This window comes from Pseudomonas sp. GW823-FHT06B06 (assembly GCF_058795195.1).
Map to the genome: position 1 here is coordinate 1 of NZ_JBXAHO010000021.1, position 57671 is coordinate 57671.

Below are 57671 nucleotides of genomic sequence, written 5' to 3' on the forward strand. Positions count from 1 at the left end.
TTTCCCCATGTGAGAGTAGGTCATCGTCAAGATTAAATTCCAAAACCCCTATCTGCGCATGCAGGTAGGGGTTTTGTTTTTGTGCCCGATTTTCCCCTGTAGGAGCGAGCATGCTCGCGAAGAACCGGAGAGCGCCACGGTATATCAGGCCCCAGCCTTATCGTTAACGACCATCGTCGAAACGCCGCCCGGAGCATGCTCGCTCCTACACAACTTAAAGAAAATGACACGAAAGCGATCACTCCGTTTTGGTATGGTGCAGCTCGTTTTTTTAGCGGCCCGTTTTCAAACCAGGGATCGGTGTTTCTTTCCAAAGAGTTGCCACAGAAATGCCTCAGCCGATTCCGATCAAAGACCATGAAAAAGAGACGCGACTGGTCAACAAGCGACTGATGGCCTGCGCTTTGTTCGTCGGCGCCATTACCTGTGCACTGGTGGTGCGCCTGTACGTCCTGCAGGTGGTGGAATTTGAGTATCACTCCACGATTTCCGAAAACAACCGAGTGCATGTGCTGCCGATCACGCCTACCCGTGGCTTGATCTATGACCGCAATGGCGTGGTCCTGGCGGACAACCGGCCCAGCTATAACCTGACCATCACTCGCGAACGCGCCTCCGATGTCAACCAAGAGCTGGACGAAGTGGTCAACCTGCTGCACCTGCCGGCTGAAGACCGCACGCTGTTCGACAAGGCGATGAAACAGGCGCGGCACCCGTTTGTGCCGGTAACCTTGTTCTATGAACTGAGCGAGGAGCAGATCGCGGTGTTGGCGGTCAATGAGTTCCGCTTGCCGGGCATCGATGTCGAGCCGCAGTTCGTGCGCCATTATCCGTTGGGCGAACACTTCGCGCATTCAGTCGGCTATGTCGGACGGATCAACGAGAAAGAGTCCAAGGTGCTGGATACGGTCGAGTATCGAGGCACCCAATCCATCGGCAAGACCGGGATCGAAAAATTCTACGAGTCGCAACTGCACGGTCATGTCGGTTACGAGGAAGTTGAAACCAATGCCCAGGGCCGCGTGTTGCGCGTACTCAAGCACACGGACCCGGTGCCCGGTGAAAACATCGTCCTGAGCCTGGACGTCAAGCTGCAGGAGGCCGCCGAGCATGCCTTGGGCGATCGTCGTGGCTCGGTGGTCGCGCTTGATCCGTCGACCGGTGAAGTGCTGGCCATGGTCAGCAACCCGAGTTTCGATCCCAACCTGTTCGTCACCGGTATCAGCTCCAGGGAATATTCGACGCTACGCGATTCCATTGACCGACCGCTGTTCAACCGAGTGCTGCGCGGGCTCTACGCGCCGGGCTCGACCATCAAGCCCGAAGTCGCGATTGCCGGGCTCGACGCCGGCATCGTCACGCCGCAGACCCGAGTCTTCGATCCGGGGTATTACCAACTCCCGGACTTCGATCACAAGTACCGCAACTGGAACCACAGCGGCGACGGTTGGGTGGACATGGACGCGGCGATCATGCGTTCCAACGACACCTACTTCTACGACCTCGCGCACAAGCTGGGCATCGATCGGCTGCATGACTACATGGCCATGTTCGGCCTCGGGGAAAAGGTCTCGCTGGACATGTTCGAAGAGTCTCCCGGCTTGATGCCGTCCCAGGCCTGGAAGCGCGCCACGCGTCGTCAGCCATGGTTCCCTGGTGAAACCGTGATCCTTGGCATCGGCCAGGGCTATATGCAGGTCACACCGCTGCAACTGGCCCAGGCCACGGCGCTGATCGCCAACAAAGGCGTGTGGAACCGTCCGCACCTGGCCAGGACCGTGGACGGTGTCGCGCCCGTAGACGAGCATCCGATGCCGAACATCCTGCTCAAGGACCCGCGCGACTGGGAGCAGGTCAACCACGGCATGCAGATGGTCATGCACGATGCCCGCGGTATCGCCCGCGCGTCGGCAGCGGGGGCGCAATACCGTATTGCCGGCAAGAGTGGTACCGCGCAAGTGGTGGCGATCAAGCAGGGCGAGCGTTATAACCGCGAGAAAACCCGCGAGCGCAACCGCGACAATGCCCTGTTCGTCGGTTTCGCCCCGGCCGAACATCCGCAAATCGTGATTTCGGTGATGATCGAAAACGGCGAGGCCGGCGGTCGTGTCGCCGGCCCTGTTGTGCGGCAGATCATGGACGCCTGGCTACTTGATCAGGACGGTCATCTCAAGCCGCAATACGCAGTGCCGAGCAAGGTACCGGGCGATCCTCACGTCTGAATCCTGCGTTCGGCATGGATGATCCCATGCCACCATGCCTTCAAGATCGATCCTTTGTCAGGCCCTGTGTCGCGTTCTCTAATGTCGGAAAGCTGAGTGATCCAGGTCACGCTCCTCTGTAGGAGCGAGCCTGCTCGCGATGGACTTCCAGACAACGCGCACATCCAGGCAGGGCGCGGTATCGTTCACGTCCATCGCGAGCAAGCTTGCTCCTGCAATGGATTGCGTCCAGACCTGTAATCAGGTCGGCTGTCTTACGGCCGGCTCACTGGTGCAGGATGAACGTCGCCAGGCTGTGCAGATTCTCCGGGCTTAACTGCGCAAAAGGTGGCATCGGGTTATCCCCCCATTTGCCGCTACCGCCGTGCGCAATGCTGGACGTAACCTTGGCTAGTGCCTGCGGGTCGTTGGCGTATTTGGCAGCCACATCTTTATAAGCCGGGCCGACGACCTTGTGATCGATCGCATGGCAGGACAGGCACGCGTTGTTCTGCAGCAAGGCCGTGGCGTCGACTTTTGCCACAGGGGCTGGCGTGGGTTGGCCCGCCGACGGATTCGAGGCGGCTTGCACATCGGCATCGCTCGCCTTTGCACTGCCGTACGTGGCCGCCAGGTAGGCGCCGATAATGGTCACGTCCTGATCGCTGATCGGCGCACCGTACACGTGCTGCATCTTGCCCGCTTCCGCCGTCCACTGTGCCAGGCTCATGCCCGGAGGCTGGAAGCTGATGTAATCGGCAGAATGGCAGGTGGAGCATTTCTGCTGGGCCAATGGGTAGCCGGGCAGCGCACTGGGTTTGAACGCAGCCGTTTCGGGCGGCAAGGTGATCGACAGTGGCGCTGCGCTGGCCATGCCAGCCAGGAAAATTTGCGCCGCGCACAGCCAGCGGGTCATGAATTTCATGGATTTCATGCAGCTCTCCTCAAGCGACGGTCACGTGGCTGGTTTCGATGACGTGGCGGCGGTAACCGGCAGGGTTCCAGTCGGCTTGCAGCGGTTGCGTCTCGCCCGCGCTGTTGCTGGCTCGTACCATCAACTGCGTGGCGCCCTTGCTGGTGAAGGTGATTGCCAGCGTCCACTCGCGGAAAGAGAAACGGCCAAGGTCCTGCCCGAGGGTGGCTTCACGCCAGACTTTTCCGCCGTCGATGGATATTTCCACCTTGTTGACCCCGGCACCGCCATCGAACGCAATGCCCTTGAGCACCACGCTTTTATTCAACGGCAACACATCGCCCTGCTTAACGCTGGTGATGAAGCTGCGCACCGGTAGCTTGGAGATCGGCCGGGTTTGCGTCGGCGTGGTGCCGGGGGCGATGCAGAAACAATCGTTATCCGGGACTCGATAACCTTTAGCCATGAAGAAGCCGTCGTAAACATGGTCGAGCACTTCGATCTCGCTCAGGTGCTTGACCCAGTACGTGCCGAAATAGCCGGGCACTACCAAACGTATCGGGTAACCGTTGAGGAAGGGCAGGTCGGTGCCGTTCATCGACCAGGCGATCATGGGTTCACCGTCCATGGCATGGCTGATGTCCAGTGCCTTGATGAACTCCGGCGTGCTTGGCAACACAGGCTTGTCGAGGCCGCGGAACGTCACTTGCCTGGCATCGTTTTTCACTCCGGCCTTTTTCAATACGGCCTTGAGCGGCACCCCTATCCAGCGTGCATTGCCCATCGAACCATTGCCCAACTGAGCACCAAATACGCGCGGCATCGAGAAACCTCGGCTGTTCCCCGAGCACTGATTGACGGCCACCACTTCTACCGGCTGCGCCAGAGCCTTGAGCTCTGCCAGGGACAGTGACAGCGGAGTGTCGACCGCACCCTTGACGGTCAGACGGTACGTATCCGGATCGATGCTGGTGGGGAAATTGGCCAGGTGATAACGCACGAAAAACGCGTCATTGGGCGTGATCGGCCCTTCGTTGAAGACTGCGAAAGGCGTCTCCAGGTGCGGTGGGCGAGTGGTCACCAGGGTCAACGGCCGTTTTTGCGGGTATTGCACCAGCGGCCGTGGACCCGCCGCGAAGGTCACTTCTTCGGCGGTTTCGCCGGTTGCCCTGGCGAAGCTGGCCAAGGGCGAGGCGGCCAAAGCCAGGGTGACAGCATCGCGTAGTACGCGTCGGCGGGTGAGCTTGCTGTTATCGAGAAAACTGAATTTCATTCTGCGCTCTCTTTGATTGTTTTTCTGAGATGCAACCGACAACCCCCGTCAGGGCTCAGAGGTATCGGGCTAGACGTGTCGCGTCACTGTTCGATGAGCAAACTAGTATCGTCACGCGCAGGTTGTCTGCTTCTCATTGGGCGTCAGGGATTTAGCAATCGATGACAGTTTGGCGGCGCTGAGTCTTTCGGTGTCTGCTCCATGGCTATCGCGGGCAAGCCCGCTCCCACAGTGACCGAGCTGAGTCAAAAAACTGGGAGCGATGCGAGCCTGTGGGAGTTGGCTTGCCAGCGATGAACGATAACCCGGTCCACCTGCCGGAACACAAGTGCCCTACGGCACTTGCCATCGCCCTTACGTTAACGTAAAGATTGCTCCAGGGCGCCGACGCATGAAGGCGCAAGGGCGGACGACCCGGAGCGCTTGATGACGCTAATAAAAACAAACTCCCCCAAACTTCACCGCGAAGCCCGGCTGGCCCGGGAAAAACTGCATCTGGAAGGCGAAGTCCCGAACGGCGTCCTGCGCGCGGAAATCGATGCTTCCTGGCGGCGCAGCCTCAGCCATGGCGTGCATTTCAATGCCAAGCATGAGCTGGCGCTGGAATCGAGTGCCAGCGTCGACGTATTGCTGGCGAGCAATCGCCTGTTGATCGATGCAGCGTTACCGGCGATCGATTACCTGGCCGAACGCCAAGGCAAGGAAGGGCTGATCATCCTCGCCAACTCCGACGCCACCATCCTTGCCGTCGAAGGTCGCGCCGACCGCCTCAAGGGCAGTGGCCTGCAAGACATCACCCTCGGCGCCTGCTGGAGCGAAGCCGCGCGTGGCACCAACGCCCTGGGCACGGCACTGGTCGAAGCCCGACCAACCCTGATCGATTGCGGCGAACATTACCTGGATCGCCTCAGTGACTTTTCCTGCACGTCGGTGCCGATCCATTGCCCCCAGGGCGACATCCTCGGCGTCCTCGACCTGACCCGCGAAGGCCCGCTGGGCCGCGCCCATGACAGCACCGCGCTGTTGGCCATGGCCGTCAGCCAGATCGAGAGCCGCGTCTTCAACGCAAGCTATCCGGACGAAATCGTCCTGGCGTTCCACAGTCGCCGGCAGTACCTCGAGTCGCCATGGCAGGGCCTGCTGGCGGTAAGCCTGGGTGGGCAAATCCTTGCGGTCAGCGCACAGGCCTGTCAGTTGTTGCATGCCGAACGTTCAGTGCTGGTCGGTCGGCGCTGCGAAGAGTTTCTTGGCGTCGATGGCCTGCAATTGCTGGCACGTCTGCACCAGGGCGGCGTCGGCAGCCTGCAGACCGCCAAAGGCGAATTCTTCTACAAAACCCTGCGCGCGCCGCAACGTTCGATCAACGTCGGTAACCCGCCACGCAGCGTCGCCAAAACCGCCAAGGCGCAACCGGACCTGGAATCCCTGGCCGGCAGCAATGCCCGCTATGCCCGTGCCCTGCGCATGGCCCGACAAGGCCTGGCCAACCAGTTGCCGGTATTGCTCCTGGGGGAAACCGGCACCGGCAAGGAAGTCATTGCCCGCGCCCTGCACATGGCCGGTAGCCGCTGCGACAAACCCTTCGTCGCGGTCAACTGCGCGGCGATCCCCGAAGGCCTGATCGAGTCGGAACTGTTCGGCTACCGCGAGGGCGCGTTCACCGGATCGCGTCGCGGCGGCATGGTCGGACGACTGCAACAGGCTCACGGCGGCACCTTGTTCCTCGATGAAATCGGCGACATGCCGCTGGCCTTGCAGGCCCGCCTGCTGCGCGTACTGCAGGACCGCAAGGTCGCGCCACTGGGCGCCGGCGAAGAGCAGGACATCGACGTCGCGCTGATCTGCGCGACCCACCGCGACCTCAAGCGCCTGGTGCAGGACAAGCACTTTCGCGAGGACCTGTTCTACCGGGTCAACGGCATCAGCGTGATGCTCCCGGCGCTGCGCGAGCGCGAGGATTTCAGCGCGCTGGTCGGCCGACTGCTGGCCAGGCTCGATGCGCCGAACGTAGTCCTGCACGACGACTTGAACCGCTTGCTCGAGGGTTATCACTGGCCGGGCAACATCCGCCAGCTGGAGATGGTCCTGCGTACCGCGCTGGCCATGCGCGAACCGGGGGAGACCGTGCTCACCCTCGATCACTTGCCGGACAGCATGCTCGACGACCTCAACGCCGGCGAACGACCCCAGGCCGGCAGTATCCGGGAAAACCAACTGGAGATGATCCGCCAGTCCCTGGACAGCCACCAGGGCAACGTCTCGGCCGCTGCCGACGCCCTGGGCATCAGCCGCGCAACTTTGTATCGCAAGCTCAAGCAGCTGCGCCCGTGATGCAGCGCCTGATCGTGCGGCTGATCGACAGCCAGAACCCCGAGGCCCTGCAAGCCGCATTACGCTGGCTATACAGCTTTGTGCGCCCGCACCGTCTGGCGATTGCCGGGCTGCTGGGGCTGTCGGTTTGTGCCTCGGCGTTGGTGCTGGTGCAGCCGTGGCTGACCAAGTTGCTGATCGACGATGGCCTGCTGGCGCGCAATTTCCCGATGCTGGTGTTGATCGCCGGGTTGATGATCGTCGCGGGATTGCTGGGTACGGCGTTGTCGGGGATCAATCGTTACCTGCACACGCGCTTGTCCGGGCGCATGCTGTTCGCCCTGCGCGATGACCTGTATCGGCATTTGCAGACCCTGTCACCGAGCTTCTACGGCCAGCGGCGCATCGGTGACCTGATGTCGCGTCTCGATGGCGACGTGGCGGAGATCCAGCGCTTTGCCGTGGATTCATTATTCTCGGCGGTGTCCAGCGTGATCGGCCTGGTGGTGGCCGTGGCCATGCTGCTGACGCTGTCGTGGAAACTGTCGCTGCTGGCGCTGGTGCTGATTCCCCTCGACGTGCTCTGGCTGCGCTGGATGCGGCGCAAGGTCGAGCGCGATGTGCGGCAGTTGCGTGAGCGCTCGGCGGACATGTCCTCGTTCATGGTCGAGACGCTGCCGGTGATGAAGTTCATCCAGTCTGCCGGCCAGCAACAGCGCGAGGCGCGACGACTGGAGAGCCTGGGCCAGGGCTACATGAGCCAGTTGCTGCGCCTGCAGGTCACCGAGTTTTTCACCCAGGCCGTGCCGGGCACGCTGACCTCGCTGTCGCGCGCCTGTGCGTTCCTGATTGGCGGGTATTGGGTCGTGCAGGGCACTTGGCAATTGGGCGCATTGATCGCGTTTTCCACTTACCTGGGCATGGCCGTCGGGCCGGTCCAGAGTCTGCTGGGGCTTTATGTGGCGATTCAGCGCATGACCGTCAGCCTCGGGCGGGTGATGGAGTTGCGCGGCGAGGAAGCCACCGTACTCACCCCCGAAACACCGAAAACGATGCCGGGTTCTGGCGAGCTGCGCTTCGATGACGTGCACTTCAGTCATCCCGGTCGCCCGACCACCCTGCGAGGCATTGAGGCGCGGATTCCCTACGGTTTGAAAGTCGCCCTGAGCGGCGGCTCCGGGGTTGGCAAATCGACCCTGATCGATCTGCTGCAACGCCACCACGACCCGCAGTCCGGGCGGGTGCTGCTGGGGGACGTGGATGTGCGCGAACTCGACCTGTTCGAGTTGCGCCGGCGCATTGCCGTGGTCAGCCAGGACATCGTGCTGTTTCGCGGCAGCCTGGCCGACAACCTGGCCTACGCCGTGCCCGACGCCAGCCGTGAAGCGATCGCCGACGTCGCGCGGCTGGCGCAACTCGACAGCCTGATCGCGACCTTGCCCGAAGGCCTCGACAGTCCGTTGGGGGAGCGCGGCCAGCAGTTGTCCGGCGGGCAGAAACAACGCATCGCCATTGCCCGCGCCCTGTTGCAGGACCCACTGATCCTGGTGCTCGACGAGGCCACCTCGGCGGTGGACGAAGCCACCGAGCGCGAAGTGATCGAAGCCATCGACCGCCTTTTTGCCGGGCGCACGCGCATCCTGATCAGCCATCGTCCTTCGACCCTGGCCGATGCCGATTTGCGCTTTGAATTGCTCGACGGCGTACTGGTGTCGAAAACGCTGTTGCATGAGGCCTGAGCCTTATGAATCCTGAGCTGCGCATTGGTGTGGTGGACAGCGGTCACTCGACCGCGCAACGGGTGCAGGTCGTCGCCGGGCGGCGTTTTTCCCTGGTGGAAGACGGGCTGAGCGAAAGCGACTTGCGTGATGATCCGTTGGGCCATGGCAGCGCTGTGATCGAAGCCATCGGCCGGCGTGCACCCTCGGCACTGTTTTGCGTGGCGCAAGTATTCGACCGACGCGGGGTGACCAGCGCCTTGCAGATCGCCACGGCCATCGACTGGCTGGTGGCGCAGGACGTGCGCTTGATCAATCTGAGCCTGGGTTTGCGCCAGGATCGCAACCTGTTGCGGGCTGCTTGCGCATTGGCGGTGGGCCAGGGCGTATTGCTGTGCGCGTCCAGCCCGGCCCAGGGTGAAGGGGTGTTTCCGGCGAATTATCCACAGGTGCTGCGGGTGACCGGCGATGCGCGCTGCGCCGAACTCGAATGGTCATGGCTCGACAGTGCCCAGGCGGATTTCGGCGCGTGCGTGCACGGTACTTATCCGGGGCAGTCCGGCGCCAGTCTCGGTTGCGCGGCGTTGAGCGGGCACATTGCGGCATTCCTGGTGGCGAATCCCGACGCCAGCAATGAACAGGTCGTCGAATATCTGCGCCACAACGCCCGTTACCGTGGCCCTGAACGGCGTATCGGGCCATGACCGCGATCGTCATCCTGGGCGCCGGGCCCGCGGGCGCGGCAGTAGCACTGGGGCTGCGACGACTGGGGTATGCCGTTACGCTGGTCAGCGAATGGCGGCGTTTTTCCGCCCTTGAAGGTGTTTCCCAGCGGGTGCTGGAGGCGTTGCGCGGCGCCGGACTGCAACAGGCGCTGGCGCAGGCGACGTTGCCCTCTCAACGGCAGGTGAACTGGAACGGCCAGCAGCACGCGCAGAACGTCGAGTTCCTGCTCGACCGTCCGACCTTTGACTGCGGCCTGCGCGAAGCCTTGCGCCTGGCCGGTGTTGAGCTGATCGAGGGTCGGGTGTTGGCGGTCCAGGCAGTCGCCAGTGGTCATCGAATCGAGATTGACAGTGGCCAGGCAGTGATTGCGGACTTTCTGGTGGAAGCCCGTGGCCGCCAGGCGCCCGCCCTGGGCAAAGGCTTGCGCGGGCCGGAGACGGTCAGCCTGCTCAATCGCTGGCAGGGCACGCCGGGCAACACCGCCAGCGCCGTGGAAAGCCTTGAGGATGGCTGGGCATGGATGGCGCGGCGGGCCGACGGCCAGTGTTATTGGCAATGGACGGTGGATGTGGCCAGCGCCGCTCTGCCGGGCAAGGCACAACTGCTCGAGTACTGTCGACAGCGGCGCCAGGCATCGTCGCTCGCCCAGGCGTTTTTCGCTGTCGACCCCGAGGTTGATTTGCAGTTGCATGCCCGCAGCAGCACGGCGATTCTCAGCCCGCAGGTGTGCGGCGACAATTGGATTCGGGTCGGTGATGCGGCGATGGCGGTCGACCCGTTGTCGGGCAACGGCATCTTCCAATCCCTGTCCTCTGCGTTGCAGGCGCCGACGGTGATCAACACCTTGTTGCGCAAACCCGAACGAGCGGCGCTGGCCCGGCGTTTTCATCAACAGCGGGTGGAGCAGCTGTTTCTCCGGTTTGCGCGGATAGGTCGGGATTTTTATGCCGATGAACAGCGTTGGGTCGATCAGCCGTTCTGGCAGGCGCGGCGGCACTGGCCGGATGCCGAGGTGGCCCATGCCGAGGCGGATTTCAATGCACTGCGGATCGAGCGGGCGCCGGTGCTGCGTAACGGGTTTGTCGATGAGGCCGAGGTGGTGATCACGGCGGATCAACCGTTGGGGATCTGGCATGTGCAGGGGGTGGAGTTGGCGCCGTTGGTGCGGCAGTTGCGGACCGAGCCTGCCGAACAAGCGCTGGCTGGATTGACTGTAGAGCAGGGGAGGATGGTCAGGAGTTGGTTGTTGGCTCAGGGTTTCAAACCAGCGCACTGATCGTTCCCACGCTCTGCGTGGGAATGCCGCCAGGGACGCTCCGCGTTCCGCTTCTGGAGGTGACGCAGAGCGTCACAGGATGCATTCCTTTGCTGCGCGTGGGAACGATCAGTGGGTCAGAGCTTGATCAACACCGACTTCAACTCGGTGTAATGCTCGATCGCCGCATACCCCATCTCTCGCCCCACCCCCGACATCTTGTAGCCACCAAAGGGCAGCGCCGGGTCCAGGGCGCTGTGGCAGTTGACCCACACTGAACCGGACTTGATCCGTGGGATCATCCGGTGCACCGCCGCCAGGTCATTGGACCAGATGCTCGCGCCCAACCCATAAGGGCTGTCATTGGCCATGCGCAGGGCATCGGCTTCGTCATCGAAGGGAATCGCCACCAGTACCGGGCCGAAGATTTCCTCCTGCACCAGCGAATGCTTTTGATCGACGTCGACGATCACCGTCGGCTTGACGAAAAAGCCCGGCCCGAACTGCTCGCCACCGCAGGCGATGGTCGCGCCGCTTTCACGGCCCTTTTCTATGTAGCCGTAGACCCGCGCCTGTTGCCGTGCCGAGATCAACGGCCCCATTTCCACGCTCGGGTCCAGGCCGTTACCCAGTTTCATGGCGTTGGCGATATCGCTGATGTCCGCCACCACATTGTCAAAATGCTTGCGCTGCACATACAGACGCGAGCCTGCGCAGCAGACCTGGCCCTGGTTGAAGAAGATCGCGCTGGCGGCACCGGCTGCGGCGGTTTTCAGGTCGGCATCGGCCATCACGATCGTTGGCGACTTGCCGCCCAGCTCCAGGGTCACCCGGGTCATGGAATCCATGGCGATCTTGCCGATCTGCTTGCCCACGGCGGTGGAGCCGGTGAAGGTCAGCTTGTCCACCAACGGGTTGTGAGTCAGCGCGGAGCCTGCGGTGATGCCGGTGCCGGTGACCACGTTGAACACGCCCTCGGGGTAACCCGCCTCGAGCACAAGCTCGGCGAGCTTCAGCGCGGTGAGCGGGGTTTCGTCGGCGGGTTTGAGCACCACGGTGCAGCCGGTGGCCAGGGCCGGGCCGAGTTTCCAGCAGGCCAGCAACAGCGGGAAGTTCCAGGCGACGATGGCGCCGACAACGCCCACCGCTTCGCGGCGGATGAAACTGTGGAACTGGTCGTTGGGCATCAGCGGCGCCGACACGTCGACCGTGGAGCCTTCGATCTTGGTCGCCCAACCGGCCATGTAGCGCAGGAAATCGATGGCCAACTGCACGTCCATCACTTGCGCCACCGCCGCGCTTTTGCCGTTGTTCAGGCATTCCAGCTGCGCCAGGAGCTCGGCATCGCGCTGCATCAGGTCGGCCAGTTTCCACAACAGATTCTGCCTCTCCCGTGGGCGGGTGCGGGTCCAGGCCGAATCATCGAACGCCTGGCGGGCGGCGAGGACGGCGCGGTCGACGTCTTCCGGTGTGGCCCGTGGCACCACACACAGCACTTCGACGGTGGCGGGGTTGTGCAGGGGCATCGTCTGGCCGTCGGCGGCCTCGACCCAGTCGCCACCGATGAGCATGCGCGGCGCGCGCTGGATAAATGCCGAAGTGGCGGGAAGCAGGTTGGGAAGCGACATGATGAAACCTCGTCTTGTTCGTGTGGCGAGGTCTTTCGCAATGGCTGTGCCAGTTGTGTTTATTTGGGTGAAACATCGATTTGGTGGGGCTTGCGGGTTATTGACCAATGAAAAGGAGGTGAGCTGACGTCGCAAATTGCGACGCAGTGAGACATGCGAAGATCAAAAGATCGCAGCCTGCGGCAGCTCCTACAGGTGTATGCCGATTCCCGTGTAGGAGCTGCCGCAGGCTGCGATCTTTTGATCTTGATCCTATGCTTGTCTCAGAGTGCAACAGATGTCGCGATATTAGACGCGGGACGTCAGGTTTAGCAGTCGTCAATCACCCTGTATTTAACCTAAGCAATTGATAAAAAACACGATTCACAAGCTGGCACGCTCCGTGTATTGCTCATCGCAGACGTTTCTCCTGCCACCGTCAGCGGCTTGCCGCCGGCGGCAGAAACCCAAAAAACGATAAGCCACAAAAATAAGAAAGCACCGTGCGAGGTTCGACGTTGATGAAGAGAAAACTCCGTTCAGGCATGAGCGCCAGTCTGCTGGCCATCGCAGCTTGCGTGGCCCTGCATTCGCCTCACAGCCTGGCAGCCCGCGATGCCCAGACCATCCTCAAGGAAACCTGTCAGGGCTGTCATACCCCCGAAGCCGATAACGCCCTGAGCCGCATCAGCCACCAGCGCAAGACGCCGGAAGGCTGGCTGATGAGCATTGCGCGCATGCAGACCATGCACGGTTTGCAGATCAGCGATGAAGATCGCCGCACCCTGGTCAAGTACCTGGCCGACACACAGGGCCTGGCGCCGAGCGAGACCGACGGCGTGCGTTATGCCCTGGAGCGTCGGCTCAACACGGTCGAGCAGTTCGACGACCAAACCAGCCAGATGTGCGGCCGCTGCCACTCCGGTGCGCGGGTGGCCCTGCAACGGCGTCCGGCCCAGGAGTGGGAACGCCTGGTGAACTTCCACCTTGGCCAATGGCCGTCCCTGGAGTACCAGGCACTGTCGCGCGACCGCGACTGGTTCGACCTGGCGCGCAAAGAGATGGTGCCGCTGCTGGCCAAGCGTTATCCGCTGGACAACCCGGCCTGGAAAAAATGGCAGAGCGCCGCGCCAAAAGCCGAAGCCCTGGTGGGTGACTGGAGCTTCAGCGGTCACTTGCCGGGCAAAGGCGAATTGGCCGGTGTGATGAGCGTGACCGCCGATGGCAGTGATACCTTCAAGGTCAGCGTCAAAGGCCAATACGCCGACGGCACGCCGTTCAACGGTGACGGCAGCGCGATTCTCTATACCGGCTACGAATGGCGCGGCAACGTCAGTATCGATGGCGTGACCATGCGCCAGGTGTTCGCCGTCCAGGGCAACGCCATGCAGGGCCGGATGTTCGAGGCCGAGCACGACGAGCGCGGCCTGGATTTCGTCGCGGCCAAGCAGGGTTCCCAGCGTTTGCTGGCGGTGCAGCCGGGCTATGTGAAGGCTGGCAGCGAAAGCGAAGTCACCCTGATCGGCAGCGGCCTGGACGGCAAGCCGAACTTCGGCAAAGGCGTGGAAGTGCTCGAAGTCATCGAGCAGAGCCCGCAGCGGATCAAGGTCAAGCTCAAGGCCGCCGCCAATGCGCAACCGGGGCTGCGCGCGGTCACCGTTGGTACGCTCATGGGCCCGAGCCTGTCGGTCTACAGCAAGATCGACCAGGTCAAGGTGGTGCCCGAGTTCTCAGTGGCGCGGATCGGCGACGGCGGTGGTTCGACGCCGAAAGTCCAGGGCCGTTTCGACGCCGAAGCCTGGGGCAAGGGCGCCGATGGCAAGCCGTATCGCATCGGCGTATTCCCGGCGCAGTGGAAGGTCGAAGCCTTCGACGACCGCGCCAGGGAAGACGAAGACGTCAAGTTCGCCGGCACCATGCAGGCCGACACCGGTGTGTTCACCCCGGGCGATGCCGGGCCGAACCCGGCCCGCAAGATGTCCACCAACAATGCCGGCAACCTCAAGGTGATCGCCGCCGTCGACGACGCAGGGACCTCCCTGACCGGCGAAGGCCACATGATCGTGACCGTGCAACGCTGGAACAATCCACCCATTCCATGAGTGGTGCTGATCGACAGCGATTCAGACACTTTTCGGAATGACCGCACGCCCCGCCACGCGGGGTCTGCACAGGAGGTTTGCAATGGGCGCTATCTTGAATCTGGTCGAACGTAACCTGCACGAAGTGCAGGTCGATGCCGACCGCATGCTGTTTCACATCCCCAGCAGTTCGCTGTTCGCCAGCGATGAACTGACGGGCACCATCATCGATACCCTGCGCGGTCCGGGTTGTACTTCGGACGACCTGATCCAGCGTCTTGCCGCGCGTTTCAATGGCGAGGAGATCACCGAGACCCTGCGTGAGCTGATGGCCCTGGAACTGGTCAGCGACGGCTCGCCACTGACGCCGGACATCGCCACCAAACGGGTCGAGCGCACGGCGATCAATACCGTGGTACTCAACGTCAACACCGGCTGCAACCTGAGCTGCACCTACTGCTACAAGGAAGACCTCGACAAGCCGTCGGCCGGCAAGAAAATGGACGTCGAGACCGCCATCGCCTCGGTGGAAATGCTGCTGCGCGAATCGCCGGATGAAGAGCGTTTCACGGTGGTTTTCTTTGGCGGCGAGCCATTGAGCAATCGCAAGCTGATCGAGTACATGGTCGATTACTGTGAAAAGCGTTTTCGCGAAGCCGGCAAGTTCGTCGAGTTCGTCATGACCACCAACGCCACGCTGCTCACCGAAGAGACCGTGGACTATCTCAATGCCCACCGCTTTGGCTTGTCAGTGAGCATCGACGGGCCGAAAACCGTGCACGACCGCAACCGCATCACCGTGGGCGGGCAGGGCACCTACGACGTGGTGCGGCGCAAGGCCGAGATGCTGCTGTCGCGCTATAACAGCCGTCCGGTGGGCGCGCGGGTGACCTTGACCACCGGTGTTACCGACATCGAAACCATCTGGGATCACCTGTTCAACGAACTGGGGTTTTCTGAAGTCGGGTTTGCCCCGGTGACGTCGGGCGATATCAGCAGCTTCAACCTCACCAGCGACGAGCTGATCGAAGTCTTCGCCAGCATGAAACGCCTCGGTCGACGTTATCTGGAAGCGGCACTGGAGCACCGCAACATCGGTTTCTCCAACCTGCACCAGCTGATCACCGACATCCACGAAGGCCACAAGAAAGCCCTGCCATGCGGCGCGGGCCTGAAGATGCTGGCGGTGGATCACAAGGGCGAACTGAACCTGTGCCACCGTTTTACCGGTTCGAGCCTGCCAACCTTCGGCAACGTGCACAGCGGTGTGAAACAGGTGGAACTGAACGACTTCCTGTCCCAGCGCCTGGACCGCACCAACACCGGCTGCGAAGACTGCCAGATCCGCAACCTGTGCTCCGGCGGCTGCTACCACGAGAGCTACGCCCGCTACGGCGATCCGACGCACCCGACCTATCACTACTGCGAACTGATGCGTGACTGGGTCGACTTCGGCATCGAGGTCTACACCCGGATCATGGCCAATAACCCTGCGTTCATCAGCAGCTACATCACTCCGCGCAAGGCTCACTGATATGAAACATCTCAAGGCAATCAATAACAAAGCGTTGAAGCTGGATCAGGCCGCGGATGAAAACCGCATTGAAGAAGTGGTGGCGATGAGCTCCGTGGCGGGCTGTGCGTCGACCACCGACCCGGGCTGGGAAATCGATGCGTTTGGCGGTGTGTCGTCGCTCTGCCAGCCGATGGAAGCCGACCTGTATGGCTGTTCCGACCCGTGCTGGTGGCCGGCCCAGGTGCCGGACATGATGAGCACCTACCCGGACTGGAACAAGGATGCCCAGGCGTCCAACGAAAACTGGCGCAACCTCGGCACTGTCTTCCCGAAAGACAAGTGATCAGATAATAAGAAGGATTCCAGCATGCACAGCATCAACGCCTGCGGCCTGGCCGCTTTCGCCCTCCTGAGCACCTGCGCGCTCAGTGTCCTGGCCGATGAAAACACCGCATTGCAAGACGGTCACGAGTACATGGTGACCACCAACTACCCGAACAACCTGCACCTGATCGACCTGGCCACCGACACCTTGTACAAGACCTGCAAGATGCCGGACGCCTTCGGTCCCGGCACCGTGCAGCTGTCGCCTGATCGCAAGACCGCCTACGTGCTGAACAATCACTATGCGGATGTCTATGGCGTCGAGCTGGACAGCTGCAAGCAGGTGTTCCACGCCAGCATCACCCAGAAACCGGGGGAGAAAGCCAAATCGATGTTCGCCTTCACCGTCAGCCATGACGGCAAGGAGCTGTACACCATCGCCAACCCGACGCTGATGATGAACGATCGCTACGAAGTGCAGCAGCCCCGGCTCGACGTGTACAAGACTGACGCCGGCATGGACGCCAAGCCGGTGCGCAGTTTCCCTGCGCCGCGCCAGCTCACCATCATGCAGAGCGGTGACGACGGCACGCTGTACGTCGCCGGGGCGGATGTCTACAAGGTCAATGTGCAAACCGGCAAGTTCGACGTGTTGATCCCCAGCCGTCACTGGAAACGCCCGAACTACAGTGCGCCCGACGTGCTCTACGTGTGGAACCAGCAAACCTACCGGCATGATTTCTCGCTGCTCTACACCGCGGCGAAATTCAAGGACAAGAAGCAGGACCCGGCCACCGCCGAATACCTGTACGGCCTGTTCAGTGTCGACCTGAAGACCGGCAAGACCGAAACCACCGACTTCGGGCCCCTGACGGAAATCTACTTCAGCGGCATGCGTTCACCGAAGGATCCGAACCTGATGTTTGGCGTGCTCAACCGCTTGGCCAAGTACGACATCAAGGAAAAGAAGATGCTCCAGGCGGCGACGCTTGATCACTCCTACTACTGCATTTCCTTCAACAAGGAAGGCAGCAAGATCTATCTGGCCGGTACGTTCAACGATGTGGCGATCTTCGATGCCGACAGCTTGAAGCAGGTGGGCAAGATCAAGTTGCCGGGTGGGGATATGGCGATCACCACGGCGCAGATTTTTGTGCGGTAACTGCGGCGCCTGAACTGACGCCTTCGCGAGCAAGCCCGCTCCCACATTGGACCGCGATCGTCCTGACGAAACTCGATCAAATGTGGGAGCGGGCTTGCTCGCGAAGAGGCCCTCAAAAACGGCGAAAAATCAAACCCCCGGCACCGGACACCCCAAATCCCCCTCCTGGCACTTCAGGTAAGTCTTGAACGTCTCCACCCGCGCCTTGGTCGATTCGGTCACGCAATTGCTGTAGATCAGCGGATAAACACTCCCACCCTCCACCCCGGAAGCCGAAAACTTGCACTCGGCATCGCGAAACGCAATCCACGAACGTTGTGCGCCCACCAGCAGCTTCTTGCTGTCGGGGTTACCCTTCAAACGTGTGGTGATCTGCTGGTAAAGCGCATTCAACTCCTTGTCAGCCGCGGCATGCTGCTGCGCTGCACACTGGTTCATCGTGGCCTGGTCGCTGGCGTTATCGCAGTCCAGGGCCTGGGCCAGGGGAGTGAACAGCAAAGGTGTGAGTGCCAGAAGAAAGCGTGAGTACATGCAGGAGGCTCGCTGTGACAGGGGAATTTGCGCCAGTGTAGCGATGCAAAGACGACGATTTCGACAACTGACAGCGGATGGATACAACTTTCGGGCTGGACTTGTGGTCTTAGAGGCCTACTGTTGTTCATTACAGGAGGTGACGTATGAAACCAGTACCCAATAGTTTTGAACGCAAAATCATGCTCAAGTCGCCCCGCGCCCATGTATGGCGTGCCTTGGTCGATGCCGAGGCGTTCGGTCAATGGTTTGGCGTTGCGCTCGAAGGCAGGCGGTTCATCGCCGGCGAGTGGACGCAGGGGCAGGTTACGTATCCCGGTTATGAACATGTGTTGTGGAACGTGCTGGTCGAGCGGGTCGAGCCCCAGCAATTGTTTTCCTTTCGCTGGCACCCCTACGCGGTCAATCCCAGGATCGACTACTCCCAGGAGCCCACCACGCTGGTCAAATTCGAACTGCAGGATTATGAAGACGGCACCTTGCTCAAGGTGTCCGAATCAGGTTTCGCTCACATTCCCGACGTACGCCAGAAGGAGGCGTATTACATGGACAGCCGTGGCTGGGAAGAGCAATTGAGCCGACTCGAACAATTCCTCGCCGAAAACGCCAAGGCCCGCGAGCGTGGGAGTGAGTGATGGCAGTACAGCTATAGCGAATGTCTTACACGCGGTTACAACTATGTCGTCTGTTACATATTGGATCCGATGCGTATTCTAGCCCCATCCACTGAGGTACAGGGAGTGCTCTCAGGATCATGGATGATCGGCCATTGGCAGGGAATGCTGACGACAGGGAGTTGTAATGGTCTTGGAAGAACCCGCTTCGGCGGGTTTTTTTATGGGCGTCAGAAAAACCTGGCTGCTCGAACCGCAGTTCTCGCAGCCAGGATTTCCTTGTCAGCCGAGTTTCGCCGCCGCCCGCTCGGTGATTTGCGCTCGCAGTTTCAATGACCCGGCGGCCCGTTGGCGAGCTTGCGCCAGTACGCGCGCGGGCGCCGTTTGCGGGCTACCCGCCTGGAATGGCGGCGCAGGGGCATATTCCAGCTGCAGCTGCACCAGCTCGGCGGTGTCCTGATCGAACAGCTCTGCCGCCAGGGTCAGGGCAAAATCAATGCCTGCGGTTATTCCCCCGCCGGTCAGCAGATTACCGTCGCGCACCACCCGATCCGCCACCGCAATCGCTCCCAGTGGCGCCAGCAACTCGTGATACGCCCAGTGGGTGGTGGCGCGCCTGCCCTTGAGCAGCCCCGCCGCACCGAGCACCAGCGCCCCGGTGCAAACCGACGTCACATACCGTGCGTTGGCGGCCTGGGCCTTGATGAACGCCAGGGTTGGCTCATCCTCCATCAACGGCCCGACCCCGCTGCCACCGGGTACGCAAATCACATCCAGCGCCGGGCAGTCGTCAAAGGTAACGGTCGGTTTGAGTATCAGTCCGGTGCTGGCGGTGATGGGCATCAGGTCCTTCCAGATCAGATGCACCTTCACATCCGGTAGAGACGCCAGAACGTCGTACGGGCCGGTAAGGTCGAGTTGCTGCACCTGTGGAAACAACAGAAAACCGATCTGCAAGGTCATGGTGTATTTCTCCTGAAGTGGGTGGACGCCTTTACTGTAGGGGGCTAGGATTTGGCGTATCCGCCAATCACCCCACGAATTACGCCAGCATGTCGAAAACCGTTCATGTGCTCGCCTTCGCCAATGTGCAAGTGCTTGATGTCACCGGGCCGTTGCAGGTGTTCGCGTCCGCCAATGACATCGCCCGCCAGCAAGGCTCACCGCCCCCTTATGCGCCGACGGTGATAACCGGTGGCGGCGGGGCGGTAATGTCGTCGGCGGGCCTGGCGTTGCTGGCCGAGCCTTTACCCGAGCAGGGCAGCGACACCTTGATCATCGCCGGCGGCTGGGGCGTCTATGCGGCGGCACAAGACCCTTCACTGGTCAGTTGGGTACGCGAACACGCGGCAAAGTGCCGGCGAGTGGCATCGGTGTGCACCGGGGCGTTTTTGCTGGCGGCCAGCGGCTGGCTCGATGGCCGGCGCGTGGTCACCCACTGGACCCGTTGCGAACAGTTGGCGCAACAACACCCACGCCTGCAGGTCGAGCCCAATCCGATCTTTATCAATGACGGCCCGGTCTGGACCTCGGCCGGCGTCACCGCCGGTATCGACCTGGCGTTGGCGATGGTCGAAGCCGACCTTGGCCGGACCATGGCCCTGGACGTCGCCCGGCAATTGGTGGTGTTCCTGAAACGCCCTGGCGGCCAATCGCAATTCAGCGTGACCTTGTCTTTGCAGAAAGAAGGCAATCGTTTCGACGAACTTCATGCCTGGATCAGCGAAAACCTCAGCAAGGACCTGGGCATTCCAACCCTGGCCAACCAGGCCGGCATGAGCGAACGCAGCTTCGTGCGCCACTACCGCGCCGACACCGGCCAAACCCCGGCCCGGGCCATCGAACAGATCCGCGTCGAAACCGCACGACGCCTGCTCAGCGATACCGGCGTGCCCATCAAGCGGGTGGCCGTGCAATGCGGATTCGGCAGCGAAGAAACCCTGCGCCGCAGTTTTCTGCGGGCCATCGGGGTGACTCCGCAGGCTTATCGCGAGCGGTTTTCGGTCAGTGCCGCAGCAGATCCAGTAGTGCCTTGAGTGTCAGCTTGATCACTCATTCGTTTCCGCTATCTGGTTGAAATACTTGGTCCGATCCGGTGTAAACATCACGACCATTTTCGTGCGTGAACAGGTCAGCACGCGCTCTTCGCCCAGATCCACATCCAGATCTTCCCCGCGCAAGCCCTGCCATTGGGCGAGGTATTTGAGGGAGCCGTATTTCTCCAGCTTCTTCAGGCTGCGATTGACGCCACCTTTCCAGCCCAGCACTGGCAGTTCGCCGGCCAGGCATTGCTGGGCGAGGTCGGGGAAGCGGGCAGCGCGCTGGCGGCCGACTTCCCAGCATTTGATCAGGCCCTTGTCGTGGGCTTCCCACAGTTCGTTTCGGTTCAGGCCGGTTCGAAGGGGGAGGTCGATGCTGCGGTGGATGCGTTGGGACATTCTTTTTCCTTGAATTCGGGTTTTGTTGGACAGCTCCGCTGTGCCCGTTGATTGGGGATGTTAGGTGGGGTTGTAGCGCCTGGCAACAAGGTATTTCCGGGTGTTTTGTTTAAAAAATGTCGGACGCCGGCCTACACAAAACCGTTGCCGGACGTCGGATCTGTAGGAGCCAGGCTTGCCGGCGAAAGCAATTTCAAGGACGCCTTTACCGGCATGTCTGGCTCCTACAGGTAGTATTCAAGGCTGCCAAAAACCCTTCTCGCCGCTGAGCTTGCGATCCAGAAAACACGCCGCGCTGATCAACGCCAGGTGCGTCAGGGCCTGTGGCGTGTTGCCCATGTGCCGTCCCCGGCTGTCGAATTCTTCGGCGTACAGTCCCAGCGGGTTGGCGTAGCGCAACAGTTGCTCGAACTCCAGATGGGCCTTTTCCACGTGGCCGGCCCGGGCCAGGCATTCGACGTACCAGAATGAACAGGCGGCGAATGCGCCTTCGGTACCGGGCAGGCCGTCGATGTGTTGATCGTCATTGTGGTAGCGGTAGACCATGCCGTCGCGCACCAGGTTTTTCTCGATGGCCTCAAGGGTCGCGAGCCAGCGCGGGTCCTTGGCGCTGACGAAACGCACCAGCGGCATCAGCAGCATCGCGCCGTCGAGACCGGTGCCGCCGATGTGCTGCACGAAGTGCCCGCGTTCGTCGTTCCAGAAGTTTTGCCAGATGTCTGTGTAGATATCCTGGCGTGTCTGGTCCCAGCGGGCGAATGGCGCGGGCAACGAGCGTTTCGAGGCGAGACGGATCGCCCGGTCCAAGGCGACCCAGCACATCAGTCGCGAGTGCAGGAAGTGGTGCTGTTCGCCGCGCATTTCCCAGATGCCGACGTCCTCCTGCTGCCAGGTTTCGCACACTTGATCGACGACTTCCACGGTGTGCTTCCAGCCTTCGTGGGAAATGGCTTCGCCGTATTTGTTGACCAGGTACACCGCGTCCAGCAGTTCGCCGAAGATATCCAGCTGGACCTGCGCATACGCCAGGTTGCCGATGCGCACGGGAGTGGCGCCGCCGTGGCCGGACAGGTGCGAGAGTTCGATTTCCGGCAGTTCCTGTCGGCCGTCGATGCCATACAGGATATTGAGTTTCATCGGTTTGCCGCGACAGTCGCTGACCCGCCCGCGCAACCAGCGCATATAGGCGTTGGCCTCTTCGGTGAAGCCCAGGCGCATGAAGGCATAGACGGTGAAGGATGCGTCGCGGATCCAGGTGTAGCGGTAATCCCAGTTGCGTTCTCCGCCGAGGGTTTCAGGTAGGCCAAAGGTCGCCGCGGCGAGGATCGCGCCGTGTTTGCGCGAGGTCAAAAGCTTCATCGCCAGGGCCGAGCGGTTGACCATTTCCCGCCAGCGGCCGCGGTAGTTGGAGAGGCCGATCCAGTCGCGCCAGAACTTCAGCGTGCGTTCCAGGCATAGCGTTGTCGCCCCTTCCTTGAAGCGCGGATCGTCAACGGCACCCAGCAGGAACTCCGCGGTCTGGTCCTGCTTGAGGGTGAAATCGGCGACGGCTGCCTGCCCGTCAATGCGCAATGGCTGATCCGCCGCCAGGCGCAGGGACGGCTGGTCGGTGGCTTCGAAGATTACGTCCTGTTGATCCAGGCGGGCGAGGGTGTGGGCTCGCGCGTAGTCGTGGCGCACGGCGCAGTGCAGGTGAAACGTCGCTTGGCCGCTGACCACCCGAACCCGACGCATCAGCAGTGGCAGGTTGTCTTCGGTGTCGCCGATCGGCAACAGGTCGGTGATTTCCACTACGGCTTGATCACTGAGCCAGCGGGTTTGCAGCACGTTGGTATCGGGCAGGTAGATTTGCTCGCGGCGAGCATCCGGCAAGTCCGGGGACAGCTGGAAAATACCGGCCTCGGGCGTGTCCAGCAGCGAACAGAAAATAGACGGGCTGTCGAATTCCGGCCAGCAGAAAAAATCCACGCTGCCCTTGTCATTGACCAGCGCGGCGCTGCGCATGTCGCCGATGATGCCGTGGGCGTCGATGGGGCTTTGTCGTTCGGGGTGATGGTCGGGCATTGGCGCGGGGCTCCGGGTTACATCGAGGACCTTAATAGCTGACTGGTTTGAGCGGTGGAGAGTTCATTAGTCTGGAGCAGTGAGGTGGCTTTGCCGGCCCCTTCGCGAGCAAGCCCGCTCCCACAATGGACGGTGTGCACAGGTCAAATGTGGGAGCGAGCCTGCTCGCGAAGGGGGCTTCACATTCAACCAACAATTCGGCCCTTTCCCAGCTACCAGCCTTGTGGCAACTTGCAGGCCCTAATCGAGGCTGGCCCCCATGGCAAACCCCTACCGCGAACTGTTCAATGCCCCCGGCGCCCGAGCTTTCGTGCTGGCCGGGATGATCGCGCGCATGCCGATTTCCATGACCGGCATCGGCCTGATCACCATGCTGTCGCAGTTGCAGGGCGGCTATGGCCTGGCCGGGGCGGTGGCGGCGACCTTTGCCCTGGCCACGGCATTTTGTGCGCCGCAGGTGTCGCGGCTGGTGGATCGGTTCGGCCAGCGCCGGATCCTGCCGGTATCGGCGCTGATCGGGGGCGGCGCATTGTTGCTGGTATTGCTCTGCACCCGTTTGCAGGCGCCGAACTGGACGTTGTTTGTGTTCGCCGCGATCGCCGGCTGCATGCCGAGCATGTCGGCGATGGTCCGGGCGCGTTGGACCGAGTTGTATCGCGGCCAGCCGCAACTGCAAACGGCCTATGCCCTGGAGTCGGTGCTGGACGAAGTCTGCTTTATCGTCGGGCCACCGCTGTCGGTGGGGTTATGCGTGGTGGCGTTCCCCGAGGCCGGGCCGTTGGCGGCCTTGCTGATGCTGGCGATCGGGGTTACGGCTTTCGTGTTGCAACGCAGCACCGAGCCGCCAGTGCATGCCCATGAGGAACACCATAAAGGCTCGATCATTCGCTCCCGCGAGATTCAGTGGTTGATGCTACTGATGGTCGCCATGGGCATTATCGTTGGGGTGGTGGATGTGGTCAGCGTGGCCTTTGCCCAACAGCAGGGCCAGCCGGCCGCGGCGAGTATCGTGTTGTCGGTGTATGCGATCGGTTCGTGCCTGGCCGGATTGGCGTTCGGCGCGTTACGTTCGACAGTGCCGCTGCGGCGCCTGTTTCTTTATTGCGGCGTTGCGACGGCGGTAACGACATTGCCGTTGCTGCTGGCGGTGAACATTCTCGGGTTGTCGCTGGCGGTGTTTGTCGCCGGGCTGTTTTTTGCGCCGACCCTGATTGTCGCCATGGCTCTGGTGGAGCAGATCGTGCCGCCGGCCAAACTCACTGAAGGCCTGACCTGGCTGGTGACCGGGTTGAGCATCGGCGTGGCGATCGGTGCGGCGGGGTCGGGGTGGATGGTGGATGCGTTCGGGGCGCGCAGCGGATTTTGGCTGGCGATTGCGGCGGGGGTTGTCGTCCTCGGTTCCGCGATTGTAGGAGCGAGCATGCTCGCGATGGACCTCAACGAAAACGCTGGCTAACTGACACCCCGGGGGCTTGCTCCTCCGTCGCGAGCATGCTCGCTCCTACAGGGGGGCCTCCGACTAATTCCCCGGGGCGCTCGTCCGTTCTCTTACAGACAACTTTCGAGGAAAGCCCGGTGACCCCGCTGACATTGCTGTGCCTGCCCTATTCGGGCGCGAGCGCCATGGTCTATAGCCGCTGGCGGCGCAAGCTGCCGGAGTGGATCAAGTTGCAACCGGTGGAGCTGCCGGGGCGGGGGGCGCGCTTCGGCGAACCCTTGCATACCGACATGCGCCCTCTGGCGCTGCAACTGGCGCAGGAACAAAAAGCCATCCTCAAGGCGCCATATGCCTTGTTCGGCCATAGCCTCGGCGCGTTGCTTGCGTGTGAAATGGCCTATGTATTTCGCTCGCTCGGCTGCCCGGAACCGGTTGCGCTGTTTGCCTCGGGCACGGCTGCGCCGACCCTGCGTGCCGATTACGACCGTGGCTTTGCCGAGCCCAAGACCGATGCCGAATTGATCGAGCAACTGCGCACACTCAACGGTACCCGCGAAGAAGTGCTGGCCAACCAGGAGCTGATGAGCCTGACACTGCCGATCCTGCGCGCCGACTTCCAATTGTGCGGGCGCTACGAGCCGCTGCAACGGCCGTTGCTCAACTGCCCGGTGCACGTACTCGGTGGTAAGGCCGACCGCGCCACCAGCGAGCAGTTGATCGGCTGGCGCAACGAAACCCACGGCAGCTTTTCCGTGGACATGCTCGCGGGTGGGCATTTCTTTATCCATGAGCATGAAGCCAAGGTGCTCAAGGTGATCAAGGATCAGCTCGAGGTTCATCATCGGCGGCATGCCATGGCCGCCGTGGGTTAACCCCATCTCAAACTTCACCCCATTCCCCGTGGGAGCGAGCCTGCTCGCGAAAGCGATGGGTCAGCCAACATCAATGTTGAATGATCGAACGCATTCGCGAGCAGGCTCGTTCCCACAATGTTTTTCCTTCCTGATCGTTGTTCTCATTCGCTAATTTTTCCGCTTTGCATTCGTTTCATAGGGACGACGTGCCTTTGTGCTTCCTGCCTACTGATCCGGATGCTGAGAAATGAATGCTGAAGACTCCTTGAAACTTGCTCGCCGGTTTATCGGGTTGCCCCTGGAAAAGCGCCAGATGTTCCTCGCGGCCTTGCACAAGGAGGGCGTGGATTTCGCCCGGTTTCCGATCCCGGCCGGCGTCGAGGCCGAGGATCGCCAGGCGCTGTCATACGCCCAGCAACGCATGTGGTTTCTCTGGCAGCTGAACCCGCAAAGCGGCGCCTACAACTTGCCAGGTGCGGTACGCCTGACCGGCCGCCTGAACCTGTCGGCGCTGGAGCAGGCATTCGCCAGCCTGGTGGCGCGCCACGAAACCTTGCGCACGGTGTTTGCCGTGCAGGCCGACGACAGCTTGCTGCAAGTGCCGGCCACGGCGCCGCTGCTGATCGAACAGGTGGATTTCAGTACCTTGCCGGCCGCCGCGCGCGAGCAGGCCGTGGCCGAAGCCGCCGAGCGCCAATCGGTGCTGCCGTTCGACCTGGGCACTGGCCCGTTGTTGCGCGTGACCTTGCTCAAGCTTGCCGAACAGGAACACGTCCTGCTGCTGACCCTGCACCACATCGTGTCCGACGGCTGGTCGATGAACGTGCTGATCGACGAATTCATCCGCTGCTACGACGCCTTCGATGCCGGTACGCAACCGCAACTGGCAGCCTTGCCGATCCAGTACAGCGACTACGCCCTGTGGCAGCGCCGCTGGCTGGAGGCGGGCGAACAGGGGCGTCAGCTCGACTACTGGCAGGTGCAACTGGGCGACGAACACCCGGTGCTGGAGCTGCCCACCGATCACCCGCGCCCGGCGATGCCAAGCTATCGCGGCACCCGCTACGAGTTCGCCGTTGACGGACAACTGGCCGAGCAACTGCGGGCCACCGCGCAGAAACACAACATCACTCTCTTCATGCTCCTGCTCGGCGCCTTCAACGTGCTGCTGCACCGCTACACCGGACAGACCGACATCCGCGTCGGCGTACCGATCGCCAACCGCAACCGCGCCGAGATCGAAGGGCTGATCGGTTTCTTCGTCAACACCCAGGTGCTTCGTACGCAACTGGACGGCCAGGCCACGGTCGATGAACTGCTGCGCCGTATCAAGGAAACTGCACTCGGCGCCCAGGCCCACCAGGACCTGCCATTCGAGCGCCTGGTCGAAGCGTTGAAGCTGGAACGCAGCCTCAGCCACACGCCGTTGTTCCAGGTGATGTACAACCACCAGCCGCAGGTCGCGGACATTTCCACTGTGACCACGGCGTCCGGCCTGGCGCTGGGCATGATCGAGTGGCAAGGGCGTACCACCCAGTTCGATCTCACGCTCGACACCTTTGAGAAGGGCGGCAAGCTGCACGCCGCGCTGACCTACGCCCACGACCTGTTCGACGCCGCGACCATCGCGCGCATGGCGCAACATTGGACGCACCTGTTACAGGGCATGGTCAGCGATACCCAGCAGCGCATCAGCGATTTGCCGCTGCTGGAACAAGCCGAATACCAGCGCATCGTCCACGATTGGAACCGCGCCGATGACAGCTTCGCCCAAGACCTGTGCATTCATGAGCTGATCAGCCAGCAAGTCGCCGCCACCCCGGATGCGCTTGCCGTGACCTTCGCCACCCGCCAGCTGACTTATGGCGAACTCGACCAGCAAGCCAATCGCCTGGCACACAAGCTGATCGAGTTCGGCGTCGGCCCGGAAGTGCGGGTAGGCGTGGCCATGCAGCGTTCCGAGCACCTGCTGGTGGCCTTGCTGGCGGTGCTCAAGGCCGGTGGTGCCTACGTGCCGCTGGACCCGGATTACCCCGCCGAACGCGTGGCCTACATGCTCGAAGACAGCCGTGCTTTGGTGTTGCTGACCGAAGCGCAAGTGGCCAAATCCCTGAGCGTGGCGAGCGATACCCAAGTACTGCTGATGGACAGCCTCTCGTTGGCGGCTTACCCCATCAGCGCCCCCGTCACCGGCGTCACGCCGGACAACCTGGCCTACGTGATCTACACCTCCGGTTCCACCGGCAAGCCCAAGGGCGTGGCGATTGTCCATCGCAACGTGTTGGCGCTGATCGACTGGTCGCAATCGGTGTACAGCCGCGACGACATTCAAGGCGTGCTGGCGTCGACCTCGGTGTGCTTCGACCTGTCGGTGTGGGAACTGTTCGTCACCCTGGCCAACTGCGGATCGCTGATCATTGCCCGCAACGCCCTGGAGTTGCCGCAGCTGCCGGCCCGGGATCAGGTGCGCTTGATCAACACCGTGCCGTCGGCGATCAACACGTTGCAGCGCGACGGGCAGATCCCGTCGAGCGTGCGCATCATCAACCTCGCCGGTGAACCGTTGAAACAAAGCCTGGTGGACGCGCTGTACCGGCAGCCGAGCGTCGAGCACGTCTTTGACCTGTACGGTCCGTCGGAAGACACCACCTATTCCACTTGGACCCGCCGCGAGGCCGGTGGCCACGCCAACATTGGCCGCCCGCTCAAACACACCGCCAGCTATCTGCTGGATGCGGATCTGCAACCGGTGCCGCAAGGCGTATCCGCCGAGCTGTACCTCAGTGGCGCGGGCATCACCCGTGGGTACCTGGCACGGCCAGGCCTGACCGCTGAAAAGTACGTGCCCAATCCGTTTTCCAGCAGCGGCGAACGCCTGTACCGCAGCGGTGACCTGGCCCGTTATCAGGCCGACGGCACCCTGCAGTACATCGGCCGTATCGACCATCAGGTCAAGGTCCGGGGCTTTCGTATCGAGCTGGGTGAAATCGAAGCGCAGCTGTTGCAGCAGGATGCTGTGCGCGAACTGGCGGTGCTGGCCCAGGACGGTATCAACGGTCAGCAACTGGTGGCCTACATCGTGCCGACCGATCCGGCGATGCTGGACGACCTCGACGCGCAGGCGCCCCTGCGTGAATCCCTGAAAGCGGCCTTGCGTCAGCACCTGCCGGACTACATGGTCCCGGCGTTCCTGCTGTTCCTCGAGCAACTGCCGCTGACCCCCAACGGCAAACTCGACCGCAAGGCGCTGCCGGCGGTGGACGGGAGCCAGCAACAACGCGAACACGTCGCGCCACGCAGTGCCCAGGAAAAATCTCTCGCGGCGATCTGGCAGGACGTACTGGCCATCGACAACGTCGGCCTGGAAGACAACTTCTTCGAGCTGGGCGGCGACTCCATTGTCTCGATGCAGGTGGTGAGCCGCGCACGGCAGGCCGGGATCCTGCTCAGCCCCAAGGACCTGTTCCAGCACCAGACCATCCGCAGCCTGGCCCAGGCGGCGCGCAGTGGCGAGCAACAACTGATCGACCAAGGCCCGGCCAGTGGCGCGGTGGCGCTGGCGCCGGTGCAACGGTGGTTCTTCGAACAGGCAATTCCAGAGCGCCAGCACTGGAACCAGTCGCTATTGCTGGTACCGCGCGAGGCGTTGAACGTCGAAACGTTGGATCGTGCCCTGGTACATTTACTGACCCATCACGACAGCTTGCGCCTGCGTTATCAACAGACAGATAGCGGCTGGCAGCAGGCCTATGTCGCGCCGACCACCGACTCGGTGCTGTGGCAACGCCAGGCACAATCGGTCGAGCAGCTCAGCACTTTGTGCGACGAAGCCCAGCGCAGTCTCGATTTGCACAACGGACCGTTGCTGCGTGCACTGCTGGTTTCAATGGCTGACGGCAGCCAGCGTTTGCTGCTGGTAGTTCACCATCTGGCGGTGGACGGTGTGTCCTGGCGTGTGCTGCTGGAAGACCTTCAGCACTTCTATAACGGCGGCACCGCATTGGCGAAAACCAGCTCGTATCAGCGCTGGGTCACGCGCTTGCAGGCGCATCTGCCAGTTTTTGAACACAGCCTCGGCCACTGGCAGAACCAACTGCAAGACGCGCCAGATGACCTGCCATGCGAACGCCCGAACGGCGCGCTGGAAAACCGCTTCGAACATAAACTCGAACTCAAGCTCGATAGCGAGCAAACCCGCAAGCTGCTGCAACAGGCGCCGGCGGCCTACCGCACCCAGGTCAACGATCTGTTGCTGACCGCACTGGCCCGCGCCGTTTGCCTTTGGAGCGGGCAAGGCAGCTCGCTGATCCAGCTCGAAGGCCATGGCCGCGAAGACCTGTTCGATGACGTCGACCTGACGCGCACCGTGGGTTGGTTCACCAGCCTGTTCCCGGTCAACCTGAAACCCGCTGCCGATCTCGGCGCGTCGATCAAAACCATCAAGGAACAACTGCGCAGCGTCCCGGACAAGGGGCTGGGCTACGGCGCGCTGCGCTACCTCGGCAGCGCACAGGCACGCGCCGAACTGGCGGCGTTGCCGCAACCGCGCATCACCTTCAACTATCTTGGGCAGTTCGACCGTCAGTTCGAAGCAGGGGCGTTGTTCACCCCGTCTACCGAAGGCAACGGCATCGCGCAGGACCCGTCGGCCCCAATGGGCAACTGGCTGGTGGTTGAAGGTCAGGTCTACGGCGGCGAGCTGTCCCTGAGCTGGGGGTTCAGCCGTGAGATGTTCGACACTGCGACCGTCCAGCGACTGACCGACGTTTACGCGCAGGAACTGATCGCGTTGATCGAACATTGCTCCACCCTTGACGCCGCGCAAGCCACGCCATCGGACTTCCCGCTGGCGCGCATCGATCAGGCGCAACTGGATGGGCTGCCGCTAACCATTGCCAATCTTGAAGACCTGTATCCGCTGTCGCCGATGCAACAGGGCATGCTGTTCCATACCCTGTACGAGCCGCAGGTCGGCGCCTACATCATCCAGTTGCGCCTGGACGTCGGCGGGTTGGACATCGAGCGATTTACCCGCGCCTGGCAAGCCGCGGTCGAGCGTCATGACAGCCTGCGCAGCAGCTTCCACTGGCAAGGCCTCGACAGCGCACACCAGGCGATTGCCCGACAGGTCGCGTTGCCGCTCCAAGTGCTTGAAGCGACTGACACCGACGCACTGGCCGACGCCGAGCGCGCGCAAGGTTTCGAGCTGGGCATGGCGCCGCTGTTTCGCCTGAAACTGGTACGTACCGGCGCTGACGCCTGGCACCTGATCTACACCAGCCACCACATCTTGATGGACGGCTGGAGCAACGCACAGTTGTTGGCCGAAGTGATCCAGCACTACGCCGCCGGCCAGCCGCTGCCAGTGCCAGCCGGTCATTACCGCGACTACCTGGGCTGGTTGCAACAGCAATCGGCAACTGCCGGCGAGCAGTTCTGGAAAGCCGCATTGGCACCGCTGCAAGCGCCGACCTTGCTGGCCGAAGCCTTGCGTCCACCGGTAGACGCGACGGGCAGCGAAGAGCATCGCCTCACACTCGACAGCCGCGCCACCCAGCATCTGGCCGACTTCGCCCGCCAGCACAAAGTCACCCTCAACACCCTGCTGCAAGCGGCCTGGAGCCTGTTGCTGCAACGCTACACCGGCCAGGATTGCGTGGTGTTCGGCGCCACCGTGGCCGGACGTTCGGCGCCGTTGCCGGGGATCGAACAACAGCTGGGCTTGTTCATCAACACCCTGCCGCTGGTATGCGCGATGAAACCGGACCAGACCGTCAGCCAGTGGCTGGGCGAACTGCAAGGCCTGAACCTGGCCATGCGCGAGTTCGAGCATGTGCCGCTGTACGACATTCAAGGCTGGGCGGGGCAGCAGGGGGCTGCGTTGTTCGACAGCCTGCTGGTGTTTGAAAACTTCCCGGTGGCCCAAGCGCTGAAACAGGGCGCGCCGGCCGGGTTGTCGTTCGCTAACCTGCACAACCACGAGCGCACCCACTATCCGTTGACCCTGGGCATCGAATTGGGCGAAGGCCTGGGGCTGGAGTTCAGTTATGACGCGGCGCGTTTCAGCGCGACGCAGATCGCCCAGTTGTCAGCCAATTTGCAGCACCTGCTGATGCAATTGGTGGCATCGCCAGAGGCGGCTTTGGGCTCGCTGGAACTGCTCGATGTCGACGGCCAGAACGCGGTGCTCGCGATCAGCCAACCGCCTGCGGTTGAGTTATCCACAACGCTTCTGGCTCACCAACAAATCGCCGCGCAAGCCGCCGCCACTCCCGATGCACTGGCATTGCAAGTGGACGGCCACAGCCTGAGCTACGGCCAACTCGATGCCCAAGCCGACCACCTGGCCCAGCGCCTGATCGACAACGGCGCCGGCCCCGGCAAGCGTGTCGGCCTGGCCGTGCGCCGTGGTCCGCAACTGATCGTCAGCCTGCTGGCGGTCCTGAAAAGCGGCGCGGCCTACGTCCCCCTCGACCCGAAATACCCAACCGAACGCCTGGCCTACATGATCAACGACAGCCGCCTCGACGTGCTGCTCCACGAATCCGGCCTGCTGCGCGACCTGCCATCAAACGTGCCGTGCCTAACTCTCGAAGACACCACAACCTCTGTAGGAGCGAGGCTTGCCCGCGAAGGCGTCCTCCCTGTCGCCAACGATCTCGCCTACATCATCTACACCTCCGGCTCCACCGGCCAACCCAAAGGCGTCGCCATCACCCACGCCGCCCTGCGCGAGTTCTGTCAGACCGCCGCCGACTATTCAAGGCTGTCACCAACCGATCGCGTCTTGCAATTTGCCACTTTCAGCTTCGACGGCTTCGTCGAACAATGCTTCCCGGCATTGTGCGTCGGCGCAACCTTGATCATGCGCGGCGATGACCTGTGGGACGCTGGCCGACTGGCCACCGAAATCGTCGAACAGGGCGTGACGGTTGCCGATTTGCCGGCCGCTTATTGGTTCCTGCTGGCCCGCGAATGCGCCAGCGGTGTCGTGCCAAGCCTCGGCGACTTGCGCCAGGTACACGTCGGTGGCGAAGCCATGTCGGTGGAAGGCCTGCGCCTGTGGCATCAAGCGGGTTTGAGCCACGTGCGCCTGCTCAACACCTACGGGCCGACCGAGGCGACCGTGGTGTCCAGCGTGCATGAATGCCGATTGGCCGATGCCAGCGATGCCTTTGGCATTCCAATCGGTCGCGGCATCCCTGGCCGTGCGCTGTACGTACTGGACGCTGCCGGCCAGCTACTGCCGGCCGACGGCGTTGGCGAGTTGTGCATCGGCGCACCGGCCTGCCTGGCGCAAAGTTATTTCGACCGCCCGGCGCTGACCGCCGAACGTTTCCTGCCGGATCCCTTCGCCCGCGAACCGGGCGCACGGCTGTATCGCAGCGGCGACCTGGCGCGCTACAACGGTAACGGCGATCTGGAGTACGTCGGACGGATCGACCATCAAGTGAAAATTCGCGGTTTCCGCATCGAGATGGGCGAGATCGAAGCCTGCCTGCAAGCCCGGGACGAGGTGCGCGAAGCCGCCGTCATCGCCCAGGACGGCACACAATTGGTGGCCTACATCGTCGCCAGCAGCACGGTGGTTTTGCAGGCTCAATACCTGCTAGGGCTCAAAGCCGTCCTGCAGCGCTCGTTGCCGGAATACATGGTGCCCAACCACATGGTCCTGCTCGACAGGTTGCCGCTCAACAACAACGGCAAGCTCGACCGCAAGGCCTTGCCAAGGGTTGAAGCGGGCGATGTGCAACGCGACTTTGTTGCCCCGATGCAAGGGTTGGAGACGCAACTCGCGCAGATCTGGCAAGCCGTGCTGCAGGTCGAGAAAGTCGGTCGCGACGACAACTTCTTCGAGCTCGGCGGCCATTCATTGCTGGTGCTGCAAGTGATCTCCCGTGTACGCCAGCAACTGCAACTTGAGCTGTCGGTGAGCAATTTGTTCTCAGCGGCGAATCTGGCGGAGTTCGCCAAGCATGCGGCGCAAGCGAACCTCAGCGGCCAACCGCCGCTGCAACGCGCGTCGGACGATCAGCCGCGCCTGCTGTCCTACGCCCAGCAACGCCAGTGGATTCTCTGGCAACTGGACCCGCACAGCGCGGCCTACAACATCCCGGCGGCGCTGCGCCTCAAAGGCCCGCTGAACCGCCGGGCCCTGCGCACAACCTTCGCCCAGTTACAGGTTCGCCACGAAACCCTGCGCACCACCTTCGAACAGAAGGGCCAGCAGGCGCGCCCGGTGGTGCATGTCGAGCTGCCGTTGCAGTTCAATGAACAGCCCATCAATGAGTCGGCAATCAACACTGCGGTGGCCGCAGAAATCGCCCGGCCGTTCGATCTGCGCCATGGCCCGCTGTGGCGTTGTTTGCTGCTGCACGTCAGCGCCGAAGACCATGTGCTGGTGCTTACCGTGCACCACATCGCCGCCGATGGCTGGTCGATGCAGGTGATGGTCGATGAATTCAGCGCGCTGTATCAGGCTGCCGTGCAAGAGCGTGCTGCCAACCTGCAGGCACTGCCGGTGGCTTACAGCGACTACGCCCGTTGGCAGCGCGACTGGCTGGAAGCCGGCGAGGGTGCGCGGCAACTGGCGTGGTGGCGCGACCAACTGGCGGGCAGCCAGGCGCCGCTGGCGTTGCCGAGCGAACTGACCCGTCCGGTCCGGCGCAGCGAGCGCGGCGCCAGCCTGGCGTTGAACGTCGATCGCCAGCTGCTGGCCGGTTTGCGCGAGCGTGCGCAAGAACAGCAAGTGACGCTGTTCATGCTGTTGCTGGCAAGTTTCCAGACCCTGCTGCACCGCCAGAGCGGGCAGTCGGGCATCAGCGTCGGCGTGCCGAGTGCAGGGCGTTCACGCCTGGAAACCGAAGGCCTGATCGGCTTCTTCATCAATACCCAGGTGCTGCGTGCCGAGATCGACGGGCAGCAACCGTTCAGCGCCTTGCTACAACAGGTCAAGCAAACGGCATTGGACGCGCAGGCTCATCAGGACTTGCCGTTCGAGCAACTGGTCGATGCACTGCAACCGGACCGCAGCCTCAATCACAGTCCGTTGTTCCAGGTGCTCTACAACCATCAGCAAAAACTCGGCGCCAGTGTCGAGCGCGCGGTGGCCGATTTGCAGGTCGAGCGCCTGCACTGGCAGCAGCACACCGCGCAATTCGATCTGGTGCTCGATACCCAGGAGCAGGGCGATGAACTGGACGCCAACCTGAGCTACGCCACCGACCTGTACGACGAGGCCTCGATGCAGCGCTTCGCCGAACAGTGGTTGAACCTGTTGCGCGCAGTGGTCGAAAACCCACAGCAGCGCGTCGCCGAATTGCCGCTGCTGCAAGCGCCGCAATACGGCGAATTGATCCAGCACTGGAATCCGACCTTCGAGGCACAAGCGCAATCGCCCACCTTGCATCAGCTGTTCGAAGCCCAGGCCGCGCAACGCCCACACGCCATCGCACTGACCTGCGAAGGCGAGCAGATGAGCTACGCCGCGCTCAACGCCGAGGCCAACCGCCTGGCGCGCAAACTGCGCGAGCAGGGTGTCGGCCCCGAAGTGCGGGTCGGTATCGCCACCGAGCGGGCAATACCGCTGGTGGTCGGCTTACTGGCGATTCTCAAGGCCGGTGGCGCCTACGTGCCGCTGGACCCGCAATACCCGGTCGAGCGCCTGAGCTACATGATCGATGACAGCGGCATTGGGTTGCTGTTGACCCAATCTCACCTGATCGACGGCTTGCCGGCCCGCGAAGGCGTGCAGGTTCTTGATCTGACGGCGTTGCAGCTGGACCGCTACAGCGCCGACAACCTGGCGCCGTTGGCAAGCCCGGACAATCTGGCCTACGTGATCTACACCTCCGGCTCCACAGGCCGCCCAAAAGGCGCCTTGCTCAGCCATGGCAACGTCGGGCGCCTGCTCACGGCCACTGCTGGCGAGTTCGATTTCGGCGTGAACGATGTCTGGACCCTGTTTCACTCCTACGCCTTCGATTTCTCGGTGTGGGAGTTATTCGGCGCGTTGTGCACCGGTGGGCGCCTGGTGATCGTGCCGTACTACATCAGTCGCGAACCGCAGGCGTTTCATCGCTTGCTCTGCGATGAAGGGGTGACGGTGCTGAACCAGACCCCGACCGCGTTCCGCCAGTTGTTGCCGATTGCCTGCGCCAGTCCGCGCAGCCTGGCGTTGCGCCAGGTGATCTTCGGTGGCGAAGCGCTGGAAGTGGCCAGCTTGCGTCCCTGGTTCGAACGCTTCGGCGACCAACAACCAACGCTGGTGAATATGTACGGCATCACCGAGACCACGGTGCACGTGACCTACCGCGCGATCCGCCTGGCCGACCTCGATGCCAAGGCGCAAAGCCCGATCGGCCTGCCGATCCGCGACCTGCGCTGGTACTTGCTCGACAGTCAGTTGCAACCGGTGCCAGTGGGCGTGGCGGGGGAGCTGTACATCGCCGGCGCCGGCCTGGCGCGCGGTTATCACGGGCGTAGCGGCCTGACCGCCGAGCGTTTCGTGCCAAGCCCCTTCGATGCGGCGCAGCGCCTGTATCGCAGCGGCGACCTGGCGCGCCAGCGCGCCGACGGCAGCATCGACTACCTGGGGCGGATCGACCAGCAAGTGAAGATCCGCGGGTTCCGCATCGAACTGGGCGAGATCGAAGCGGCCGTGCTGGCGCAACCGGGCGTGCGTCAGGCGGTGATCAGCGTGCATGTCGATGACGGCGGTCCGCAGCTGTGCGCCTACGTCGTCGCCGAACTCACTTCGAATGATCCGATCGCCTGGCGCGACACCCTGCGCGCCGCACTCAGCGTCGATCTGCCGGATTACATGGTGCCTAGGCACTGGTTGTTGCTCGATGCCTTGCCGCTGACCAGCAACGGCAAGCTCGACCGCAAGGCCTTGCCGCTGCCGGATGCCGAAACCTGGCAGCGCCCGTTCGAAGCCCCCGAGGGCGAGCTCGAACAGCAGCTGGCGGCGATCTGGGCCGAGGTGTTGGGCGTGGCCCGGATCGGGCGGCGTGACAACTTCTTTGAATTGGGCGGGCATTCGCTGCTTGCCGCCCAGGCCAGTGCCCGCGTGGAACTGGAACTGGGCATCGAGCTGCCGCTGCGCGTGCTGTTCGAAAGTAACGACCTTCAGGCTTATGCCGCCAACGCCTGGCAACAAGCCCCGACTGACAACGCTGCACGCCTGGATGCGCTTGAGTCGCTTCTGGACGAGATGGAGATCAACTGATGGAACACAGCACCGCCTCGCGTATCGCCTCCCGCTTCGCTGGCCTGCCGGCCGACAAGCGCCGTGAGTTTCTGGCAAAAATGCAGGAGCAGGGCGTGAGCTTCGGCCAGCTGCCGATCCCGCCCGCCACCACGCCGCAAGCGACTTTCGAATTGTCCTATGCGCAGCAGCGTCAATGGTTCCTCTGGCAGCTCGACCCGCAGAGCAGCGCCTACAACATTCCTGTGGCCCTGCGTCTGCAGGGGCCGCTGAACCTTGCGGCGCTGCAACAGAGTTTCGACGTGCTGCTGGAGCGTCATCAGAGCCTGCGCAGCCGTTTTGTCGAGGAAGACGGCCAGGTGATGCAAGCCCTGGCGAGCTTCAACACGCTGCCCATCGAACAGCACGATCTGCGCGCCGAACCCGAAGCGCTACGCCTTGAATCGGCGATGAAAAAAGTCGAGGCGGAGATTGCCCGTCCGTTCGACTTGCAACACGGCCCGCTGTTGCGCGTCAGCTTGTTACAGCTGGACGTTGATGACCATGTGCTGGTGCTGACCCTGCATCACATCGTCACTGATGGCTGGTCGATGGGCGTGCTGGTCGAAGAGTTCTCAAGGCTCTACGCGGCCCATTGCCAAGGCCAGAGCGCTGGACTTGAAGCGTTGCCGATCCAGTATTCGGACTATGCGGCCTGGCAGCGGCGCTGGATGGAAGCCGGCGAGCTTGAACGTCAACTCGATTGGTGGCGTGAAAAGCTCGGCAGCGAACAGCCGTTGCTGGAGTTGCCCATCGATCGCCCGCGTCCGGCACAACCGAGCCAGCGCGGCGCTCGTCTGGACTTCGCCTTGGATGCCTCGCTCGCCACCGGCCTGATGTCCTTGGCCAGACAGCGCGGCGTCACGCCATTCATGCTGTTGCTGGCCAGTTTCCAGGCCTTGCTCTATCGCTACAGCGGCCAGTCCGACCTGCGTATTGGCGTGCCGATCGGCAACCGCAATCGCGCGGAAACCCGTGGCCTGATCGGCTTCTTCGTCAACACCCAGGTGATGCGCGCCGAACTCGATGGCCGGCTGCCGTTCGCTCAGTTGCTCGAGCAGACCCGCGCCTTTTCGCTGGATGCCCAGGACCATCAGGACTTGCCGTTCGAGCGCCTGGTGCAGGCCCTGCAAGGCGAACGCAGCTTGAGCCACAGCCCGTTGTTCCAGGTGATGTTCAACCACCAGCAGGCCAAACCCGCAGCGGTCAGCGGCTTGCTCGCCGGCCTGCGTGTCGAGGTGCTGAACGCCACGGCGCACACCACCCAGTTCGACCTGCAACTGGACACCCAGGAAGAGGGCGACAAGCTGTTCGCCAGCCTGACCTACGCCACGGACCTGTTCGACGCCGAACGCATCGAGCACCTGGCCCGGCATTGGCGCAACCTGCTGGCCGGGGTGCTGGCGAACCCGCAAATCCCGCTGGCCGAATTGCCGTTGCTCGATGCCGACGAGCACCTGCGCATCCTCGACGACCTCAACGACACCGCTCAAGACTATCCAGGCGAAGTCTGCGTACAGCGGCATTTCGAAACGCGAGTGATGGAAAATCCACAGGCGACGGCGCTGGTGTTCCAGGGCCAGTCCCTGAGCTACGCCGAGCTCAACCTGCGCGCCAACCGCCTGGCCCACCACTTGCGCGCCCAGGGTGTCGGCCCGGAAGTGATCGTCGGGATCGCCTGCGAGCGTTCGCTGGAAATGGTCGTCGGCCTGCTGGCGATCCTCAAGGCCGGCGGCGCCTACGTGCCGCTGGACCCGCAATACCCGCTCGATCGCCTGGGCTACATGATCGAGGACAGCGGCATTTCCCTGCTGTTGACCCAGGAACACCTGCTGGCGCAACTGCCGACGCCGGACAGCGTGCGCACCCTCTGCCTGCAAGCGCATTCCGAGTGGCTGAGCGATCTGCCGGGCGATGATCTGCCCAACCTGGCTGTCGGCGAAAATCTCGCCTACATGATCTACACCTCCGGTTCCACCGGAAAACCGAAAGGTGCGGGCAACCGTCATGTAGCCCTGCATAACCGCCTCGAGTGGATGCAGCAGGCCTACAACTTGCTGCCGAGCGACCGCGTGCTGCAAAAAACACCGTTCAGTTTCGACGTGTCGGTGTGGGAGTTTTTCTGGCCGCTGATGAAAGGCGCGACGCTGGTGATCGCCGCTCCAGGCGAGCATCGCGATCCGCAACGCCTCGCTGCACTGATCGTCGAGCAAGCCATCACCACGCTGCACTTCGTGCCGTCGATGCTCTCGGCCTTCATCGCTGCCGATGAGGCGCTGGCCTGCACCTCGCTGACCCGCATCGTCTGCAGTGGCGAAGCGCTGCCGATGGAGCTGCAACGCCAGACCCTGCGCAGCCTACCGCAAGCCCGACTGTACAACCTGTATGGTCCGACCGAAGCGGCCATCGACGTGACCCACTGGACGTGCGGGGAAGAGGGTCGCGACAGCGTGCCGATCGGCAGGCCGATCGGCAACCTGCGCACCTATATCCTCGACAGCGAACTGCAACCCATGCCGCTGGGGGCGGTGGGCGAACTGTACCTGGGCGGTATCGGCCTGGCCCGGGGTTATCACCGCCGTGGCGCGTTGACTGCCGAGCGTTTCGTGGTCGACCCGTTCGGCAGCGGCGAGCGTCTGTACCGCACCGGCGACCTGGCGCGCTACCGTGCCGATGGCGCCATCGAGTACTGCGGGCGGATCGATCACCAGGTGAAGATTCGCGGCCTGCGTATCGAACTGGGGGAAATCGAAGCGCGCCTGCAAGAACATGCCAGTGTGCAGGAAGCCGTAGTGCTGGCCCTCGACGGCCCGAGCGGCAAGCAACTGGTGGCCTACATCGTGCCGCAGGATCGCGCGTTACTCGGTGCCGATGCGGTGCAGCAAGGCAGCTGGCGCGAATCCCTGAAAAGTCATCTGCTCGGCAGCCTGCCGGACTATATGGTGCCGGCGCAGACCGTGCTGATCGAACACATGCCCTTGAGCCCCAACGGCAAACTCGAGCGCAAGCGCCTGCCGGCACCCACCGCCCAGGTCAGCCAGCGCGCGTTCGAAGCCCCGCGCAGTGAACACGAGCGCGTGCTGGCGCAGATCTGGCAGGACGTGCTGGGCCTGGAGCAGGTCGGCCGTCAGGACAACTTCTTCGAACTGGGCGGCGACTCGATCATTTCAATCCAGGTGGTCAGCCGCGCCCGCCGTGCCGGCCTGAGCCTGCAACCGCGCGACCTGTTCCAGCAACAGACCCTGCAAGCCCTGGCCGCGGTGGTGAAAGAACAAGCCGCACCGCTGGCGCAGCAAGGGTCGGTGGATGGCGTGCAAACACTCACGCCGATCCAGCGCTGGTTCTTCGAAGAACCGATCCCGCAGCGAGCCCACTGGAACCAGGCGGTGTTGCTGACGCCGCGCGAAACCCTCGAACTGCCGCGCCTGCAAGGCGCCCTGCAACGTGTGCTCAAGCAGCACGATGCCCTGCGCTTGCGTTTCAGCCAGGTCGACGGCCAATGGTCGGCGCGTTATGTCGGCGCCGACAGCGCCGATGTCATCGACATGCTCTGGACTGCCCGCGTCGCCGGTGATGCGTCGCTGGAATCGGTGTGCGATGAAGCCCAGCGCAGCCTCAGCCTGCAAGACGGGCCGCTGCTGCGCGTGGCGCTGATCGCCCAGGCCGATGGTTCGCAACGTTTGCTGTTGGTCATCCACCACCTGGCGGTGGACGGGGTGTCCTGGCGCGTGCTGCTGGAAGATTTGCAGGCCGCGTATCAAGGCCAGGACCTGCCGCCCAAGACCAGTGCCTTCCAGGCCTGGGCGGACAAGCTCAATGCTTATGCGAAGTCCGAAACGGCCATGAATGAATTGAGCTGGTGGCAGAGTCACCTGCACGGTGCCAGCGATTCGTTGCCGGCGGCCAATGCACAAGCCAATCAGGCCGGGCATCTGCGCCAAGGCGTCAGCATCGGTCTGGACCGCGAGCAGACCCGCCAGCTGCTGCAACAAGCCCCGGCGATCTATCGCACCCAGGTCAACGACCTGCTGCTGACCGCACTGGCTCGTACCCTCAGCCGATGGACCGACAGCGAATCGGCGCTGATCCAGCTCGAAGGCCACGGCCGCGAAGAACTGTTCGACGACATCGACCTGACCCGCACCGTCGGCTGGTTCTCCAGCCTGTTCCCGGTGCGCCTGACGCCGATGGCCGACCTCGGCGGCTCGATCAAGGCGATCAAGCAGCAACTGCGGGACATCCCCGGCAAAGGCCTGGGCTACTGCCTGTTGCGCTACCTGGGCGATGCAGCGGCGCAAGCGACGCTGGCCACGTTGCCGCAAGCGCGGGTGACCTTCAACTACCTCGGCCAGTTCGACCAGAGCTTCGCCGAGGACGCGCTGTTCACGCCTGCACGCGAATCCAGCGGCGCCGCGCAATCGGCGGATGCACCGTTGCCGAACTGGCTGTCGGTGGACGGCCAGGTCTATGGCGGTGAACTCAAACTCGACTGGACCTTCAGCCGCGAGTGCTTCGAGCTGCGCGAGATTGAAACCCTGGCGAACGATTTCCGCGCTGAACTGTTGGCGCTGATCGACCATTGCCTGAGCGACGGCGCAGGTGGCGTGACCCCGGCGGACTTCCCGCTGGCGCGCTTGAGCCAGGCACAACTCGACGCGCTGCCAGTGCCACCGGCGCAGATCGAGGATGTGTATCCGCTGTCGCCGATGCAGGCGGGCCTGTTGTTCCACAGCCTGTACGAATCCGAATCCGGCGCCTACGTGAACCAACTCAGCGTCGAAGCCCGTGGCCTCGATGCCGATCGTTTGTGCCGCGCCTGGCAAGCCGTGCTCGACAGCCACGCGATCCTGCGCAGCAGTTTCCACTTCCCCGAAGGTTTCGAGGCACCGGTGCAACTGGTGCATCGTCATCTGCCATTGCCGATGACCTGCCTCGACTGGCGTGGCCGCGAGAATCAGGCCGATGCGCTGGCGCAACTGATCGACAGCGAACGCCTGCAACTCGATCCGACCCGCGCTCCGCTGATGCGCCTGACCCTGGTGCGCCTGGACGACGAGCGCCAGCAACTGGTCTACACCCACCATCACCTGTTGCTCGACGGCTGGAGCAATTCGCTGCTGCTCAGTGAAGTGCTGCAGCGTTATGCCGGGCAGGATGTACCCGCACCCACCGGGCGATTCGCCGACTACATCGGCTGGCTGCAACGCCAGGATGACGAAGCTGACGAGCTGTTCTGGCGCGAGCAATTGGCGAGTCTCGACAACCCGACGCTGCTGGCCGAGACCATGGGCTTCAACAACCGGGCGAACACGGCATTTGCCGATCACCGCCAGACCTTCGACGTCGCCACCAGCAAGCGCTTCAGCGACTTTGCCCGGCAGCAGAAAGTGACACTCAACACCTTGGTGCAAGGTGCGTGGGCACTGTTGCTGCAACGCTACAGCGGCCAGCGCAGCGTAGCGTTCGGCGCCACGGTGGCGGGGCGCCCGGTGGACTTGCCGAGCGCCGAAAGCCAGCTCGGCCTGTTTATCAACACCCTGCCGGTGATCAGCAGTCCGGACGCCATCGAAAGTGTCGAGCAATGGCTGACGCGTTTGCAGGCGCAGAACCTGGAACTGCGCGAACACGAATTCACCGCGCTGGGCGATATCCAGCGTTGGGCCGGACGGGCCGGCGAGCCACTGTTCGACAGCTTGCTGGTGTTCGAAAACTTCCCGGTCGCCGAGGCCTTGCAGCAGGGCGCACCGGCTGGCTTGAGTTTCTCGATTCCACAAAACCACGAGCGCACCAACTTCCCGCTGACCCTGGCGGCCACCGCGGAAAACCAACTCAGCATCAACTGGAGCTACCAGTGCAGCCACTTCAGCCGCGAGGCGATCGTGCGCATGAGCGAGCACCTGGCCGCGTTGTTGACGGCGATGGTGGCTGCACCACAAGCGGCCTTGAGCGAGCTGGACATGCTGACCGAGGTGGAACGCACGCAGCAATTGCTGGAGTGGAACCCGCCGTTCACCGCAGAAAGAAATCCGCTGTGCGTGCATCAACTGATCGAGGCCCAGGCCCTTATCCGACCTGACGCCACGGCGCTGATCTTCAGTGACCTCGAACTGAACTTCGACCAACTCAACCGCCGCGCCAACCAGTTGGCCCATCGCCTGCGCGCCTTGGGCATCGGCCCGGAAGAGCGGGTCGGCCTGGCCATGCAGCGCTCGCCAGAGATGATCATCGGCCTGTTGGCGATCCTCAAGGCCGGCGGTGCCTACGTGCCGCTGGACCCGGCCTACCCGGCGGAGCGCCTGCGCTACCTGATGCAAGACAGCGGCATTTCCCTGCTGGTCAGCCAATCCTGGCTGCGGGAAAAACTGCCACTGCCCGAAGGCTTGCCGGTGCTGGAAATCGACCGCGAAGCGCTTGAGGGGATGCCCGACAGCAACCCGGTCAACCTGACCTGTGGCGAAAACCTCGCCTACCTGATCTATACCTCGGGTTCCACCGGGCGGCCCAAAGGCGTCAGCGTGGCCCACGGCCCGCTGGCCATGCACTGCGTAAAGATCGGCGAGTTGTACGGCATGACCCCGGACGATCGCGAGCTGCAATTTGCCTCGATCAGCTTCGACGGCGCCCACGAGCGCTGGCTGACGCCCCTGGTGTTCGGTTCGGCGGTGATGCCGCGCGACGACGAGTTGTGGAGCGTGGAGCGCACCTGCGCCGAGATCGAAAAGCACGGCATCACCATCGCCTGTTTCACCCCCAGCTACCTGGGGCAGATCGCCGATTTCATGGGCGAAGCGGGACGTGATCTGCCGATCCGCTCCTACACCCCATGCGGTGAAGGGATGGCCAAGCATGCGTTCGACGAAGTGCAGCAAGTCCTGCAACCCAAGCGCCTGATCAACGGCTATGGCCCGACCGAAACGGTGATCACGCCGCTGATCTGGCTGGCCTATCCGGAGACCGAATTCGACTCGGCGTTCATGCCGATTGGCCGGCCGGTGGGCAACCGCAGCGCCTACATCCTCGACAGCGGTTTGCAGCCGTTGCCGGTTGGCGTGGCGGGTGAGTTGTACCTGGGCGGCGAGGGCGTTGCCCGTGGGTATCACCAGCGTCCTGACCTGACTGCCGAACGCTTCGTGCCCGATCCGTTCGTGCCGGGGGCGCGTCTGTACCGCAGTGGCGACCTGGCGCGGTTCCGTGCCGATGGCGTCGTCGAATACCTCGGCCGTATCGACCAGCAAGTGAAGATTCGCGGCTTCCGTATCGAACTCGGCGAAATCGAAGCCTGCCTGCTCGAACATGAAGGCGTGCGTGAAGCCTTTGTGATTGATCGCGACGGTCCGGTGGGCCGGCAACTGGTGGGCTACGTGGTGCCGCGCGATCCGCTGGCTGACGAACAGGAACTGCAGGATGCATTGACCGCGCACCTGCGCAGTCGCTTGCCGGCGCACATGCTGCCAGCGCATTTGCTATGCCTGGCCGCGTTGCCGCTGACGCCGAATGGCAAGCTCGATCGCCAGGGTTTGCCAGCGCCTGAGGCGACTCGACACACTCAGGATCAAGTGGCCGCCGCATCGCCTGCCGAAGCGCTGTTGGTGGACATCTGGCAGGACTTGCTCGGCCTGGACTCGGTGGGCGTTACCGAGAACTTCTTCGAACTGGGCGGTGATTCGATCATCTCGCTGCAAGCGGTGAGCCGTGCCGGGCTGCGCGGGCTGGTGTTCAGTCCCAAGCAGTTGTTCGAGCAGCAGAGCATTCGTGCACTGGCCGCGGTGGCGAGCCGTCGTGAAGCCGTGTTGGTCGAAGTGCCTGCAGTCGAGGAATTTTCCTTGGTGCCGCACATCGATTCCACCGCCCGCGAAGGCTTGCAAGACCTGTATCCGCTGTCGCCGATGCAGCAGGGCATGCTGTTCCATTGCCTCGAATCGCCGCAGCTCAACCCCTACGTCAACCAGTTGAGCGTGGCAGTGGACGGCTTGCAGGTGCCGCGATTCCGCGCGGCGTGGCAAGCCTTGATCCAGCGTCATGAAGTCCTGCGCGCCGCGTTCCGTTGGCGCGATGGCCTGGCCGATCCGCTGCAAGCGGTGTTCGCCAGCGTCGAGTTGCCGATCGAGGAACTCGACTGGCGTGAGCACAGCGACACAGAAAAGGCGCTGGGCGAACTGGCCGCCGCCGAACAGGCCAAGGGTTTCGACCTGAGCTGCCCGCCGCTGATGCGCTTTGTCCTGGTGCGCCTGGGCGAAGAACGGTACCAGATGATCTGGATCTACCATCACCTGCTGCTCGATGGCTGGAGTGCCTCGCGTCTGCTCGGCGAGATGCTGCGCCTGTATCACCACGACAGCCTGCCGGCGCTGACCGGGCGCTATGCCGACTACATCGCCTGGCTGCAACGCCAGGACCAGGCGCAGGCAGAAAGCTTCTGGCGTGAGCGCCTGGCGTCGCTCGAGGCACCGACCATCCTGGCCTCGGCCTCGGGTGCCGCAGGTTCCGGTCACGGCGTGATGTACAGTGACCTCGACGCCGAGGCGACGCGCAAGTTGCACCGTTTCGCCAAGCGTCAGCGCGTCACCCTCAACACCCTGGTGCAAGGCGCCTGGCTGTTGCTGCTGCAACGTCACAGCGGCCAATGCAGCGTAGCGTTCGGCGCGACAGTGGCGGGGCGGCCGACGGGGCTGGCCGGTGCCCAGGACATGCTCGGCCTGTTCATCAACACCTTGCCGGTGATCCAGACCCTCGACCCGCAACAACCGCTGGGCGAGTGGCTGCGTGACTTGCAGGACTACAACCTAGCCGTGCGCGACTACGAACATACGCCATTGTCCGACGTGCAGCGCTGGGCCGGGCAGGGTGGCCAGGGCCTGTTTGACAGCATCATCGTGTTTGAAAATCATCCGGTGGACCGTGCCTTGAAAGGGGGCGAGGAAGGTGAGCTGCGCTTCGCCGAAGTCGGCAGCGGCGGCGTCACAAACTTCCCGATGGACTTGATGGTCAGCGCCAACGACCAGGGCCTGGAAGTCGAGTACCTGTACCTGCGAGATCGCTTCAGTGAACAGGAAGTGCAGCGCATTCGCGCACAGTTGGAAGGTTTGCTGCGTGCGTTGCCGGAGGATGCGGACTGTCTGCTCGGTAACATCGGCCTGCCCGAAGCGCGCGTGAGCCTGCCGCAAGCCTTTAGCGACAACCCTGATCTGCTGCACAGCTTCAATCAGCATGTGCGCAGTCAACCGCAGAAAATCGCCTTGTTCTGTGAGGATCGCGAAGTCAGCTACGCCGATCTTGAACACCAGGCCAATGCGCTGGCGCAGTTGTTGATCAGTCGAGGCATTGGCCCGGAAAGCCTGGTGGCGGTGGCCTTGCCCCGTTCGGAGCGCACCATCGTCGCGTTCCTTGCCGTGCTCAAGGCCGGTGCGGCCTATCTGCCGCTGGACCTGGCCTACCCGGCCGAGCGCCTGGCCTACATGCTCGAAGATTCGGCCGCCAGCCTGTTGCTGTGCGACAGCGACCTGGGTGATCGCCTGCCACTGGTGGACAGCCCGCCACGCGTGTTGCTGGATCAGTCGAGCCTGGTTGGCGGCACTGAGTGCCCGGTCTCCCATCCACTGCCGGGGCACCTGGCGTACCTGATCTACACCTCCGGCTCCACCGGCCAGCCCAAAGGCGTGGCGGTGGAACGTGGACCGATTGCCCGGCATTGTCGCGGCATCATCGACCTCTACGAACTGGCGCCGCGCAGCCGCGAACTGCACTTCATGTCGTTCGCCTTCGACGGTGCCCAGGAACGCTGGCTTAGCGTGCTGTTGGCCGGTGGCAGCCTGGTGATTCGTGAAGACAATCTGTGGACCCCGGAACAGACCCTGGAGGTGCTGCATCGCCACAACGTCACCGTCGCCTGCTTCCCGCCGGCGTACCTGCAACAGATGGCCGAAGTGGCCGAGCGCCTGGGCAATCCGCCGGCGGTCGAGGTGTATTGCTTTGGCGGTGATGCGGTGCCGGACGCCAGCTTCGAGCAGGTCAAGCGCGCCCTGCGTCCGCAGCGCCTGGTCAACGGCTACGGCCCGACCGAAACCGTGGTCACGCCGCTGCTGTGGCGTGCGCAAGCCAGCGAAACCTGCGAGGCGGCCTATGCGCCGATTGGCCGTGGTGTGGCAGGCCGTGGCCTGTACATCCTCGACGCCGACCTCAATCCGTTGCCGGTCGGTGTCAGCGGCGAGCTGTACCTGGGCGGCGAGTGCCTGGCCCGTGGTTACCACCAGCGGCCGGGCATGAGCGCCGAGCGTTTCATTGCCGATCCGTTCGCGGCCGGTGGTCGCATGTACCGCACCGGCGACCTGGTGCGCCAGCGCGAGTGTGGGTTGATCGACTACCTCGGCCGGCTCGACCAGCAAGTGAAGATCCGCGGCTTCCGTATCGAACTGGGCGAGATCGAAGCCCGTCTGCGTGATTGCGCAGGGGTGCAGGATGCCGCCGTGGTGGTGCATGACACGCCCACCGGCAAACAGTTGGTCGGTTATGTAGTGGCCGCTGCCGCTGCCGGGCTGGATCGGCGCTTGAAGGCCGAGCTGCAAACGCAGATGCCGGACTACATGGTGCCGGCGCGGATCCTGGTGCTGCAGCGCTTCCCGCTGTCGGCCAACGGCAAGCTTGATCGTCGCGCACTGCCGGTGCCGGAATGGACGCTTGGCGGTTACCGCGCGCCGCGTAACGCGCTGGAATGCGCGCTGGCGACGATCTGGCAAGAGGTATTGGGTGTGCCGCAAGTGGGCATCGACGACAACTTCTTCGAACTCGGCGGCGACTCATTGCAGGTGCTCAAAGTCATCTCGCGGGTGCGTAGCCAGCCACAACTGGGCTTCGAATTGAAACTGCGCGACCTGATGCAGAAACCCTGCATCGCTGAACTCAGTGGCTACCAGGCTGCCGAGACTTCGAGTGCGCCGGACCCGTTGCTGGCCTTGAATGGCCGGGTGGCGAAGGTGCCGGCGCTGTTCTGCCTGCACGCCGGGTTCGGCACGGTGTTCGACTACGAGCCCCTGGCCCGTCGCCTGGAAGGCCGGCGTACGGTGTACGGCCTGCAATGCCGCATGCTGCTCGACCCGCAATGGCAGGATGTGTCGTTGCTGGCCATGGCCCAGGCCTATGCCCAGCGCATTCGCACGCAACAGCCGCAAGGCCCGTACTACCTGCTCGGCTGGTCGCTGGGGGGCGCGTTGACGCAATTGGTCGCCCATGAACTGGAGAGCCAGGGGCAGACGGTAGCCTTCGCCGGGCTGGTCGACAGTTATGTGGCGGGTACCGCCGAAGCGGGGGACTGGCGCGAAGATTTGGCGGACTTCCTGAAGTTTGTCCTCGGTCAACCGTCTGAACAAGCACAGGCATTGATTGCCTTGAAAGCCCAAGGCCTCAACGAGCGCGAAGGCGCCGCCGCGGTGATCGAGGCGGCCATGCACGGCGCTAATGACCACGCAGCACTGGGCGCTAGTGAACTGACGCAGATATTCGCCACTGGCTCGTCGCTCAAACAACTCGCCTTGGCCCAGAGACAATTGCCGAAGGTACAGGTTGGCAGCCATCGATGGTGGGTGGCCGGGCGCGACGACGAACGCCGGGTGTTCGAGGCCCAGGTGGGGCATCACGGAGTGGATCGTCTGTTGGCGGGCGGGCACTACGAGTTGCTGCGTGGTGAAGAGTTGCTCGACGAACTTGAACAGCTATTGGAGCACAGCCCGGCTATCGCGTAACCGCCAGCCATGCGCAAAACCCATGTGGGAGCGGGCTTGCTCGCGAATGCGGAGTGTCAGCGACATGAATGTTCACTGACACTCCCTCTTCGCGAGCAAGCCCGCTCCCACAGGGTATTCACCCTCGCTTCGAACCGATTATTGATCTTATTGTGCAAAAGGACTCCCCCCATGACCCTACTGCCAGAACTTGAAGCTTTCCTCGAACTCGCCGAGTTCGGCCGCCTCACCGGCAAAAGCCGCCCAATGCACGAACAAACCCCGCAACAGGCACGGATCGACTTCGAAGCCTCTTCCAGCTTCCTCGATGTACCACTGGACCACATTGCCTGCGACCACTTCACCATCCCCGCCCGGGACGGCCACAGCCTCGCGGCGCGCCTGTATCGCGACGGCCAACCCTTCGACGGCCTGCAACCGGTGATGCTGTACTTCCACGGCGGCGGCTACGTGGTCGGCAGCCTCGATTCCCACGACGCCCTATGTCGTCGCCTCGCAGCCCAGGGTGGTTTTGCCCTGTTGACCGTGGATTATCGCCTGGCCCCCGAATGGAAATTCCCAACCCCGGTACAAGACGCCTGCGACGCCGGCAACTGGCTGGTGCGCGAGGGCGCCGCCCGTGGCTTGGACGCCACCCGCGTGGCACTGGCTGGTGACAGCGTCGGCGCGACACTGGCCACGGTGTTGTCGATCATTGCCGTCCGCGAGCCTGCGGAACTGGCGCTGCAACCCAAGGCCCAACTGCTGGTGTACCCGGTCACAGACGCCACCACCCACCGCGCCTCGCACCGGGATTTTGCCGAAGGTTACCTCCTGGAAACCCCGACCCTGGACTGGTTCTACGCCCACTACGCACGCACGCCTGCGGACCTGGCCGACTGGCGCTGCTCGCCGTTGCTGGCTGACGACCTGTCGGGTTTGGCGCCGGCGCTGGTGTACCTGGCTGGCTATGATCCATTGCATGATGAAGGCTTGGCCTACGCCGAGCGCTTGCGGGCGGCGGGGAATGAGGTGACGTTGTTGGGACAACCGGGCATGACCCATGACTTCTTGCGCATGGCGGGGTTGTTGGGTGAGGTGGAGGGGATTCATGCGCAAGTGGCGGGGTGGGTGCGATCGCGGTTGTGATCTGAACGAATACACACGCCAGGATCGTTCCTACGCTCCGCGTGGGAATGCATCCCGTGACGCTCTGCGTCACAGTTGGCTCCCGCCTGGTGGAGAACTTGAACACCTGATTTTGCGCGCAAGACATTACCATACCCGCTTGGGAAACTCGGCTTTACGCACTGGATGCGCGCTTTCTGGCAGCGGCTTCGTGCGCCCATTAGGTTCGCTCAAGTCTTGAAAGACCTGACCGTCCTCGCCGGCCAGTCGATAGAAGTAAGACGGCAATTTATTGCCCCACTCGTCCGCAACGACGTAGCGACCAAATCCCGGTTTTCCGGGCTCGGGCAGCCAATCAGGTAATAGCTGTGGGCGACGGTCTGGGCAGTTGGCGTAACGCCAAGAATCGAAGCAATCGGCGGCGCGTCCGGTGCGGATGGTTTGTAGCCTCAAGAAGTTCGGGTGCCATTTTCCATCGGCTACGGTGGTGCCATCGGGATAGGTGAATGCGGTGTAGTTGCCCTCTTTTTTCTCCTTCGGTTGTTTGGAGTAAATCGTATAGTCCGAATGCAGGACAGGTTCGAAAAATACCTTACGGGCTTGTAATGCCTGATATTTGAGATAAATGCCGCCCTCACCTTTAAGGCTGACACGTTTACTGTATCCACCTAAGAAAGCCTCTTTTACCCAAGGGTAGTAATCCTTCTTGATCGTCAAGTCTCCTTCAACCTTGATATCCGCGCCGCCTCGTGGCGAGTTGTTATGGTCGAATATCACGACCACGCCGCCTCCCCCTCCTGCAATTACGTTCTCGCCAAAGCGAGCCGGATCGGCATAGACAACGCCAAAGGTCACATTGGCCAGATGCCATTTGCACGCGCCACCACCATCTTTGGGTAGCTCGACTTGATAAAGATCACTCTGCCCCTGACGTTGAAATTCCTTATAAACGGAATGATGACCATCCTGCTCAAGGCGCTGGCCGCTGGCACCATGACTGATACTTTTGCAAGTGGCGGAGCGATACATCACCCACATGGTTTCGGTTTTCAGTTCCTTTGGCAGTTTCACGGTCACAGTTATTTTTTCGCTGTCCGCGGGCGGCGCCAGGCTGTAATCCTGACTGCAACCGCTGAGGCTGAAAAACAGGGCGAATAAAACGACGGGCAGCCTGTGGCGCATGGGTTTGTCCTTTGTCACTTTCATGGGCTTAACCGTAGGTTTTCTCGTAATAGGCTCGCGGGTCAGCGATGGCATTGAAACGCTGTAGCGCTTCTGTACCGCCCTCGGCCTGTTGCGTTACCGCCAACGCTTGGTCAACCAGCTTCTGTAATTCCAGGAATACGCTGTTGCGCTCGTACTCATCCGCAGGAATGGTGGCGTAGTTGTCCTTCATCTGCCGTTTGAACTTGTTCCGCTGGACCTGGCGCTCCAGTAACGGACTGCGCTCCGGGTCGAGCGATTCCATCAACTGATTGTGGATATAGGGTTGGTACTGCGACATGAAGTGATCGCCAATACTCAGCATGCGGCCTATATCCGGGTGACTGTGGCGCGGAAAGAATCGGGCACGGCTCTCGGCGCTCAGGGACGTGATCAGACGTTCCTGGGCCTGCTCGGCCTGTCTGTCTTCGGCCTCGCTCAGGCTGGGAACCAGATACAACTTGGCCATTTCCTGCAACTTCACCGTGATGTTGCTGCGATAGGGTGCGCCGTGCGGTTTGCGGTAAGCGGGGTATGGGGTGATTGCCTGTTCCCGGTGCTGCTCAGCTCTAAGAAACATGGCGAGTTCGCCGTGATGGCTGAACGGATCGCCGTGTTTGAACAACGTAGTGGCCAGTGCCCGGCCTGAAGACCAGCTGAAACCCATGACTGTCCCCATTGAGCCGTAGACGTCGTAAAAATGATTGTCCAGAGCCGCTTCGGGGGGCACACGGGGGACGAGGTCGGTGTCGTTGACATGGCGGAAATGCCATAGCTCGCTCAAGGACTGAATGGCCTTGAGGGTAAAGGTGCGCGGCATGCCGTAGGTATACAGCAGCGGATTGCGGTCTTTCAGTGAGGCCGCATGAACTAGACCGAGGGCACCTCCCAGACTATGCCCGCAGATGAATAGATTTTTTTCAAGTGCATTTTCCGGAATCGTCTCCCCTAGTTCCGTGGCATAAACCCTCCTGGCTACTTCAAACCCATCGCGAAAACCCAGGGTGTACACTGCCCTCCGGAACCAGATCATCGCACGGCACCTTCAGCTCGCAATTGGCCGCGACCTGCGGTTTCACCGGGCGAAAAGTCAAATCGGTACTTAAGTCGGCCAGGCCATTTATCTCGGTGCCGCGCCACGCCACCAGCACCTGGGAAGCACTGATGGCATAAATCAGCTGGGTATGGCCTTGCGGTGGTTTGGCCTTGGCAGTGTCCAAGGACTCGACCGTTATGTAGCGATCGCGAAAGGGAACGTCGGTCACCAGACAAGGCCACGCCTGGCCGTTGTCCCAAACCCGAGGTGTACGCGACAGATCCAGGCACTGTTGCTTGAACAGTTCCTTGACCGAACCCAGATCGCTTTCTGGCCGATTGCTGTAAGCCAAAATACTCATCAGCCCCAGGTTGTATGCATTGGCCAGGCTGTAGTCAGCCTGGTGGTGCAACGTCAGCGACCAGGCACGGAACGGACAAATCTCCAGCACATGGCGACGATCCAGTTGATCATCAGCCACGGTAAAACCGCCAAATGACCGGTCCGGAAAATGGAAGGCCGGAAGCTGATCCGGGTCAGCCAAGGGTGGATCAAACGTAGGCTTTTGATCGCATAACTGACCAATACGCAAGTAGTGGTAGCCATGACCGTCCGCAAGCGCCCTTTCCTCGATCGGCGAAAAGCCCGAACGCTGGCCCATACAGCGGAGTGTGGTCACCCGGGCCAGGACGAGGTGGCTCGGGCCGTACGGCACGCAGGCGGCGAGTCTGCATCTGCTCGAGCAGAGGCGCGGCCTCGATCTTGAGCGTGATGGCCAGCGGGTGCAGGCCGTCAAGGCGGATCACGCCTTGAGCATCGCTCTGGCCTGCATATTCAGCAACATAACCGGTACGGGTGGCCTCATTAATCGCCCGATAGGGCATGTTCGCGACGGGCTCACCCAGTTCATCCAGTAATTGGAATTCCACCCAGTAATCTTTTTGCTTGCCGCAAGTAACATTCTTGAAAGGGTTGAGTGTGTCCGTACGGTGCAGGGTGTCGTTCATATCAGTCCTTGAGTATTTGAATTATTCGAACAGCAGCTCGATAGCTTTCAAGAAACCGACAAGGGTCGAAATAGGATTTTTCCATTACACACGTAGGATGCATCCGAGATGGTTGTGCGCCGGATCTGTAGGAATGGTGCCGGGTTTGGAGAGGGGTGTTGCGCGGTGGAATCGGACGGCGTTCAAGCGTTCGGGTCGAGGGTTGTTGGGCATCTATTTGCGGCGCTTTTTCGAGCAATTTGCAGCGCGTTTAATTGCCAGACAGGTTACTTCCAGAAAGCCACAGCACCTTGCGTCGTTGCCTACAGTTACTCCAGAATCCGCCGGCTTGTGCGCCTTGGGGTCGCTCGGTAACTTGGCTCGGGTCACTGATTGTCAGTGATCGGGTTTAGTAGCCCGGCTAGTTATCCTCGGTTGTACAGGTGTCATTCAGTCAGGTATATGCCTGCACTTGATGGTGGCTGTGCGCATGGCGCCTTTGGGCGCGCCGGGTTTTGGGTGACTTTACCGGTCTACTAACTTGCGCACAGCTACCACCCTTTCGTGTAGTAGCGAGATGGTCGTGGCTCTCTCTGGAGAAAACACCCCATGTTCAAGGTCACACCGAATCCGCCGGACCCCGATCCGACATCTTCGTCAGAAAATTCCGATTCAGACAACCCCAACGACCGCATCCCCTCAGCCGCCGACATCAACGCCACCCCACGCAAGCTCTGCAGCATGTTTATCGTCAACCCTGAGCTCGATGTCGAAACCCTGCTGGCTCATGCCTGTGAGTCTCTGGCTTCGGCCAATGTCATGGCGTTGGATTTGGCGGATCATATGGAAGGGACAGGTCGTCATTCGTTGTTGGGGATTGCCCAGGTGATCATGTTGGGGGAGTTGGCGGTGAACCGGGCGTTGGACCGGATCGATCCGCCTGAATAATCAATGTTGGGGCGAGGGCCGCCTTCGCGAGCAGGCTCGCTCCCACAATTGATCGAGGTGAACGCGGATTTTGTGCACACCGAAGATCCCTTGTGGGAGCGAGCCTGCTCGCGAAGGCGGCATCACAGGCGCCGCAAATATCGGCCCATACAAAAATGCCCGCATCTCTCGATACGGGCATTGTTCATTTCAGCTCAGCCTCAGAAGTCGTACTTCGCGGTGATCTGCATGTTGCGCGGCTCTCCGTAGAAGGTGGTGCCGAAGTTGCCAAGGCCGGTCAGGTAGCGCTTGTCGAAGACGTTGTAGGCGTTGACGGTGAAGCTCAGGTGGTCGTCGTATTGATAACGGGTCATCAGGTCGACGAGGGTGTAGCCGCCTTGCTTGAGCATGGTGCTACCGCCTTCGCCGCCGCCTACGTTCGGGCTGTAGCTCTGGCCGTAAAACGCACTCTGCCAGCTGACGCCACCACCGACGGTGAACTGGTCCAGCGCGCCGGGCAGGCGGTAGGTGGTGAAGGTGCGTACGACGTGTTCCGGTTTGCTGGTGGCCAACGGGAAGCCGAAGATGCGTTGGTGATCCTTGTCGCGGGTACGGGCATAGGTGTAGCCAGCCGATACGTTCCAGTCCTGGGCCAGTTCGCCGGCCAGTTCCAGTTCAACGCCATTGGTGGTGGCGCCGTCGACGGCTTTGTAAATGCCGTCGCCGGTAATCTCATTGGTGCCGATCGACTCGGCAACGTTGTCCTGCTCGATGCGGAAGAAGGCCAGGTTGGCATTCAGCTTGCCGTCGAAATAGGCCGCTTTCAGGCCGGTTTCGTAGCTGTCGCCTTCAACCGGCTCCAGGGTCTTGCCGCTGGCGTCCTTGTAGATCTGTGGCTGGTAGATGCTGGTGTAGCTGGCGTAGACCGAGTAGGTATCGTCCAGGTCATAGACCACACCGGCGTAAGGCGTGACGACGCCATGTTCCTTGTAGCTGGCGTGGGTGTCGGCCAGGCCGGCGCCCGGGTAGTAGGTGTAGTCCTCGTTGTACTTGTAGGTGCTTACGCGACCGCCGAGGATGAACGACAGGTCGTCGGTCGGGCGCAGGCGCGTGGCCAGATAAGCGCCGTTCTGGCTTTGGGTGCGCTCGTACTTGCCGTTTTTCGGGAAGTCCGGTTTCGCGATATGGCCTGTCCAGTCAAAGATGTTTCCCGGTACCGATCCATCGGAGTCGGTGGGGGTGCCATAGGTTGCGCCAGTCTGACGGGAGTGGGACGTCATGAAACCTGCCACCAGTTCATGCTCGCGACCGCCCAGGGTGAACGGGCCGGAGACGTTCACGTCAGCGGTGTTCTGCACGCGATGGCCTTCCCAGTGCCCCTGGTAAAAGAACATGCCTTCGCCGGTGTCGCGGTTCGGGTAGCCACCGCTGGCCGAGGCCAGTTGGGTGTCGTGATCGGTGGTTTTCTGGTCGAGGCTGAGCTTGAGTTTCCAGTCGTTGGCCAGCGCTTGCTCGAGGGACGCGAAGTAGGTGGTGCTGTCGAAGTCGCGGCGGCTCCAGTCGGCGCCCGGGTTGAAACCGCGGGAGAAGTCGGTCTTGCCGCCGTCGGCGTAGTAAACCGTGTTACCGGTCCAGGAACTGCCGCGAGGGGTGGCGCTGGATTTGTCGACGCCCAGGGTCAGCAGGGTATCGTCGGTCAGGTCGGCTTCGAGGATGCCGTAGTACAGGTCTTTCCTCTGGCTGTAGTGGTCGATGTAGGAATCTTTGTCCTGCAAGGCACCGACGAAACGGCCGCGCACGCTGCCGCTATCGTTCAGCGAGCCGGAGATGTCGCCCTCGGTACGGTAGTTGTCCCAGGAACCGGCGGTGGCGCTGATCGAGGCCTTGAATTCCTTGGTTGGTTTCTTGCGGATCAGGTTGACGGTGGCCGCCGGGTCGCCGGCGCCAGTCATCAGGCCGGTCGCGCCCTTGATGACTTCGATGTGATCGAGGCTTGCAGCGTCATCGCTGTTGTTGGGGTTTTCACCGTACACGCCGTCGTAGGGAATGTTGACGCCATCGTATTGAAAGTTGGTGATGGCAAAGCCTCGGGCGGAAAATTCGGTACGGTCGCTGTCGTACTTCTGGGCGGTGACACCCGGGGTGTTGCGCAGCGCATCGGCGACGCTCGTCACACCGCGATCGTCCATCTGCTGACGGGTCACCACGGTCACCGACTGCGGCGTTTCGCGAAGGGTCAGCGGCAGCTTGGTGGCGGTAGTAGTCGCACCCGTGGTGTAGGAGCCGGTGTCTTCAGTGGTCAAGCCCAGGGCCTGGCCGGAAATGGTGGTAGCGCCCAGTTGCAGGCTCGACGAGCCACCCGACACCAGCGTCACGCTGTTGCCGTTGATCTGGAACGAAATGCCGGTGCCCTTGAGCATCTCGGCCAGGGCTGCGGAAGGCTCCAGCGAGCCGGACACCGCGCGGGACTTGATGCCGGCCACCTGGTCCGGGCTGTAGAGGATTTGCAGATTGGTCTGCATGCCCAGTTGGGTCAGCGCGCTGGACAGCGGCTGCACGGCAATACTCACTTTTACAGGCGCTGCGTTGGCCATCGAGCTCCCCAGCAACGTGGCGGTCAACAGGACGCTGGTCAACAGCGTTTTGTGCAGTGACGGGCGCTGTACGGCCAGCGCGAGAGGGGTACGGCGTGGAAGAGATCGCATTACTTGCCTGTGCTCCTGAAAAGTGTCGTGCAGATTTTTTATTAATGGGAATGATTATTAAGACGAGATGCGATTGCGAAACCGGAAAAGAAATGTGAAAGAAATGTCATTGGGGTTCAGGCAGGCACCAGCTCGGTGACGACCCGTCCGCTTTCCATGCGCACCAGTTGGTCGGCGACATCGAAATAACGGTCATCATGGGAGATCACGATGATGGTCTTGCCCAGGCGCTTGAGGTCCGGCAGCAGCTCGGTGTAGAAAATTCGCCGGAAGGTCGGGTCCTGGTCGGCCGCCCACTCGTCGAACACCAGCACCGGCCGCTCTTCCAGCCAGGCATTGACCAGCGCCAGGCGCTTGCGCTGCCCGGTTGAAAGGTCGGTGGTGGTGAAGTTGCCGTCCTTGACGCTGACCTTGTGCGCGATCTCCAGGCGTTGCAGGTATTTGTTGGCGTCTTCGGGGATCTGCGTGTCGCCCTGGACCACGTCGTCGAACAGGTAGTAGTCGGCGAAGATGGTGGTGAAGAGCTGGCGATAGTCGTCGCGGTTGTGCGCGTCGATGGCCTCGCCATTGACCCGGATCTGCCCCTGTTGCGGCGTGTACAGGCCCAGCAGCAGCTTGATCAGGGTGGTTTTGCCGCAGCCGTTCTCGCCGACGATGAAGGTGATGTCGCCCTGCTTGATCGACAGGTTGACCGGGCCCAATTGGAAGGGCGCAGCACCCTCGACCGACGGGAAGGCGTAGCGCACGTCCGTCAGTTGCAGTTCGTGCACGGCCTGTTTGACCTTGCCTTGGTCGCTGAGCAGCAGGTGAGGTTCCGGGGTGGAAAACTGTTCGGACAGTTCAGCGATGCGGCGAAAGGCAATCTGCGCACGGCTGACGATCGGCAGGGTGCCGATCAAATGCTCCAGCGGGCCTTTCATGTACAGCAGCACCAGCACGAAGCCGCTCATGACGGTCTTGTCGGCGCTCGGCCAGAACGTTTGCAGGGCCAGGGCCAGGCCGATGACCACAAAGAACAGCATCGAGCCGAAAGTCTTGGCGATGACGAAGGTGTTGATCGAACGCACCTGGGTGTTGCAGATGAATTCGGCGGTGCCCTTGATGCCCGAGCTGAACATGCGCTGGCGGCGAGGGCGGTGGATACGCAGTTCCTTGGCGCCTTCGGCAATGGCGTTGTAGTGCTTTTGCAGCTCGTCTTCAGCGTCGCGGGCGGCCATGAAGCCTTGCACACCCTTGCTCTGGGCGTAGGCCTGGATCGCGCTGCCGATCAGGATCGCGGCCACCATGATCAGGAACATCGGCCACGACAGGATCGCCAGGTAGCCCATGCATCCCAGGGTCACGGTCAGGGAAATCGCCAGCGGCGCGAAGGCGAAGGCGAAGTCGCTGATGGTGTCGACGTCGTGGGTCAGCACCGGGATCAGGCGATGGCTGCGGTAACGCTCGATCTGTTCGATCGGCGCCGACAGCACCTTCTCGCCCAGCTGTTTGCGCAGCTTGGCAATGATGTGTTGGCCGACGTAGTTAGTGCCGATGTCGGAGCAGATCGAACTGGCCAGCGCCAGCAGGCACAGGCCGGCGAACAGCGCGACCACGCCCTGGGTCAGGCCGCTGTCCGAATGCAGGGCATTGTTGATGGTCGCCAGCAACACCGTGACGCTCAGTCCGCCGACCATGCCCAGGAATATGGAAGCAGCGA

General features: G+C 62.3%; 30 protein-coding genes (1 of these 30 running past the window's edge). 17 read left to right on the forward strand and 13 right to left on the reverse strand.

What is annotated here, in order from left to right; genetic code table 11:
* The first annotated feature begins 329 nt into the window (after nt 1-329).
* Complete coding sequence (gene mrdA / locus AC1Q8Q_RS19385) at nt 330-2222, forward strand: penicillin-binding protein 2 (protein WP_492615380.1); 1893 nt, start codon at nt 330-332, stop codon at nt 2220-2222.
* 265 nt (nt 2223-2487) lie between these two features.
* Here mrdA and sorB read toward each other — a convergent pair whose 3' ends face one another.
* Nucleotides 2488-3135 (reverse strand): SorB family sulfite dehydrogenase c-type cytochrome subunit, encoded by a 648-nt coding sequence (sorB, locus tag AC1Q8Q_RS19390; protein ID WP_492615381.1) that lies wholly within the window; start codon nt 3133-3135, stop codon nt 2488-2490.
* Between the two features lie 10 nt (nt 3136-3145).
* Nucleotides 3146-4387 carry a SorA family sulfite dehydrogenase catalytic subunit gene (gene sorA, locus AC1Q8Q_RS19395; protein ID WP_020795725.1) on the reverse strand — a complete coding sequence of 414 codons (1242 nt, stop codon included), beginning with the start codon at nt 4385-4387 and terminating at the stop codon, nt 3146-3148.
* 426 nt (nt 4388-4813) lie between these two features.
* On the opposite strand from sorA, the gene AC1Q8Q_RS19400 reads away from it, so the two are divergent.
* The 4 genes from AC1Q8Q_RS19400 to qhpG are packed head-to-tail and all read left to right on the forward strand — an operon-like array spanning nt 4814 to nt 10417.
* Nucleotides 4814-6718: a sigma-54-dependent Fis family transcriptional regulator gene (locus tag AC1Q8Q_RS19400; protein WP_020795724.1), complete on the forward strand. Its 1905-nt coding sequence runs from the start codon at nt 4814-4816 to the stop codon at nt 6716-6718.
* Nucleotides 6718-8436: an ABC transporter ATP-binding protein gene (locus tag AC1Q8Q_RS19405; RefSeq protein WP_033042722.1), complete on the forward strand. Its 1719-nt coding sequence runs from the start codon at nt 6718-6720 to the stop codon at nt 8434-8436. The genes AC1Q8Q_RS19400 and AC1Q8Q_RS19405 overlap by 1 nt, the downstream gene beginning before the upstream one ends.
* A 5-nt stretch (nt 8437-8441) precedes the next feature.
* Nucleotides 8442-9119, forward strand: a complete 678-nt coding sequence (gene qhpE / locus AC1Q8Q_RS19410) for a subtilisin-like serine protease QhpE (RefSeq protein WP_033042719.1) — start codon at nt 8442-8444, stop codon at nt 9117-9119.
* Nucleotides 9116-10417 (forward strand): flavin-dependent monooxygenase QhpG, encoded by a 1302-nt coding sequence (qhpG, locus tag AC1Q8Q_RS19415; protein ID WP_492615382.1) that lies wholly within the window; start codon nt 9116-9118, stop codon nt 10415-10417. Before qhpE ends, qhpG begins: the two co-directional genes overlap by 4 nt.
* Nucleotides 10418-10533: 116 nt before the next feature.
* On the opposite strand, the gene AC1Q8Q_RS19420 is transcribed toward qhpG, so the two are convergent.
* Nucleotides 10534-12024, reverse strand: coding sequence for an aldehyde dehydrogenase family protein (locus tag AC1Q8Q_RS19420; protein ID WP_492615383.1), 1491 nt, complete (start codon nt 12022-12024; stop codon nt 10534-10536).
* Nucleotides 12025-12524: 500 nt separating this feature from the next.
* On the opposite strand from AC1Q8Q_RS19420, the gene peaA reads away from it, so the two are divergent.
* From peaA to peaD, 4 genes are all read left to right on the forward strand, one after another.
* Nucleotides 12525-14105 carry a quinohemoprotein amine dehydrogenase subunit alpha gene (peaA, locus tag AC1Q8Q_RS19425; RefSeq protein WP_033042473.1) on the forward strand — a complete coding sequence of 527 codons (1581 nt, stop codon included), beginning with the start codon at nt 12525-12527 and terminating at the stop codon, nt 14103-14105.
* A gap of 82 nt (nt 14106-14187) precedes the next feature.
* Nucleotides 14188-15618, forward strand: coding sequence for a quinohemoprotein amine dehydrogenase maturation protein (peaB, locus tag AC1Q8Q_RS19430; RefSeq protein WP_492615384.1), 1431 nt, complete (start codon nt 14188-14190; stop codon nt 15616-15618).
* Between the two features lies 1 nt (nt 15619).
* Nucleotides 15620-15943: a quinohemoprotein amine dehydrogenase subunit gamma gene (gene qhpC, locus AC1Q8Q_RS19435; RefSeq protein ID WP_007971075.1), complete on the forward strand. Its 324-nt coding sequence runs from the start codon at nt 15620-15622 to the stop codon at nt 15941-15943.
* A 24-nt stretch (nt 15944-15967) separates the two neighbouring features.
* Nucleotides 15968-17086 carry a quinohemoprotein amine dehydrogenase subunit beta gene (gene peaD, locus AC1Q8Q_RS19440; RefSeq protein WP_020795717.1) on the forward strand — a complete coding sequence of 373 codons (1119 nt, stop codon included), beginning with the start codon at nt 15968-15970 and terminating at the stop codon, nt 17084-17086.
* A gap of 129 nt (nt 17087-17215) precedes the next feature.
* On the opposite strand, the gene AC1Q8Q_RS19445 is transcribed toward peaD, so the two are convergent.
* Entirely contained in the window at nt 17216-17617 is a 402-nt protein-coding gene (locus AC1Q8Q_RS19445; protein WP_168758692.1) for a lysozyme inhibitor LprI family protein, read from the reverse strand.
* Nucleotides 17618-17763: 146 nt separating this feature from the next.
* Between AC1Q8Q_RS19445 and AC1Q8Q_RS19450 the strand changes: the two genes are divergently transcribed.
* Nucleotides 17764-18252: an SRPBCC family protein gene (locus AC1Q8Q_RS19450; protein ID WP_033042975.1), complete on the forward strand. Its 489-nt coding sequence runs from the start codon at nt 17764-17766 to the stop codon at nt 18250-18252.
* A gap of 261 nt (nt 18253-18513) precedes the next feature.
* On the opposite strand, the gene inhA is transcribed toward AC1Q8Q_RS19450, so the two are convergent.
* The gene (gene inhA, locus AC1Q8Q_RS19455) at nt 18514-19194 is read right to left on the reverse strand and encodes an isonitrile hydratase (RefSeq protein WP_492615385.1); all 681 of its coding nucleotides are present in this window, start codon (nt 19192-19194) and stop codon (nt 18514-18516) included.
* Nucleotides 19195-19283: 89 nt separating this feature from the next.
* On the opposite strand from inhA, the gene AC1Q8Q_RS19460 reads away from it, so the two are divergent.
* Nucleotides 19284-20267, forward strand: a complete 984-nt coding sequence (locus tag AC1Q8Q_RS19460) for a GlxA family transcriptional regulator (protein WP_033042973.1) — start codon at nt 19284-19286, stop codon at nt 20265-20267.
* A 12-nt stretch (nt 20268-20279) separates the two neighbouring features.
* Here AC1Q8Q_RS19460 and AC1Q8Q_RS19465 read toward each other — a convergent pair whose 3' ends face one another.
* Both AC1Q8Q_RS19465 and AC1Q8Q_RS19470 read right to left on the reverse strand, forming a co-directional pair.
* Nucleotides 20280-20669, reverse strand: a complete 390-nt coding sequence (locus AC1Q8Q_RS19465) for a hypothetical protein (RefSeq protein ID WP_033042971.1) — start codon at nt 20667-20669, stop codon at nt 20280-20282.
* A 237-nt stretch (nt 20670-20906) separates the two neighbouring features.
* Nucleotides 20907-22733: a glycoside hydrolase family 15 protein gene (locus tag AC1Q8Q_RS19470; protein WP_020795709.1), complete on the reverse strand. Its 1827-nt coding sequence runs from the start codon at nt 22731-22733 to the stop codon at nt 20907-20909.
* A 259-nt stretch (nt 22734-22992) separates the two neighbouring features.
* Between AC1Q8Q_RS19470 and AC1Q8Q_RS19475 the strand changes: the two genes are divergently transcribed.
* The 5 genes from AC1Q8Q_RS19475 to AC1Q8Q_RS19495 all read left to right on the forward strand — a co-directional run bounded on the left by AC1Q8Q_RS19475 (nt 22993) and on the right by AC1Q8Q_RS19495 (nt 49136).
* A complete protein-coding gene (locus tag AC1Q8Q_RS19475) occupies nt 22993-24189 on the forward strand; it encodes an MFS transporter (RefSeq protein ID WP_492615386.1) in 1197 nt (398 codons plus the stop codon).
* Nucleotides 24190-24308: 119 nt separating this feature from the next.
* Nucleotides 24309-25043: a thioesterase II family protein gene (locus AC1Q8Q_RS19480; protein WP_083349545.1), complete on the forward strand. Its 735-nt coding sequence runs from the start codon at nt 24309-24311 to the stop codon at nt 25041-25043.
* Between the two features lie 229 nt (nt 25044-25272).
* Entirely contained in the window at nt 25273-36255 is a 10983-nt protein-coding gene (locus AC1Q8Q_RS19485; protein WP_492615387.1) for an amino acid adenylation domain-containing protein, read from the forward strand.
* Nucleotides 36255-48008, forward strand: a complete 11754-nt coding sequence (locus AC1Q8Q_RS19490; RefSeq protein WP_492615388.1) for an amino acid adenylation domain-containing protein — start codon at nt 36255-36257, stop codon at nt 48006-48008. Before AC1Q8Q_RS19485 ends, AC1Q8Q_RS19490 begins: the two co-directional genes overlap by 1 nt.
* A 171-nt stretch (nt 48009-48179) precedes the next feature.
* Nucleotides 48180-49136 (forward strand): alpha/beta hydrolase, encoded by a 957-nt coding sequence (locus AC1Q8Q_RS19495; protein ID WP_492615389.1) that lies wholly within the window; start codon nt 48180-48182, stop codon nt 49134-49136.
* Nucleotides 49137-49262: 126 nt separating this feature from the next.
* Here AC1Q8Q_RS19495 and AC1Q8Q_RS19500 read toward each other — a convergent pair whose 3' ends face one another.
* The 4 genes from AC1Q8Q_RS19500 to AC1Q8Q_RS19515 all read right to left on the reverse strand — a co-directional run bounded on the left by AC1Q8Q_RS19500 (nt 49263) and on the right by AC1Q8Q_RS19515 (nt 52361).
* A complete protein-coding gene (locus tag AC1Q8Q_RS19500) occupies nt 49263-50321 on the reverse strand; it encodes a hypothetical protein (protein WP_492615390.1) in 1059 nt (352 codons plus the stop codon).
* Nucleotides 50322-50325: 4 nt separating this feature from the next.
* Nucleotides 50326-51330, reverse strand: a complete 1005-nt coding sequence (locus AC1Q8Q_RS19505) for a lipase family protein (RefSeq protein WP_492615391.1) — start codon at nt 51328-51330, stop codon at nt 50326-50328.
* Nucleotides 51299-51835, reverse strand: coding sequence for a hypothetical protein (locus tag AC1Q8Q_RS19510; RefSeq protein WP_492615392.1), 537 nt, complete (start codon nt 51833-51835; stop codon nt 51299-51301). Before AC1Q8Q_RS19510 ends, AC1Q8Q_RS19505 begins: the two co-directional genes overlap by 32 nt.
* A gap of 70 nt (nt 51836-51905) precedes the next feature.
* Entirely contained in the window at nt 51906-52361 is a 456-nt protein-coding gene (locus AC1Q8Q_RS19515; protein ID WP_492615393.1) for a hypothetical protein, read from the reverse strand.
* Between the two features lie 588 nt (nt 52362-52949).
* Between AC1Q8Q_RS19515 and AC1Q8Q_RS19520 the strand changes: the two genes are divergently transcribed.
* Nucleotides 52950-53288, forward strand: coding sequence for a DUF6124 family protein (locus AC1Q8Q_RS19520; RefSeq protein ID WP_179054708.1), 339 nt, complete (start codon nt 52950-52952; stop codon nt 53286-53288).
* Nucleotides 53289-53488: 200 nt separating this feature from the next.
* Here AC1Q8Q_RS19520 and AC1Q8Q_RS19525 read toward each other — a convergent pair whose 3' ends face one another.
* Entirely contained in the window at nt 53489-55972 is a 2484-nt protein-coding gene (locus AC1Q8Q_RS19525; protein ID WP_492615394.1) for a TonB-dependent siderophore receptor, read from the reverse strand.
* Between the two features lie 116 nt (nt 55973-56088).
* Nucleotides 56089-57671, reverse strand: the 3' portion of a protein-coding gene (locus tag AC1Q8Q_RS19530; protein ID WP_492615395.1) for a cyclic peptide export ABC transporter. The gene runs 67 nt beyond the window's last position; 1583 of the gene's 1650 nt are visible here — the last part of the coding sequence; the start codon falls outside the window, past its right edge; its stop codon occupies nt 56089-56091.

What these genes read in the sequence shown, in the direction of transcription:
- mrdA (WP_492615380.1), top strand. Translation starts at nt 330, where the DNA reads ATGCCTCAGCCGATTCCGATCAAAGACCATGAAAAAGAGACGCGACTG.
- sorB (WP_492615381.1), bottom strand. Translation starts at nt 3,135, where the DNA reads ATGAAATCCATGAAATTCATGACCCGCTGGCTGTGCGCGGCGCAAATT.
- sorA (WP_020795725.1), bottom strand. Translation starts at nt 4,387, where the DNA reads ATGAAATTCAGTTTTCTCGATAACAGCAAGCTCACCCGCCGACGCGTA.
- AC1Q8Q_RS19400 (WP_020795724.1), top strand. Translation starts at nt 4,814, where the DNA reads ATGACGCTAATAAAAACAAACTCCCCCAAACTTCACCGCGAAGCCCGG.
- AC1Q8Q_RS19405 (WP_033042722.1), top strand. Translation starts at nt 6,718, where the DNA reads ATGCAGCGCCTGATCGTGCGGCTGATCGACAGCCAGAACCCCGAGGCC.
- qhpE (WP_033042719.1), top strand. Translation starts at nt 8,442, where the DNA reads ATGAATCCTGAGCTGCGCATTGGTGTGGTGGACAGCGGTCACTCGACC.
- qhpG (WP_492615382.1), top strand. Translation starts at nt 9,116, where the DNA reads ATGACCGCGATCGTCATCCTGGGCGCCGGGCCCGCGGGCGCGGCAGTA.
- AC1Q8Q_RS19420 (WP_492615383.1), bottom strand. Translation starts at nt 12,024, where the DNA reads ATGTCGCTTCCCAACCTGCTTCCCGCCACTTCGGCATTTATCCAGCGC.
- peaA (WP_033042473.1), top strand. Translation starts at nt 12,525, where the DNA reads ATGAAGAGAAAACTCCGTTCAGGCATGAGCGCCAGTCTGCTGGCCATC.
- peaB (WP_492615384.1), top strand. Translation starts at nt 14,188, where the DNA reads ATGGGCGCTATCTTGAATCTGGTCGAACGTAACCTGCACGAAGTGCAG.
- qhpC (WP_007971075.1), top strand. Translation starts at nt 15,620, where the DNA reads ATGAAACATCTCAAGGCAATCAATAACAAAGCGTTGAAGCTGGATCAG.
- peaD (WP_020795717.1), top strand. Translation starts at nt 15,968, where the DNA reads ATGCACAGCATCAACGCCTGCGGCCTGGCCGCTTTCGCCCTCCTGAGC.
- AC1Q8Q_RS19445 (WP_168758692.1), bottom strand. Translation starts at nt 17,617, where the DNA reads ATGTACTCACGCTTTCTTCTGGCACTCACACCTTTGCTGTTCACTCCC.
- AC1Q8Q_RS19450 (WP_033042975.1), top strand. Translation starts at nt 17,764, where the DNA reads ATGAAACCAGTACCCAATAGTTTTGAACGCAAAATCATGCTCAAGTCG.
- inhA (WP_492615385.1), bottom strand. Translation starts at nt 19,194, where the DNA reads ATGACCTTGCAGATCGGTTTTCTGTTGTTTCCACAGGTGCAGCAACTC.
- AC1Q8Q_RS19460 (WP_033042973.1), top strand. Translation starts at nt 19,284, where the DNA reads ATGTCGAAAACCGTTCATGTGCTCGCCTTCGCCAATGTGCAAGTGCTT.
- AC1Q8Q_RS19465 (WP_033042971.1), bottom strand. Translation starts at nt 20,669, where the DNA reads ATGTCCCAACGCATCCACCGCAGCATCGACCTCCCCCTTCGAACCGGC.
- AC1Q8Q_RS19470 (WP_020795709.1), bottom strand. Translation starts at nt 22,733, where the DNA reads ATGCCCGACCATCACCCCGAACGACAAAGCCCCATCGACGCCCACGGC.
- AC1Q8Q_RS19475 (WP_492615386.1), top strand. Translation starts at nt 22,993, where the DNA reads ATGGCAAACCCCTACCGCGAACTGTTCAATGCCCCCGGCGCCCGAGCT.
- AC1Q8Q_RS19485 (WP_492615387.1), top strand. Translation starts at nt 25,273, where the DNA reads ATGAATGCTGAAGACTCCTTGAAACTTGCTCGCCGGTTTATCGGGTTG.
- AC1Q8Q_RS19490 (WP_492615388.1), top strand. Translation starts at nt 36,255, where the DNA reads ATGGAACACAGCACCGCCTCGCGTATCGCCTCCCGCTTCGCTGGCCTG.
- AC1Q8Q_RS19495 (WP_492615389.1), top strand. Translation starts at nt 48,180, where the DNA reads ATGACCCTACTGCCAGAACTTGAAGCTTTCCTCGAACTCGCCGAGTTC.
- AC1Q8Q_RS19500 (WP_492615390.1), bottom strand. Translation starts at nt 50,321, where the DNA reads ATGAAAGTGACAAAGGACAAACCCATGCGCCACAGGCTGCCCGTCGTT.
- AC1Q8Q_RS19515 (WP_492615393.1), bottom strand. Translation starts at nt 52,361, where the DNA reads ATGAACGACACCCTGCACCGTACGGACACACTCAACCCTTTCAAGAAT.
- AC1Q8Q_RS19520 (WP_179054708.1), top strand. Translation starts at nt 52,950, where the DNA reads ATGTTCAAGGTCACACCGAATCCGCCGGACCCCGATCCGACATCTTCG.
- AC1Q8Q_RS19525 (WP_492615394.1), bottom strand. Translation starts at nt 55,972, where the DNA reads ATGCGATCTCTTCCACGCCGTACCCCTCTCGCGCTGGCCGTACAGCGC.